Source organism: Streptomyces sp. NPDC032721 (assembly GCF_055579625.1).
The window spans coordinates 1-56,986 of record NZ_JBVIMX010000020.1; the positions used below are offsets into that span (position 1 = coordinate 1).

The 56,986-nt window shown below is 70.8% G+C and carries 49 protein-coding genes, 1 tRNA gene and 1 pseudogene (1 of these 51 cut by a window edge); 32 read left to right on the forward strand and 19 right to left on the reverse strand.

Annotated features, from left to right (window positions below; genetic code table 11):
• Positions 1-199: 199 nt before the first annotated feature.
• Complete coding sequence (locus tag ACZ5PB_RS33350; protein WP_468696404.1) at positions 200-691, reverse strand: lamin tail domain-containing protein; 492 nt, start codon at positions 689-691, stop codon at positions 200-202.
• Positions 692-1,084: 393 nt separating this feature from the next.
• Here ACZ5PB_RS33350 and ACZ5PB_RS33355 point away from each other — a divergent pair, with 393 nt between their 5' ends.
• The 4 genes from ACZ5PB_RS33355 (at position 1,085) to ACZ5PB_RS33370 (ending at position 6,931) form a co-directional block, all read left to right on the forward strand.
• On the forward strand, positions 1,085-3,730 hold the full coding sequence (locus ACZ5PB_RS33355; protein WP_468696406.1) for a beta-N-acetylglucosaminidase domain-containing protein: 2,646 nt from the start codon (positions 1,085-1,087) through the stop codon (positions 3,728-3,730).
• A 291-nt stretch (positions 3,731-4,021) separates the two neighbouring features.
• A complete protein-coding gene (locus ACZ5PB_RS33360; RefSeq protein WP_468696407.1) occupies positions 4,022-4,513 on the forward strand; it encodes a recombinase family protein in 492 nt (163 codons plus the stop codon).
• 151 nt (positions 4,514-4,664) lie between these two features.
• A complete protein-coding gene (locus ACZ5PB_RS33365) occupies positions 4,665-5,654 on the forward strand; it encodes a recombinase family protein (protein ID WP_468696409.1) in 990 nt (329 codons plus the stop codon).
• A 908-nt stretch (positions 5,655-6,562) separates the two neighbouring features.
• Positions 6,563-6,931 carry an HNH endonuclease gene (locus tag ACZ5PB_RS33370; protein WP_468696411.1) on the forward strand — a complete coding sequence of 123 codons (369 nt, stop codon included), beginning with the start codon at positions 6,563-6,565 and terminating at the stop codon, positions 6,929-6,931.
• Between the two features lie 1,355 nt (positions 6,932-8,286).
• Here ACZ5PB_RS33370 and ACZ5PB_RS33375 read toward each other — a convergent pair.
• Positions 8,287-9,390 (reverse strand): helix-turn-helix domain-containing protein, encoded by a 1,104-nt coding sequence (locus ACZ5PB_RS33375; protein ID WP_468696413.1) that lies wholly within the window; start codon positions 9,388-9,390, stop codon positions 8,287-8,289.
• 224 nt (positions 9,391-9,614) lie between these two features.
• Here ACZ5PB_RS33375 and ACZ5PB_RS33380 point away from each other — a divergent pair, with 224 nt between their 5' ends.
• The 4 genes and pseudogenes from ACZ5PB_RS33380 (at position 9,615) to ACZ5PB_RS33395 (ending at position 13,161) form a co-directional block, all read left to right on the forward strand.
• A complete protein-coding gene (locus tag ACZ5PB_RS33380; RefSeq protein WP_468696415.1) occupies positions 9,615-9,743 on the forward strand; it encodes a hypothetical protein in 129 nt (42 codons plus the stop codon).
• Positions 9,744-10,913: 1,170 nt separating this feature from the next.
• Positions 10,914-11,234 carry a radical SAM protein gene (locus ACZ5PB_RS33385; protein WP_468696417.1) on the forward strand — a complete coding sequence of 107 codons (321 nt, stop codon included), beginning with the start codon at positions 10,914-10,916 and terminating at the stop codon, positions 11,232-11,234.
• Positions 11,235-11,361: 127 nt separating this feature from the next.
• Positions 11,362-11,775 carry a hypothetical protein gene (locus ACZ5PB_RS33390; RefSeq protein ID WP_468696418.1) on the forward strand — a complete coding sequence of 138 codons (414 nt, stop codon included), beginning with the start codon at positions 11,362-11,364 and terminating at the stop codon, positions 11,773-11,775.
• Positions 11,776-12,163: 388 nt separating this feature from the next.
• Positions 12,164-13,161 (forward strand): annotated as a pseudogene (locus ACZ5PB_RS33395) (IS5 family transposase).
• On the opposite strand, the gene ACZ5PB_RS33400 reads toward ACZ5PB_RS33395, so the two are convergent.
• A complete protein-coding gene (locus tag ACZ5PB_RS33400) occupies positions 13,162-13,815 on the reverse strand; it encodes a TetR/AcrR family transcriptional regulator (protein ID WP_468696419.1) in 654 nt (217 codons plus the stop codon). It abuts the pseudogene before it with no gap.
• Between the two features lie 172 nt (positions 13,816-13,987).
• On the opposite strand from ACZ5PB_RS33400, the gene ACZ5PB_RS33405 reads away from it, so the two are divergent.
• From ACZ5PB_RS33405 to ACZ5PB_RS33415, 3 genes are all read left to right on the forward strand, one after another.
• Positions 13,988-15,043: a hypothetical protein gene (locus ACZ5PB_RS33405; RefSeq protein ID WP_468696420.1), complete on the forward strand. Its 1,056-nt coding sequence runs from the start codon at positions 13,988-13,990 to the stop codon at positions 15,041-15,043.
• A 75-nt stretch (positions 15,044-15,118) separates the two neighbouring features.
• On the forward strand, positions 15,119-15,955 hold the full coding sequence (locus tag ACZ5PB_RS33410; protein ID WP_468696421.1) for a methyltransferase domain-containing protein: 837 nt from the start codon (positions 15,119-15,121) through the stop codon (positions 15,953-15,955).
• Positions 15,956-16,421: 466 nt separating this feature from the next.
• Complete coding sequence (locus ACZ5PB_RS33415; RefSeq protein WP_468696422.1) at positions 16,422-17,687, forward strand: cytochrome P450; 1,266 nt, start codon at positions 16,422-16,424, stop codon at positions 17,685-17,687.
• Here ACZ5PB_RS33415 and ACZ5PB_RS33420 read toward each other — a convergent pair.
• Positions 17,684-19,228, reverse strand: a complete 1,545-nt coding sequence (locus ACZ5PB_RS33420; RefSeq protein ID WP_468696424.1) for an RNA polymerase sigma factor — start codon at positions 19,226-19,228, stop codon at positions 17,684-17,686. The genes ACZ5PB_RS33415 and ACZ5PB_RS33420 overlap by 4 nt on opposite strands.
• 452 nt (positions 19,229-19,680) lie before the next feature.
• Between ACZ5PB_RS33420 and ACZ5PB_RS33425 the strand changes: the two genes are divergently transcribed.
• The 3 genes from ACZ5PB_RS33425 to ACZ5PB_RS33435 are packed head-to-tail and all read left to right on the forward strand — an operon-like array spanning position 19,681 to position 22,501.
• Positions 19,681-20,436 carry a (Fe-S)-binding protein gene (locus ACZ5PB_RS33425; protein ID WP_468696425.1) on the forward strand — a complete coding sequence of 252 codons (756 nt, stop codon included), beginning with the start codon at positions 19,681-19,683 and terminating at the stop codon, positions 20,434-20,436.
• Entirely contained in the window at positions 20,433-21,866 is a 1,434-nt protein-coding gene (locus ACZ5PB_RS33430; RefSeq protein WP_468696428.1) for a LutB/LldF family L-lactate oxidation iron-sulfur protein, read from the forward strand. Before ACZ5PB_RS33425 ends, ACZ5PB_RS33430 begins: the two co-directional genes overlap by 4 nt.
• The gene (locus ACZ5PB_RS33435; RefSeq protein WP_468696431.1) at positions 21,863-22,501 is read left to right on the forward strand and encodes a LutC/YkgG family protein; all 639 of its coding nucleotides are present in this window, start codon (positions 21,863-21,865) and stop codon (positions 22,499-22,501) included. Before ACZ5PB_RS33430 ends, ACZ5PB_RS33435 begins: the two co-directional genes overlap by 4 nt.
• Before the next feature lie 68 nt (positions 22,502-22,569).
• On the opposite strand, the gene ACZ5PB_RS33440 is transcribed toward ACZ5PB_RS33435, so the two are convergent.
• The 3 genes from ACZ5PB_RS33440 to ACZ5PB_RS33450 all read right to left on the reverse strand — a co-directional run bounded on the left by ACZ5PB_RS33440 (position 22,570) and on the right by ACZ5PB_RS33450 (position 24,469).
• Entirely contained in the window at positions 22,570-23,058 is a 489-nt protein-coding gene (locus ACZ5PB_RS33440) for a DUF309 domain-containing protein (RefSeq protein WP_468696432.1), read from the reverse strand.
• Positions 23,059-23,142: 84 nt separating this feature from the next.
• A tRNA-Pro gene (locus tag ACZ5PB_RS33445) sits at positions 23,143-23,219 on the reverse strand.
• 98 nt (positions 23,220-23,317) lie between these two features.
• A complete protein-coding gene (locus ACZ5PB_RS33450; protein WP_468696433.1) occupies positions 23,318-24,469 on the reverse strand; it encodes a mechanosensitive ion channel family protein in 1,152 nt (383 codons plus the stop codon).
• A 346-nt stretch (positions 24,470-24,815) separates the two neighbouring features.
• Here ACZ5PB_RS33450 and ACZ5PB_RS33455 point away from each other — a divergent pair, with 346 nt between their 5' ends.
• Both ACZ5PB_RS33455 and ACZ5PB_RS33460 read left to right on the forward strand, forming a co-directional pair.
• Positions 24,816-25,313: a GNAT family N-acetyltransferase gene (locus tag ACZ5PB_RS33455; protein ID WP_468696434.1), complete on the forward strand. Its 498-nt coding sequence runs from the start codon at positions 24,816-24,818 to the stop codon at positions 25,311-25,313.
• Positions 25,314-25,515: 202 nt separating this feature from the next.
• The gene (locus ACZ5PB_RS33460; RefSeq protein ID WP_468696435.1) at positions 25,516-26,658 is read left to right on the forward strand and encodes a serine hydrolase domain-containing protein; all 1,143 of its coding nucleotides are present in this window, start codon (positions 25,516-25,518) and stop codon (positions 26,656-26,658) included.
• On the opposite strand, the gene ACZ5PB_RS33465 is transcribed toward ACZ5PB_RS33460, so the two are convergent.
• Together ACZ5PB_RS33465 and ACZ5PB_RS33470 are read right to left on the reverse strand one after the other, a co-directional pair.
• Complete coding sequence (locus ACZ5PB_RS33465) at positions 26,624-28,003, reverse strand: MFS transporter (protein ID WP_468696436.1); 1,380 nt, start codon at positions 28,001-28,003, stop codon at positions 26,624-26,626. The genes ACZ5PB_RS33460 and ACZ5PB_RS33465 overlap by 35 nt on opposite strands.
• Complete coding sequence (locus ACZ5PB_RS33470; RefSeq protein WP_468696438.1) at positions 28,000-28,695, reverse strand: ArsR/SmtB family transcription factor; 696 nt, start codon at positions 28,693-28,695, stop codon at positions 28,000-28,002. The genes ACZ5PB_RS33465 and ACZ5PB_RS33470 overlap by 4 nt, the downstream gene beginning before the upstream one ends.
• A gap of 83 nt (positions 28,696-28,778) precedes the next feature.
• On the opposite strand from ACZ5PB_RS33470, the gene ACZ5PB_RS33475 reads away from it, so the two are divergent.
• The 5 genes from ACZ5PB_RS33475 to ACZ5PB_RS33495 all read left to right on the forward strand — a co-directional run bounded on the left by ACZ5PB_RS33475 (position 28,779) and on the right by ACZ5PB_RS33495 (position 33,342).
• A complete protein-coding gene (locus ACZ5PB_RS33475; RefSeq protein ID WP_468696440.1) occupies positions 28,779-29,354 on the forward strand; it encodes a GNAT family N-acetyltransferase in 576 nt (191 codons plus the stop codon).
• A 94-nt stretch (positions 29,355-29,448) separates the two neighbouring features.
• Positions 29,449-30,237 carry a GNAT family N-acetyltransferase gene (locus ACZ5PB_RS33480; RefSeq protein WP_468696442.1) on the forward strand — a complete coding sequence of 263 codons (789 nt, stop codon included), beginning with the start codon at positions 29,449-29,451 and terminating at the stop codon, positions 30,235-30,237.
• Between the two features lie 146 nt (positions 30,238-30,383).
• On the forward strand, positions 30,384-31,643 hold the full coding sequence (locus ACZ5PB_RS33485) for a metallophosphoesterase (protein WP_468696444.1): 1,260 nt from the start codon (positions 30,384-30,386) through the stop codon (positions 31,641-31,643).
• Positions 31,644-31,769: 126 nt separating this feature from the next.
• Entirely contained in the window at positions 31,770-32,579 is an 810-nt protein-coding gene (locus ACZ5PB_RS33490) for a VOC family protein (protein WP_468696445.1), read from the forward strand.
• Between the two features lie 121 nt (positions 32,580-32,700).
• On the forward strand, positions 32,701-33,342 hold the full coding sequence (locus ACZ5PB_RS33495; RefSeq protein WP_468696641.1) for a C39 family peptidase: 642 nt from the start codon (positions 32,701-32,703) through the stop codon (positions 33,340-33,342).
• Between the two features lie 113 nt (positions 33,343-33,455).
• Here the strand turns inward: ACZ5PB_RS33495 and ACZ5PB_RS33500 are convergent, their stop codons facing one another.
• Positions 33,456-33,749, reverse strand: a complete 294-nt coding sequence (locus tag ACZ5PB_RS33500) for a DUF6355 family natural product biosynthesis protein (protein ID WP_468696446.1) — start codon at positions 33,747-33,749, stop codon at positions 33,456-33,458.
• A 191-nt stretch (positions 33,750-33,940) separates the two neighbouring features.
• Positions 33,941-35,074: a MerR family transcriptional regulator gene (locus ACZ5PB_RS33505; RefSeq protein WP_468696448.1), complete on the reverse strand. Its 1,134-nt coding sequence runs from the start codon at positions 35,072-35,074 to the stop codon at positions 33,941-33,943.
• A gap of 211 nt (positions 35,075-35,285) precedes the next feature.
• On the opposite strand from ACZ5PB_RS33505, the gene ACZ5PB_RS33510 reads away from it, so the two are divergent.
• Positions 35,286-36,119, forward strand: a complete 834-nt coding sequence (locus ACZ5PB_RS33510; RefSeq protein WP_468696450.1) for a hypothetical protein — start codon at positions 35,286-35,288, stop codon at positions 36,117-36,119.
• Positions 36,120-36,360: 241 nt separating this feature from the next.
• Here ACZ5PB_RS33510 and ACZ5PB_RS33515 read toward each other — a convergent pair whose 3' ends face one another.
• The 3 genes from ACZ5PB_RS33515 to ACZ5PB_RS33525 form a co-directional block, all read right to left on the reverse strand.
• Entirely contained in the window at positions 36,361-38,325 is a 1,965-nt protein-coding gene (locus ACZ5PB_RS33515; RefSeq protein WP_468696451.1) for an ABC transporter permease, read from the reverse strand.
• Positions 38,326-38,484: 159 nt separating this feature from the next.
• Positions 38,485-39,279, reverse strand: coding sequence for a molybdate ABC transporter substrate-binding protein (modA, locus tag ACZ5PB_RS33520; protein ID WP_468696452.1), 795 nt, complete (start codon positions 39,277-39,279; stop codon positions 38,485-38,487).
• Between the two features lie 139 nt (positions 39,280-39,418).
• Positions 39,419-39,814, reverse strand: a complete 396-nt coding sequence (locus tag ACZ5PB_RS33525; protein WP_468696454.1) for a TOBE domain-containing protein — start codon at positions 39,812-39,814, stop codon at positions 39,419-39,421.
• A 346-nt stretch (positions 39,815-40,160) separates the two neighbouring features.
• On the opposite strand from ACZ5PB_RS33525, the gene cqsA reads away from it, so the two are divergent.
• From cqsA to ACZ5PB_RS33565, 8 genes are all read left to right on the forward strand, one after another.
• A complete protein-coding gene (cqsA, locus tag ACZ5PB_RS33530) occupies positions 40,161-41,357 on the forward strand; it encodes an alpha-hydroxyketone-type quorum-sensing autoinducer synthase (RefSeq protein ID WP_468696456.1) in 1,197 nt (398 codons plus the stop codon).
• Positions 41,358-41,427: 70 nt separating this feature from the next.
• On the forward strand, positions 41,428-41,910 hold the full coding sequence (locus ACZ5PB_RS33535) for an acyl carrier protein (protein ID WP_468696458.1): 483 nt from the start codon (positions 41,428-41,430) through the stop codon (positions 41,908-41,910).
• A gap of 8 nt (positions 41,911-41,918) precedes the next feature.
• Positions 41,919-43,283, forward strand: coding sequence for a beta-ketoacyl-[acyl-carrier-protein] synthase family protein (locus ACZ5PB_RS33540; RefSeq protein WP_468696460.1), 1,365 nt, complete (start codon positions 41,919-41,921; stop codon positions 43,281-43,283).
• Positions 43,284-43,317: 34 nt separating this feature from the next.
• Positions 43,318-44,376 carry a beta-ketoacyl synthase N-terminal-like domain-containing protein gene (locus ACZ5PB_RS33545; RefSeq protein WP_468696461.1) on the forward strand — a complete coding sequence of 353 codons (1,059 nt, stop codon included), beginning with the start codon at positions 43,318-43,320 and terminating at the stop codon, positions 44,374-44,376.
• Between the two features lie 106 nt (positions 44,377-44,482).
• On the forward strand, positions 44,483-45,208 hold the full coding sequence (fabG, locus tag ACZ5PB_RS33550; RefSeq protein WP_468696643.1) for a 3-oxoacyl-ACP reductase FabG: 726 nt from the start codon (positions 44,483-44,485) through the stop codon (positions 45,206-45,208).
• Positions 45,192-46,928, forward strand: a complete 1,737-nt coding sequence (locus ACZ5PB_RS33555; protein WP_468696462.1) for a phytoene desaturase family protein — start codon at positions 45,192-45,194, stop codon at positions 46,926-46,928. Before fabG ends, ACZ5PB_RS33555 begins: the two co-directional genes overlap by 17 nt.
• Before the next feature lie 57 nt (positions 46,929-46,985).
• Positions 46,986-47,774 (forward strand): IclR family transcriptional regulator, encoded by a 789-nt coding sequence (locus ACZ5PB_RS33560; protein ID WP_468696464.1) that lies wholly within the window; start codon positions 46,986-46,988, stop codon positions 47,772-47,774.
• A gap of 69 nt (positions 47,775-47,843) precedes the next feature.
• A complete protein-coding gene (locus ACZ5PB_RS33565; protein WP_468696466.1) occupies positions 47,844-49,289 on the forward strand; it encodes an MFS transporter in 1,446 nt (481 codons plus the stop codon).
• On the opposite strand, the gene ACZ5PB_RS33570 is transcribed toward ACZ5PB_RS33565, so the two are convergent.
• The 3 genes from ACZ5PB_RS33570 to ACZ5PB_RS33580 form a co-directional block, all read right to left on the reverse strand.
• A complete protein-coding gene (locus ACZ5PB_RS33570) occupies positions 49,228-50,442 on the reverse strand; it encodes a cytochrome P450 (protein WP_468696467.1) in 1,215 nt (404 codons plus the stop codon). The genes ACZ5PB_RS33565 and ACZ5PB_RS33570 overlap by 62 nt on opposite strands.
• 52 nt (positions 50,443-50,494) lie before the next feature.
• The gene (locus ACZ5PB_RS33575; protein ID WP_468696644.1) at positions 50,495-51,478 is read right to left on the reverse strand and encodes a PDR/VanB family oxidoreductase; all 984 of its coding nucleotides are present in this window, start codon (positions 51,476-51,478) and stop codon (positions 50,495-50,497) included.
• Between the two features lie 158 nt (positions 51,479-51,636).
• Positions 51,637-52,392 (reverse strand): IclR family transcriptional regulator, encoded by a 756-nt coding sequence (locus ACZ5PB_RS33580; RefSeq protein WP_468696469.1) that lies wholly within the window; start codon positions 52,390-52,392, stop codon positions 51,637-51,639.
• A gap of 171 nt (positions 52,393-52,563) precedes the next feature.
• Between ACZ5PB_RS33580 and ACZ5PB_RS33585 the strand changes: the two genes are divergently transcribed.
• Entirely contained in the window at positions 52,564-52,911 is a 348-nt protein-coding gene (locus ACZ5PB_RS33585; RefSeq protein WP_468696471.1) for an STAS domain-containing protein, read from the forward strand.
• A 210-nt stretch (positions 52,912-53,121) separates the two neighbouring features.
• On the forward strand, positions 53,122-53,850 hold the full coding sequence (locus ACZ5PB_RS33590; RefSeq protein ID WP_468696472.1) for a DUF4232 domain-containing protein: 729 nt from the start codon (positions 53,122-53,124) through the stop codon (positions 53,848-53,850).
• A gap of 40 nt (positions 53,851-53,890) precedes the next feature.
• On the opposite strand, the gene ACZ5PB_RS33595 is transcribed toward ACZ5PB_RS33590, so the two are convergent.
• Positions 53,891-55,519 carry an alpha/beta hydrolase gene (locus tag ACZ5PB_RS33595; protein WP_468696475.1) on the reverse strand — a complete coding sequence of 543 codons (1,629 nt, stop codon included), beginning with the start codon at positions 55,517-55,519 and terminating at the stop codon, positions 53,891-53,893.
• Positions 55,520-55,740: 221 nt separating this feature from the next.
• Positions 55,741-56,986, reverse strand: the 3' portion of a protein-coding gene (locus ACZ5PB_RS33600) for a glyceraldehyde-3-phosphate dehydrogenase (RefSeq protein WP_468696476.1). Its footprint extends 203 nt past the window's final position; the window shows 1,246 of its 1,449 coding nt (coding positions 204-1,449); its start codon lies beyond the right edge, outside the window; its stop codon occupies positions 55,741-55,743.

Sequence of the window (56,986 nt, forward strand, 5' to 3'; positions counted from 1 at the left end):
TGACCACCACGGCGAACGTCCCGAGCCCGAGCCCGGCGGCCAGCATCCCGCGCAACAGGCAGACGACCCAGGCGGATTGGGGGTGCCGGGGGGCGGGGGGGGGGGGGGGGGGGGGGGCCCCCCCCCCCCCCCCCCCCTCCCCCCCCCCCCCCTTCCGTATGCCCGCTCCGTATGCCCGCGCGGGCGGATGTCGCGGATGTCAGTGGCGGCCCCACGAGACGCGGTCGATCACGCGGCCGTGGCTGTTGCGGAGGGTCGCGGTGTCGCTGTAGTTGTCCCACACGTAACGGCTGCGGTCCTGGTAGACGTGGCCGTACCCGTCACGGCCGTAACCGGTGTGGACCTTCACGCTGGAGCGGCCCTGGAGGCGCAGGTTGTGGAAGTAGTAGCGCTTGCCCTGGCGGTCGGTGAGGGAGTAGTTGCGCAGGTTGACCGCGTGGCGGCCGAGGTTGCGGATCTGGACCCACTCGCCGTTCAGGCTGCGGTTGGAACCGTCGTCGTAACCGGGGCTGTTGTACTGGACCTGCCCGATGATGATCGTCGGACGCGGAGCCTTGGCGGCCTGCGCGGCAGCGGCCGGTGCGGCGGGTGCGGCGGCCGCTGCCGGCAGTGCGGTGATGCCGACGACGGTACCGGCGGTGAGGACCGCGGCGGCGATCCGGCGGCCGTGACGACTGCGAACTGTGGACATGGAGAACCCCCCTGGGTGCTGCCCGTCCGCCCCTGGCCGGGACGTTGACGGGGTGCTGCGGACCCCCGGCGCGGCGTGCTGCCGGGGAGAACCCTCACTGTGAACCCTCGCCAGGGGGTGGGGGAGCGGCCGGGTGAAGGTGTTACCCAATGCGGATACGGGTGTATCTCTCCGCTGTAGTCCGCATCTATCCGGGCATAGAGGTTACTCATGGGTTCAGGGCGCTATACACCTACCTGCCCTGAACTCGTGCTCGATGAAAGGGAATTGACGCGTCAGGACCTTTTGTCCCTCGGGGTGGGCGCCGCCGCCGGAGGAGCTGTTCCGTAACAGCCCTTTGCGCGTTCGTGATGCCGGGGCCCGTGCGGAACGCGGTCGGACGATGTGACGCGAGTGCCCCGTGGTCTTGACGGGCCCTCACCAAGTGCCGGACGCTGTCCCGGAGTTCAAAGGAACCCCCACATCCCCTCACGACCCCCCAAACCCCAACACCCCCGCCCGGCACCTCCGTATCTCCGCACCTCCGTACCTCCGCACCCCGCCCGGCACTGGAGGCCGCATGCCCCCATAGCCCGTACTCGCTCCCGCAGCCGCAGTCGCAGTAGCGCCCGCGCCCTGGCCCTGACCCTCGCGATCGGATCGCTGACCCTCACCGCCCCGGCCGCCACCGCCACCGCCACCGCAGCCGCCCCACAACCAACCCCCGCCGCTCCCACCATCTCTGGCCAGTCACCCTCCCCCCTCCCCACCGTCTCCCCAACCCCCCAGAGCATCACCCGAACCACCGTCTCTGACATCGTTGTCCCGGCCCGGGTGGAGCTGATCGTCGGCAAGGACACGGACCCGGCGGCCCGCACGCTCCTCACGGAAACGCTCCGCGCCCAGGGCGTCCGCCACGTGGACGTCCGCGAAAGACCCTCCACCCACGCACGGTTGAGCATCCTGCTGGGCCCTGCCACCCGCCCCGACATCACCAGGGCCCTGACCGGCACCACGGTCCCGCAGCACGCCGAGGCCTACGCACTGCGCGTGAGTCGCGCCACCGTCGCGCTCGGCGGCACGGACGCCACCGGCCAGTACTACGCCGTACAGACCCTGAGACAGCTTTTCCGGCCCAAGGCCCGCCTGCTGGTCGCCGCCTCCGTCTCCGACCACCCCTCCATGCCCCTGCGCGGCTCCATCGAAGGCTTCTACGGCCCGCCCTGGACCCGCGCCGAACGCCTCGACCACATGGACTTCCTCGGCCAGGTCAAGTCCAACACCTACGTCTACGCCCCCAAGGACGACCCCTACCACCGCGAGAAGTGGCGCGAGCCCTACCCGGCCGACACCTTCGCCGAGCTGGGCGAACTCGTGAAGCGAGCCACCGCCAACCACGTCCGCTTCACCTTCGCCGTTTCGCCCGGCGCCTCCATCTGCTACTCGGACCCCACCGACACCAAGGCCCTGACCGCCAAGCTCCAGGCCATGTACGACCTGGGCGTACGCACCGTCTCGGTCCCGCTCGACGACATCAGCTACACCAAGTGGAACTGCGACGCCGACAAGGCGGCATACGGTGCCCCCGGCCAGGCGGCCGCCGCCAAGGCGCAGGTGAGCCTGCTCAACACGCTCCAGAAGGACTTCGTCGCCACCCACCCCGGCATGAAGCCGCTGAAGATGGTGCCCACCGAGTACGGCGACCTCAAGGACTCCCCGTACAAGCAGATCCTGCGCGCGACCCTCGACAAGCCGGTCGAGGTGATGTGGACGGGCACGGACGTCGTGCCGCCCGCCATCACCGTCGACCAGGCCGAGAAGGCCTCCGAGCTCTTCGGCCGCAAGGTCTTCGTCTGGGACAACTACCCCGTCAACGACTTCGGCCGCACCGCCGGACGCCTCCTCCTCGCCCCGTACGACAAGCGCGAGCCCGGTCTCTCCGACCACCTCACCGGCCTCATCTCCAACCCCATGAACCAGGAAGCCGCGAGCAAGCCCGCCGTCTTCACCATGTCCGACTTCGCCTGGAACGACCGGGGTTACGACCGCACCCGCTCCGCCCGTCAGGCAGCCCTCCACCTGGCCGGCGGCAACGCGCGACTGGCCGACACCGTGCAGACCTTCGTCGACCTCAACCACCTGGCCCCCACCTTCGGCACCACGCCCTGGCAGCCGCAGTCCCCGGTCTTCGGCCCGAAGACCACCGCCTTCTGGCAGCGGTACGCCACCGACCCGCGCGGCGCGATCCGCGCGTTCCGCCCTGCGGTCAAGGAGATCGCCGGCCTCCCGGACGTCCTCCGCCGAGGCCTGCCGGACAAGCTCTTCCTCAGCGACGCCTCGAACTGGCTGGACGCCACGAAGCTCTGGGGACAGTCCATGTCGTACGGGCTCGACGCGCTGACGGCCATCGGGCGCGGTGACGCGGCAGCAGCCGAGGCGGCCCGCAAGGAGATGGACGCGCGGGCCGGAGCGGCGGCGAGGATCACCGTCGACCCCAAGGAACACCACCAACTCGGCCGGGTCCGGCTGGGCGATCCCTTCATCGAGGACTTCGTCACCAAGGTCCAGGCCGCGCACGACGAATCCAAGGGCCTGCCGCCCCTGCGTGAACTGGCCAGGGGCAAGGCAGCCACCCAGGTCTCCGACTACGTCTGGGACGACGGCACGGTCCCCTTCGGCGCGGCGAAGGCGGTGAACGGCGACCGCCACGACATCGCCACCACGGGCGGCAAGGAGGCCCAGCCGTGGTGGCAGGTCGACCTCGGCGCGGTGGCGTCCCTGGAACGTATCGACGTCTACAACCGCACCGACTGCTGCGCGGACCGCACCAAGGACTACTACGTCCTGGCCTCGCCCACCCCCTTCCCTGCCACTCTGAAGGAGGCCCTGGCCGCCCCCGGGGTGTGGAGCCACCACGAGACGGCTCAGGCGCTGAGTCCGAGCTCGGTGAAGACGACGGTGAAGGCGCGATACGTCAGGATCTGGCTGGCAAACGAAAAGCCGGTGGAGCTGAACACGGCCGAAATCGAGGTCTACGGCCGCACAACGCCCACACCCTGACCGTCCGAGGCCCCGCCAAACGCCCCGACCCCGGGGCACACGCCCTTCCCGCTGCGCGGCCCGGCCGCGTCGAGCGGTGCCGCGCCTGCGGCGGGCCGTGGGACGCCCCTCCCCGCCCCTTCCCTAGAAGCTCACCCACCCCCGCCCGGCCGTATGGGCCGGGGTCTGGGGCAGCGCCCCAGTTTCGGGAAGCCCCGACGGTTCCAGAGTAGGACTTCTGGAGTCGTCGTCATGGTGGCAAACGTACTGTTCAGGCCGGGTAGCGGAACCCCCTCGGTCCCTGCAGGGGATATGAACACTGTTCCCCGTTCCCCGCTTGCAGGGGCCCTTGAGACGCTGCGGGGGGTCCGACGCATCCGCCTCTCGGTCCGTACCGACGAGACCACCAGCCCCGAGCGGCAGCGCGAAGCAGGCGACATGGCCGCCGCCGCTCTCGGCATTGACTTCGGCTCCGGTGACCAGCTCCGCGAAGCCGTCGACCTGGACGTGAGCGCGTCCAAGATCGGCCCGTTCGACCGCCTCGAACTCGGGAAGTGGCTTGCCCGCCCCAACGAGTTCGACGCGTTGGTCTGGTGGCGCTTCGACCGTGCCATTCGGTCCATGGCCGACATGCATGAGCTTGCCAAGTGGGCGAAGGAACACCGCAAGCTGTTGGTATTCGCCGAGGGGCTTGGCGGGAGTCGGCTTGAGTTCGACTTCCACCAAGCCCATGAGCCCCATGGCCGAGCTCATGATGATGATGTTGGCTTTTGCGGCGCAGGTGGAGACGCAGAGCACCAGTGAGAGGGTAACCGGGGCTCAGGCAGCAATGCGGAAGATGCCCTTGCGGTGGCGCGGTGGAGGTCGCCCCCTCTTCGGGTACATGCCTGTCCCGATGCCTGCCGAACACGGTGGGGTCGGTTGGACCCTCGCCCCGGACCCCGTGGCTGTTGCCGTGATCGGGCGAATCATCGCGCTGTTGGTGGCGGGCAAGACCCTGCACCGCATCGCTCAGATCCTCAATGCGGACGGTGTGCTGTCCCCGTCCGCCTACTGGGCAGCACGGCAGGCACAGAAGAGAGCCGAAGTGACCGGGGGCACGGTCGAAAGGGCCGAGTCGGCGAAGAAGCCCGCGCAGTGGCGTGCGCAGACCATCGGGCGGTTGCTCGCGAACCCCGCGCTCATGGGGTGGAAGGTGTCCAAGGGGGTTCCCGTGCGGGACGACCAGGGCAACCCCGTTATGGCAGCCGAAACCCCGATCCTCTCCCGCGAAGAGTTCGACCACATTGGTTCGCTCCTGCCCGCCGAGCCCACCGCCGAGAGCGGCAAGCCCACTGCCGAGAAGGTTCCCGAGCGCCCCGACACGTCCGCGCTGCTGCTGCGGGTCATCCACTGCGACGGGTGCGGCAGCCGGATGTACCTCAACAAGTCGTCGGGCAACTATCACTGCTCCTCCTACAAGCACGGGACACACTGCCCCGCCCCCGACACCGTCCGTGCCACGTGGGTCGACGACTACGTGACCGCCGAGTTCCTGCGTGCCGCCGGATCCGTGCAGATCACCCGCGTCACCGAGATACCCGGGTACGACCCCGCACCCGAAATCGCTGCCACCGTCGCCGAGCTGGACGAGCACCACCAGCAAGAGGGGCGGGCCAAGTCCAACGCGGGCAAGGCAGCATGGCAGCGCCGCGCGGACGCACTCGACAACCGCTTGGCCGAACTCGAATCCCGGGAGAAGACCGAGCCCCGCCGCGAAGCCACACCCACGGGGCGCACGTACGCCGACGACTGGCACCAGGGCGACACCGCCGAACGGCGCGCACTGCTCGTCACCTCCGGGGCACGCCTCATGGTGAAGCGCGGGCAGAAGGGAGGATGGCGCAAGCTCGACACCCGACGGGTGGAGTTCACCATCACCGGAGACCTAGAGCCCGCCATTTGAAGAAGTCGAAGGGGTGGCAACGGCGCTTGCGTCCGCAGTGCGCGGAGACGAGCCGACCGTGGGGGCAAGTGTGCGGCTGGTCAACGCTGCCCGCGAACTGGTCGCCGCGTAACGCGCCCATGGCCGTTCTGAGAGCCCCGTGTGGTCCGTGCGACTGGGCCGGGGCTCTCTGGTGCCCCACGTTCCGCCTATAGGCTTGTGTGACCCCGTACCAACATGGGCGTGCGGGGTAGGCACGGTGCCTTACAGGTTCGTCCTGGAATGCAGTACGGCCGCGCCGACCAGCCCCGGTAGTTCCTGTGACCGCCGGGGCTTTCCCATGCCCGTCTCCGGGCTGCCCTGGACAGCGAGGGAGGGTGACGGAGTGACGGTTAGAACCTATTTTTCAGATCACGTATAAAAAATAGAAAGGAACCCAGCACGGCACCGTGAACGTCATCCCGTCATCGCTCCGGTTCGTAGGCAAACACCCTCCAACGGAGCGCGGGAAACCTTCGGTCCCTACTACTGGGGCGCCAGAGAGACGGTTACCGCGCACCCACCCATCGGGGGAACACGGCGGACCGAGGGCCTGTCTCTCGCTAGTAGCTCTGCACACGCCGACTACGGCCGTGCGGAGCGCGGGGACTGCCCGACTGTCCGACCCATCCTTTGAGCCAGGCTCGCGGGAGGGGGGAAACGGCGGTGCAGTCCCCACCGTGTCCGGTCCCGCTGCGGCGCTGGCGAGGACGAGCACCAGGACGAGATGCAATCGCATCCGGATGACGAGCTTCTAGAAGACCGTCATCTTCGGACAGATTCAGTTTGACCGTCACGACAACGGGCGACCGGATAAGCAACATGCCAGTACCCACGGGTCCGATGCCCAAGGGCATGAAGACGCCCGCCACGAACCTTTGGGGGCCGACATGACGCGCTGTTCCGACTGCACCGAGCTTGCAACGCACCGGGGACGCTGCCACACACACCACCAGGCGTACGAACAGCGTTCCGCGGTTCGCTCCCGTCACCGGCAGCGCAAGCGCTCGGCACAGCGGCATGCGGGTGCTGCGGCTCTGCGGAAGCGGCTACAGGCACGGGGTCACGCGTGGTGTGACTGGTGCTTGGACGACTTCCCGGCGGATGCCGTCGACGTCGACCACGTTCGTCCGCTGTCCCTCGGGGACGAGGACGTAGCGGGCAACGTTCAGGTGTTGTGCCACGGCTGCCACCGGCTCAAGACGCGTACGGAGTTCGGGGGTCAAAAGATGCGGGTTAGTGAAGCACGCAAAGCTTAAGTTGTCGCTTTTTTGATGCGGAACTCCAGACAGAGGCAATCGGTGCAGCCCATTCGTAACAAAATGGGTTGGCGGGGGGTGACGGCTATCAGGCCGGGGGCAGCATGGGCGCACGTGCACTTCAGGGGGGAAATCCATGTCCCAACAACCGCCTATGCCCGCCGCGCCACCTACACCCCACACGCCGCTGACGCCACCCAAAACACCCTGGTGGCAATCCGTCACAGTTCTAATCAACACCCTCGTAGGGGTTTCGGGAGTCGCCTTGGGTTTTCTGGCACTACCCGCAGCAGGCGTAACTTCGCCTAGCGCTCCCACCGTGACAGCAACAGTCACAGTCACTGCCGAGGCCCCTAAAGGGGCGGCGCCCACCGACGGGTCGCCGAGCCCGTCACCACAGGAAGATTCTTCGATCCGTTGGCAGGGGTCTCTTTTAGTTTCCGTTGGAGACCTCGGCGCAGACTTGGACCCCGTTCCGGCTCAGGTGAATGCACTTTACGGTGACATCACCATAGCTGAAGTGACTTCAAGCAAAAATGCAAAACTTAACGGCAATACTTACGCAGTGGCACCGTCGGGGGATTCCTTGAATGCCCAGGAGTGTTCGGATTTAGTGGACACGCAGGGCCTCGCAGAAGTGACGGTGCCCAATGGCCGCAGCGTGTGTCTTGTGACAGACTCGGGGAGACGTGTTGCACTCGCGACCCTGGATCGTATCGATGCCGATTCGCAGCGAGTCAATGTCACCGTAACGGTATGGGAGAAAACAGGTTAGGTGCGATTCACAGCTTAGATCGAGAATCGCGCGATAAATTTCGCTGATTGGCGTGATTCACACACATCGTTCCCACGCTAAGCAGTCGTAGTGCGCTGTACGAGCCCCGGTCGGTCACCGGGGCTTTTTCGTACCTGCTTTGTCGGAGGTGCCCCCATGCCGCGTAAGCCCCGCCCCCGTGCTCTGTCCCGGGGTGCCCCGAGCTGACCACGGGCGGACGCTGCCCCGCTCATGAGAAGGAAGCCGGCAAGGCTCGAGCGTCACGCGGTGGCGTTGTCTGCACGACCCGGTGGCAGCGAGTCCGTAAGGCGTTCCTGTATGCGAACCCGTGGTGCGTGCTCTGCTCTCGCACTGCGACCGTGGCCGATCACTTCCCTTTGAGTCGACGGCAGTTGCTCGCTCGGGGCGTGGTGAATCCGGATGCGTTCGAGCATCTGCGTCCGCTGTGCACGTCGGACGCCCCGTTCGTCTACTGGCCCGAGCTGGTGCCCGTAGCGGCGTGACGAGCTGCACCAGGACGACGACAGCAGACCCCGCCACCCGGGGACGCAAGGGAATGGCGGGGTCCCTGGGTGTGGGGTTAGGCGCGGATTTCCTCCATGAGCATGCGCAGCGTCAAAGAGTGTTTTTCTGGGGGCAGCGCATCCAATGCCGCTTGTGCGTACGCCACGCCCCCGGCCGTATCGCCTGACCGTGCCAGCATCAGCCCTCGGTGCATCTCCAAGTGGGTTGCGAACCTAGGCAGGCTCTCCGGTAGCTCTGCCTGTGAGGCATCCTGTGCGGCTACTGCCCCCTTCTCGTCCCCCAGACGTGCCAGCAACAGCGACCTGAACACGTTGAGCCGCCACCAGGGCACCGAATAGTCAGAGGTCTGGTCGTAGGACCCTGCCGCGTCGAAGACACGCTGCCCTTGCTCCGCAAGCCGTACCGCTGTGACCGTGTCGCCCCGCAGTGCAGCCGCATGGGCTTTGCCGTAGATCGCGTTTAGGAGCCCCAACGACGGCCGGTCAGTGATGGCCATGGCCTGATCGGCGAACACGTCCGCCACGCCCAAAGAGGCACCCTCGTAGCCCAACGCGATAGCGGCCCGACCACGTACCCAGACTCGTGCGTCGACATCTCCCGACTCGTCGGCAGCGCGGGCAGCCATCCGGTACCAGTGAACGGCTCTTGATCCGTCTGACCCTGGAAACGTTTTTGCGTACAGAGTCATCAGGCGTGCGGCAACGGACCAGAGCCGTGGTTGATCAAGTTGCTGTTGCACCACCACCATCTCGCCGGAGACGCGACGCTGGATATCGGCTGCCCCCAACGACATGTAGTCAGTGCCGTACGTGGCTAGTTTTCCCTCCCACTCGTCAACGGACGGTCCACCTGACAGCCGGGCGGAAAAGCCATGCGACAACAGGTCAGAGGCCACCACAGGGGCTATCGCAGCGCCCGCAACATCGGTAAGGAAGGTACGCCGATCCAACGCGTTCTCCAGGACAGCTAGGGGTGCGTCCAGCACTGCCGACAACGCCCGAAGGTAGAACCCGCCGGGTTCAATCTTGGAACGTTCCCACCGGCTGATGTACTCCCGATCAAGATTGGTCCTGAAGGCGTCGTTAATCGCAGACGCTAGCCGACCTTGCGACCATCCGCGCGCTCGGCGTAGGTCTCTGATCAGCTCCCCAATGTCCATGGGTTCATCTTGCCCCTAGGACTGCCCCTGGCTCTTGAACTCGGCGCGTTGTGAGGTCACTTGCCCCTAGGGATGCCCCTAGTCGGCGCCGCAGCTACGGACAACGCTGACGGTCCACCGCGCAACGGAGCGAGGGGACACGACCAGTGAGAAGCGCAGCGCGGGCAAGGCTCGCGGAACTCGTGGCGGAGCACGGAGCCGACGGGGCTCTGTATGTCGAAACCGTGCCTGTAGACAGCACCACCCCCGAGGACGACGACCAGGCCGACGAGCCGGCGAGCGTGCCGGACGAGTTGGGCGTGCGGGTTGCCGAGTACAACGCGCGCCGCCGGATGTTCGGGGGACTCGGATGAGTACCCGCAGCGTCTTGCGCTACGTGACCTACCGGTTCCAAGAGGACGAGAGCGCGGAGCCGGAATTCAAGTCGGTCTGCGTGACGGGCGAGAACATCGACTGTGGGGCAGCTTCGCCGCTCTGTTGCGATCTTTCCGACTTGAGAGCGTGGCAAGTTGACCACGCCAAGCAGACCGGCACACGCGCTTCCGAAGTGTGTTGGCGCGGTACGTCGAACTGGTCCCGGCCGATGGGTCGGCGTGCGCCATCGTCCCGACAAGATCGGGCGGTACGCCATGACGGAACGCCCTCGCTTACTCCTCTTCGCCGGAACCTTCCGGTGCACCGTCACCGCGCACGGCTCCGCGAACGGGCAGCCTGTTGAAATCTCCCTCGGGGAGCACCAGGCATCCTCTCCGATCCTCGCCTGTCAGTGGCTTCGGGAACGGGCTCGATGGGTGGCCGATCGGCTCGACCCGGACTTGCCGACCACTGCTGTACCGCTTCCCGCCCTGTACGTGGTTGCTCCCGACGTCCCCGACGCGCCCACGGCCCTACGCGGCTGGTCCCGGGACGTCCTGCGGCAAGGAAACGCCGTGATCCAGCTCGACCAGGGGCACCGCATCGCGTTCGCGGCACGCGACGACGCCACCACTTACGAACTGTCCGTCATCCCGGTAGGCGTCCCGTCGCCCGAGCCATCACGGCCAGTGGAAACGGTGTCCTCGGGGAGCACACCGAGCCCGATCGCTGGGCGCACGCGTGCGAGATCGAGGAAGCAGACGACAAAGAGGTATGGGCCCGGTGGACCGACGAGCTTCCGCCGTACGTCGTCCTGGTCAAGCCGAACTGCTTCGGGGAGAGCCCGGACGGTGTGAACGGGTGCGGCATGTTCGCCGGACACCCCGGACCCTGCACGTGGGAACTGGACGACCCCGAGGGCGACGAGCTGCAAGAGCTGTTCAAGCTCGGTAAGGACACCGGTTCTGTTCTCGGGCTGATCCGCGCCCTACGAGAGCTTGACTCGCCCCCTTGGACCCTCCGCCCCGGTCTGAGTCCAACGCTCCGGACTCCATCCGGGACCGGCGCGGAGAACCGTCCGGCTGCCCTCTTGTCTGCGTACGGTCGGCAGCCGGACGGAGCCCATGCACCGCACCACCAGACCCTCGCTACAGGGAGGTACGTGCACCATGACCACGCTCATTGCTCCGCCCGTGAAACCGTTCGCAGGTATCCGGTCCCTTGAACTGGAGATCACAGGGAAATGTCAACTTGCTTGTATGCACTGCCTGTCGGAGTCCAGCCCGCAAGCTACACACGGCACCATGACCCCCGTGGACTGGCGTGGTGCCATCGTGGATGCTGCCGCACTCGGCATCCGCACCGTCCAGCTCATCGGGGGTGAACCGACCGTTCACCCGCAATGGCGCGAGTTCGCCGAACTCGGACTTTCCCTTGGGCTGCACGTAGAGGTGTACTCGAACCTGTTCACCGTCAAGCCCACATGGTGAGACCTGTTCGAACGGGACGGCATCACCCTGGGGACGAGCTACTACAGCGACGACCCCGAGGAACACGACCGGATCACGGGCAGGACCCGGAAGCTACGTCCGTACCCGGTGCCACATCCGGGAAGCCGTGAACCGGGGAACCACGGTCCGGGTCGGAATCGTGGACATCCTGCCGGGGCAGCGGGTCGCTGAAGCCCGTGCCGAGTTGGAGTCCATGGGCGTCACGCAGATCAACACCGACCGGGTACGCGCGGTGGGGCGTGCTCGGCTCCCCGGACAGACCGCAACGCTGGACGAGATGTGCGGCAACTGCACACGTGGGCGCGCTGCCATCCTGCCCAACGGCGATCTAGCCGGGTCCGTGCTCTCGCGGGACTTCCCGGCGGGCAACGTACGGAACACGCGGCTCGCCGATCTGCTCGCGGGCCCGCAGTGGGCAGAACTCTCGTCAAGCATCCCCACCCCGCGCGCCGGATGCACGCCCGACGACTCCAGCGACTGTGACCCCGCAAATACCGAAGCATGCGACCCCAAGTACTAGACCGAAAGGCAGTCCGATGGATTGGCAGACCAGGGCAAGCACCCTCGCGAACCGGGTGGCCGACCCGGATTCGCGGTGGCTCGCCCCTGTCGCACGCACCCCCTGTCACTTGCTGGTCCCGCGCTGGTGGGAACGCGACGAGAAGGGGCGGTGGACGGTTCGGGACGGAACGCAAGACCCCGAGTCCTGGATGCGCACCGCCTACGGGGACCGTTCCGCCATTACTCGGGTGGGCACGCTGCACGCCGATCACGCAGAGCCCGACGAGCACCCCGAGGGGCTGCCGACGTCATCCGCCACGGACCCGGCCCTAGGGCCTGCCTCGAGTCGTGATCAAGATGCGGGACGCGTCTTCCGATGGCTGTCTGCGGGCTGGTAGAAGCCCGGTATGGCGCGTAGGGAACTTACGGATGACGAGTGGCAGTTGATTGAGCCGTACCTGCCGATTGGCAGGTACGGGCCGTATCCAGAACGTCTGCGGGAGCAGTTCGAGGGCGTGCTCTGGAAATTCCGTTCGGGCAGCCAGTGGCGGGAGATGCCGCCGGAGTTCGGTGCCTGGCAGACCGTCTACAACCGCTTCGTCCAATGGCGCGACCTAGGCGTCTTCCGGGCCTTGATGGACGGCATGATCGCCGAGGCAGCCCGGCGAGGACAAGTGGATCTGTCCCTGGTCAGCGTGGATTCCACAGTGGCCCGTGCCCATCACGATGCGGCCGGCATGCGGGTCAGCGAGGAGGTCCTCGCCTGTCTGGCTGAGGAGACCGGGAGGGCAAAGGGGGTCGCCGGAAAGAACAAAAGCCGCAGGTTGCCGATGTGGAGAGTGAGCTTGGTCCGGATCATGAAGAGCGCCGGCGGGCGCGGCACAGACGGAAGGCCCGCCTCAAGGCGGCCCGGTTGGGACGCTCGCGGGGCGGCCTGACCAGCAAGGTCCACCTCGCCTCCGGTATTCGCTGCCGCCCGCTCTCCTTCGTCCTGACCGAGGGGCAGGCGGCCGACAGCCCCCACTTCATCCCGGTCCTGGACGAGATCAAGGTCCGCGGTCCCGTCGGACGCCCCCGCACTCGACCTGCCGCAGTCGCTGGCGACAAGGCGTACAGCTCTCGCGGCAACCGCGCGCACCTGCGCAAACGGAACATCAAGGCCGTCATCCCGGAGAAGAGCGACCAGACCGCCAACCGCATCAAGAGGGGCCGCCGGGGCGGCAGGCCGGTCGCGCACGACGCCGTGCTCTATAAAGACCGCAACACCGTGGAACGCTGCATCAACAAGATTAAGGCGTGGCGCGGTCTGGCTACGCGCTACGACAAGACGCCCGAGAGTTACCTTGCCGGGCTCCATCTGCGGGGGGCGATGATCTGGCTCCGCAGCCTCCGCCCCACTGCGTGATCATGACTGGCGCGGGCCGTGGATGGCTGATGTGCCTCCGTGAGAGCCCCGCCCATGGACCAGAGGCAGAAAGACTTCGTCGACGATCTCGGCGAGGACGGCGTCGGGCACAGTGGGGACTCCGAGCATCACGTACTCGTTGCGGAGCAGCGCCATGGGCGCGTACGCGACGCGGGGGTGCAGCGCCTCGGGCGCAGCCTCACCGCGCGCCACCGCCCGCCCGAGCAGGGTCAGCCAGGCCGCCTCGTGCGCGCCGCCCGCCGGGTCGCGCAGTGCGGCCAGGAGCTCGGGAGTGCTTCCGGCCGCCGCGATCAGACCGCGCAGGATCTCCCCGTACGGCGATGCCCAGGTGCTGTTGGTGCGCCGCAGCATTTCCAGTACGTCGCCGCGCAGCGTGCCGGTGTCGGGCGGTGCGGTCTGCTCCCCTGCCAGTCGGCGGTAGGCGGCCACGCCGAGCGCAACGCGGTTGGGCCAGCGTCGGTACAGCGCGTTCTTGTTCGTCCCGGCCCGCCGGGCGACCTCGTCCATGGTCAGGGCCGGAACGCCGGACTCCTTCAGCACCTCGGCGGCCTCCCGCAGGATGGCCTCCTCCAGCTCGGCCCCGCGTCGCCGCGTCGTCGTGGCCTGCTGCGGTTCCTTCCCGGCTCGTGCCACTGGCCGTCCCCTCTCGCGCCCCGTACGGCTGGCTCAGCCTCGTACCGCTGGATCAACGGTACGCATCGTACTTTCCGGTTCCCCGTGCGTCGCACTCTGCGCAGCATGTACGGTACGACACGTACCCAATAAGGTACTCAACGTACCGTAAATCTTGAGGAGAGCATGCGTCGTGCGCACATTCGGCATCACTTACGACACCGGCTTCACCAACGCGGGAACCACCACCCGCGAACCCTTCGACCCCGCCGTCGTCCGCCGCGAGATGCGGATCATCCGCGAGGAGCTGGGCTGCGACGCCGTACGCATCACCGGCGGCGAACGCGACCGGCTGGAGACAGCGGCGCGCCACGCGGCCGAGGCCCAACTGGAAGTCTGGTACTCGCCGTTCACCAACGGCCTCACCGCCGAAGAGCTCCTCGACTTCCTCACCGACAGCGCCGAGCGCGCCGAACGGATACGACGCACGGGTGCCGAGGTCGTCTTCCTCACCGGCTCGGAGATCTCCCTGTTCACCATCGGCATGCTCCCCGGCGAGAACTTCGAGGAACGCGCCGCCGTCCTCGCCGACCCGCAGCGCCTGCGAGCCGCGCTGCCGGGGCTCCCGGCCCAGGTCAACGCCTTCCTCGGTACGGCGGTCGCTGAGGTACGCGCCCGCTTCGGCGGCCGGATCGGGTACGCCTCGCTCCCGTTCGAGGGCGTCGACTGGACGCCGTTCGACATCGTCGCAACCGACGCGGGATACCGCGACGCGCAGACCGCTGACCGGCTCGCCGACGGCATCCGCGCACTGACCGCGCACGGCAAACCGGCGGCCGTCACGGAGTTCGGCTGCACCACCTACCGGGGGGCTGCCGAGGTCGGGGGCCGGGGAGACGCGGTCATCGCCTGGGACGACCGCGCCAGGCCGGCGCGGTTCGTCAGCCCTGTCGTCCGCGACGAACAGGAACAGGCCGACTACGTCCGCGAACTCCTCGGCACCTACGAGACGTCCGGACTCGATGCGGCCTTCGTCAACACCTTCGCCCGCTACGACCTCCCGCACGCGGCAGACGAGGACCGCGACTTCGACAAGGCGTCCTTCGGTGTGGTCAAGGTCCTCGCCGACGGCCGTACCGGCACCACGTACCCGGACCTGCCGTGGGAGCCCAAGGCCGTTTTCCACATGCTCGCGAAGTATGGCCGCAGCCGGATCTGCACAAGCTCCGACCCAGCTACAGCAAGGTGAGGTCGGTGGCTGCCGTCTGTGACGGCAGCCACCCGACTACTTGATCGCGATTGAAGACAGGCCCTAGTCGTACGGATGCTGAGACACGCACGTGTCGGGAATGGGCTACCGCTGCTCGACTTGGGCACCGGCGCCGGCGGGCTCACCGCCTACGCGTGCTTCCGGCTCGGTGATGCACGCGTAACGAGTCTCGACGTCGACCCATACCTAGTCACCGTTGCCGGCGAACGACTCGCACGGCTCGGCCACCATCCGCACATGGTCACAGCGGACGCTACCGAGCACGTACCCGGCACGTATGAACGCATCGTGTCCACGGTCGCTCTCACTCCGGGCCCGGGATTACGGCCGATCCTTGACGCGCTCAAACCGGGGGGCCGGATCGCAACGACCCTCGCCCGAACGTCGTTGATCGTCACCGGCTGGAAACACACCAGCGGGGACGTGGTGGGTGTGGTCGAACGCGACACCGCCGGATTCATGCTCACCCGGACCGGAGACGACTACCCGCCAGCACTGTCCGAGCTGTTCGCCCTCGCAGCAGACCAAAAGGGGGCCGACCGAAGCACGGGCCGCTATCCCGTGGTGGACCTGGCGAACGCGTGGGAGTTGCGTTCCATGCTGGAAGTCACGACACCGGGTGTGGAACTCCACTACGAACAGCACGACCGGCAGCGCACCGCATACCTGGCCCACCCCGACGGATCATGGGCCCGAGCATCCGCCGAATGGACCGACCCGCCCGACGTCCACCAGGGCGGGCCCCGCCGGCTCTGGACATCCCTTGAGCGCATCCGGAATCGCTTGAACGCGGAAGGGCGGTTGCCGCTCCTCGGGGCGAAGGTCCGCATCACCCCCGATGGGGTCTGTCACCTTTCCCGTGGGCAGTGGAAAGCCACCATGGGTGCGTAACCCCCCATCTGTCCCGGTCACGTCCCGCCCCCGAGCCCACCCCCGCACTGTGCATCCGCTGTCACCGACTCACTGACGCACCCGTGCCGGTCCGGTGGATACAGAGCACCAGCGGCCCCGGAACGACCCTCTACGACTGCCCGGAGCACGCGGCCGAACTTGGTCCCCGGGCCCTTCCCGGCAGAGCTTGAGCGGGCTCTGTAGCCTACTCGCCCACTCAGCAGAACGCCCCGTCCGGCACAGGGCTGGACGGGGGTTTCCCCTTAGAACACGCACTGTGGAACTTCGGGAAGGGGCGGGGAGGGGAGAAGCCCGCGCAGCGGAGCCCGCCCCACGTACCGCCCACGCCTGAGGCCGCGCCCCCCCCGCGCAGCGGACCCCCCACCGAGGCGAGCTCAGGCCCCCCGCCCCCTCTCCCCCCGAAAGGGCCTTCCGCAACCTCCACCCCCTCAGGCACGATGATCCCGTGGACTTAGCCGAACACCGCGCCCTCGACGCCTGGCAACGCGACCCCTACCCCCACTACGCCCGAGCCCGCTCCGCCGAAGGCCTCACCTTCGTTCCGGAGCTGGACGCCTGGCTCGTCGCCCGGGACGCGGACGTCCGCGAAGTCCTCCGGCGTCCCGAGGACTTCTCCTCGGCCAACTCCCTGCGCCCCGACGTCCACCCCGGCCCCGCCGCCCTCGCCGAACTCGCCAAGGGCCTCGGTGGCCACCGCACCGTCGTCACCTCCGACGGCGACACCCACCGCCACTACCGCGCCCCGCTCAACCGCGGCCTCTCCACGGCACGGGTCAACGCCGTCCTCCCGTACGCCACCGCCCGCGCCGGGCAACTCCTCGACGCCTTCGCGCCGCACGGGCACGTCGAGCTGATGGGGGAGTACGCCGAGAAGCTGCCCGGTGACGTCGTCTGCCGCCTCCTGGGTATCGACGAGGCCGACGCCCGCACCGTCGTGCACGGCGGCCGGCGTGCCGAGGAGATGCTGTTCCGGCCCCTCCCGGAGGAGGAACAGGCCGCCGCGGCCCGCGACGTCGTCACCCTCCAGCACCTGCTGGACAACTACGTCCGCGACCGCCGCGCCCACCCCCGCGACGACCTCATCTCGACCATGACCGCCGCCCTGGTTCCCGGCACCGGCGACCTCACCCGCGAGCAGCGCGGCGAAATGGTCTCCCAGTTGCAGAACCTGCTCCTCGCGGGGCACCTCACGACCACCGCGCTCATCGGCACGGCGTTCCTGCACCTGCTGAGCGACCGCGCCCAGTGGGAGCTGCTGTGCGCGGAACCGGACCGGATCCCGGCCGCGGTCGACGAGGCCGTCCGTCACGACACGCCGCTCCAGGGCTTCCGCCGCCTCACCACCCGTACGGTGACCCTCTCCGGCACCGAACTTCCCCCCGGCACCGCCGTGTTCGTCGCGTACGGATCCGCCAACCGCGACCCGCACCAGCACCGGGACCCCGACACCTTCGACATCGCCCGCCACGACCAGGCCCGCCACGTCGGCTTCGGCCACGGCACCCACGGCTGCCCGGGCTCCCAGCTCGGGCGCGCCCAACTCCGCATCACCCTGGAGCTGTTCAGCCGCAGGCTTCCCGGTGTGGCCCTGGCGGACATGCGCCTGGGGCGAGCGGCGGACCAGCGGGCCGTCATGCGACCCACTCTGATCCACCGCTCGCCCCAGGCACTGCACCTGTCCTTCCCGGCCGAGCAGCCGGGCCGGTTCTAGTCCAGGTAGTCGCGCAGCACCTGCGAGCGCGACGGGTGACGCAGCTTCGACATCGTCTTGGACTCGATCTGACGGATGCGCTCACGCGTCACCCCGTAGACCTTGCCAATCTCGTCCAGCGTCTTGGGCTGGCCGTCCGCCAGACCGAAGCGCATCGAGACGACGCCCGCCTCGCGCTCGGAGAGGGTGTCCAGGACCGAGTGCAGCTGCTCCTGGAGGAAGGTGAAGCTGACCGCGTCGGCCGGAACCACGGCCTCCGAGTCCTCGATGAGGTCACCGAACTCGCTGTCGCCCTCCTCACCGAGGGGCGTATGCAGCGAGATGGGCTCACGGCCGTACTTCTGGACCTCGATGACCTTCTCGGGGGTCATGTCGAGTTCCTTGGCCAGCTCCTCCGGGGTGGGCTCGCGGCCCAGGTCCTGGAGCATCTGGCGCTGGACGCGGGCCAGCTTGTTGATGACCTCGACCATGTGCACCGGGATACGGATGGTGCGGGCCTGGTCGGCCATGGCGCGGGTGATCGCCTGGCGGATCCACCACGTCGCGTACGTCGAGAACTTGAAGCCCTTGGTGTAGTCGAACTTCTCGACCGCGCGGATCAGACCGACGTTGCCCTCCTGGATGAGGTCCAGGAAGAGCATGCCGCGGCCGGTGTAGCGCTTGGCGAGGGAGACCACGAGACGGAGGTTGGCCTCCAGGAGGTGGTTCTTGGCGCGGCGGCCGTCCTCGACCAGGATCTCCAGCTCGCGACGGAACTGCGGGGTGAGCTCGCCGTCGCCCGCGCCTTCCTCGTCCTCCAGCTTGTGCTCGGAGAAGAGACCGGCCTCGATGCGCTTGGCCAGCTCCACCTCCTGCTCGGCGTTGAGGAGCGGCACCTTGCCGATGAGCTTGAGGTAGTCCTTGACCGGGTCGGCGGTGGCGCCGGCGACCGCGACCTGCTGCGGCGGCGCGTCGTCCTCGTCCTCGTCGGACAGGACGTAACCGGCGGTGCCGGGCTTGGGGGTCTCCTCTTCCTCCTCGCCGTCACCCGCCCACTCGTCCGTCTGCTTCTTCGCCGCGGTCTTCTTCGCCGCGGTCTTCTTGGTGGCGCGCTTCTTCGGAGCGGGCTTGTCCGCGGCGGCCGAGGCCGACGTCTCGTCGAGCTCGTCGTCCGGAGCGGCGCTCACGGTCTCGGCGACGGCGGCCTTGGCGGCGGTCGTCGTCTTCTTGACGGCGGCCTTCTTGGCCACGGTGCGCTTCGCGGCGGGCTTGGCCTCACCGGTCGCGGCAGCGGTCTTCCGCGGGGCGCGCTTGGCGGCCTTCGCGGGCTTGGCGGCAGCGGCCGCCGTCACCATCAGCGTCACACCCTCTTCGTCGAGGACCTGGTTCAGGCTGCGCAGGACCCGCTTCCACTGATCGACGGGGATGCTGTCCGCTTCGAAGGCATGGCGAACGTCGTCGCCATTGATGTGGCCCTGGTCCCGGCCGCGCTCGATGAGCGAGACCAAGGACGGCGATTCGGCGATCTCCTGTGGGAACGGGCGGGACGGACTGAGCGACACGAAGAGCCTCTCGTAGCGAAAAATACAAGTGTGATGGCGGGAGCGAGGCCGCAGCCGGCCTCTTGGTGGAGCAGGAAGGCCGGCTGCGCGACGGCACCTGTCGGTTCATCGCGCGCCCGCGCTGTTTCGTTACGCCTTTTCCAAAGTGACCTGAGCCACTCTTGTCGCCCCGGTCCGGCCCCGTCGTACGAGGAGCCCTCCCGGCAGCGTGACGACCCGGTGTGCGGGGCGCCCCACGGGGCGAGTTGAATCCCCAAGGGTACCCCCGGGTGACATGTCTCCCCCTGGTCGGAGTCCGTCGCCCTTATTTCGCCCTCCCAGGTGAGTCGCGGTGGGCCGTACAGCGGATCCGCCCCCCCTCCGGCCGCCCTGGCCGACCTTGATCGATCAAGGCCGTGCGATCTTGATCGCCGCCCTATCGGGACGGCCCTCACCCGCATATCCTCCGACCTATGCGCGTCGCACTCTTCGTCACCTGCGTCAATGACGCAGTCTTTCCGGCCACCGGGGTCGCCGTGGTCAAGCTCCTGGAGCGGCTCGGCGTCACCGTCGACTTCCCCGCCGCACAGACCTGCTGCGGGCAGCCGCAGTACAACACCGGCTACCGCCGCGACACCGAACCCCTCGTCCGCAGGACCGCCGCCGCCTTCGAGGGATATGACTGCGTGGTCACCCCCTCCGGTTCCTGCGCGGCCATGATCCGCGACAACTATCCCCGGATCGGGCGGCTCCAGACCAAGGAGGGCAGGGGCTCCGACCTCTCGCGGGCCGCCGGATCGCTGGTTCCCAGAACGTACGAGCTGACCGAGTTCCTGGTCGACGTACTGAAGGTGACCGACGTCGGCGCGTACTTCCCGCACACCGTGACCTACCACCCGTCCTGTCACGGACTGCGCATGCTCGGTCTCGGTGAGCGCCCCCGCAAACTGCTCGAAGCGGTGAAGGGGCTGGAGCTGAAGGAGCTGCCGGGGGCCGAGGAGTGCTGCGGCTTCGGCGGGACCTTCGCCGTGAAGAACTCCGATGTTTCCGCCGCGATGGGCGAGGACAAGATCCGTAACGCCACCTCCACCGGAGCCGACTTCCTGTGCGGTGCCGACAACTCCTGTCTGATGCACCTGGGCGGCATGCTCCGCCGCCAGGAGGCCCCGATGCGCGCGCTGCACCTCGCCGAGATCCTGGCGAGCACCGAAGAGGAGCCCCTGCTGTGAGCGGTACGTACCTCGGCATGCCGTCCTTCCCCCGGGCGGCCCGCACCGCCGTCCAGGACGAGACGCTGCGCGCCAATCTCCGGCACGCCACCCACACCATCCGCGACAAACGCGCCAAAGCAGTTGCAGAGCTGGACGATTGGGCTGAACTGCGCGAAGCAGGCAAGCAGCTCAAGGACCGCACCCTGCGCCACCTCGACACCCACCTCCTCCAGTTGGAGGAGGCCGTCACGGCGGCGGGCGGCACCGTCCACTGGGCGGCCGACGCGGCCGAGGCCAACCGCATCGTCACCGACCTGGTCAGGGCGACCGGCGAGCGCGAGGTCGTCAAGGTCAAGTCCATGGCCACCCAGGAGATCGGCCTCAACGAAGCCCTGGAGGCGGCGGGCATCGCCGCCTACGAGACCGACCTCGCCGAGCTCATCGTCCAGCTCGGCGACGACCGCCCCTCGCACATCCTGGTCCCGGCCATCCACCGCAACCGGGGCGAGATCCGCGAGATCTTCACCCGCACGATGAGCGAATGGGGCCGCCCGGCCCCCGACGGCCTCACCGACAACCCCGCGGACCTCGCCGACGCCGCCCGCCTCCACCTCAGGGAGAAGTTCCTGCGCGCCAAGGTCGGCATCTCCGGCGCGAACTTCATGGTCGCCGAGACCGGCACCCTCGTCGTCGTCGAATCGGAGGGCAACGGCCGCATGTGCCTGACCCTGCCCGAAACCCTGATCTCCGTGGTCGGCATCGAGAAGACCGTGGCCAGCTGGCAGGACCTCGAAGTCTTCCTCCAGACCCTGCCGCGCTCCTCCACCGCCGAGCGCATGAACCCGTACACCAGCACCTGGACCGGTACCACGGACGGCGACGGACCGCAGACCTTCCACCTGGTACTCCTCGACAACGGCCGCACCGACGTCCTGGCCGACGAGGTCGGCCGCCAGACCCTGCGCTGCATCCGCTGCTCGGCCTGCCTGAACGTCTGCCCGGTGTACGAGCGGGCCGGCGGCCACGCGTACGGCTCGGTCTACCCCGGCCCCATCGGCGCCATCCTCACCCCCCAATTGCGTGGTACGACGACGGAGTTGGACGCCTCCCTCCCCTTCGCCTCCTCGCTCTGCGGCGCCTGCTACGAGGTGTGCCCGGTGGCCATCGACATCCCGGAGGTACTGGTCCACCTCCGCGAGAAGGTCGCCGACCAGGGCGGCAAGGGCCACCGGCTGGAAAAGGCCGCGATCAAGGCGGCCGGCTGGGTCCTCAACCACCCCGCGGCCCTGACCGCGGCCGAACGGACCGCATCGCGCACCCGCAAGCTCCACCCCAGGAAGCTGCCCAAGCAGCTCCCCGGCGGCGCCGCCTGGACCAACACCCGAGACCTCCCCGACATGCCGGCCGAACCGTTCCGCGACTGGTGGAAGAGGACCCACGCATCATGAGTACGACCAGCCGCGACCGGATCCTGGCCCGTATCCGTCACGCCGTCGCCGACGCGCCCGAGGTGCCGCCGGTCACCCGCGCGTACGCCACCAGCCACACCCCCGACGACCCGGCGGTGATCCTCGACCTGCTCCACGAGAACCTCGCCGACTACCGGGCGATCGTCCACCGCACCACGGAGAGAGGCCTCGCCCCCCTCCTCGCCCGCCTGCTCGCCGAACGCGGCTCCTCCTCGGTCCTCGTCCCGCCGCAACTCCCCCCTCACTGGCTCTCCGAGACCGCCGTCACCCGGGTCGAGGACCGTCCCGACCTGACCCCGGCCGAGCTCGACGAGGTGGAGAGCGTGGTCACCGGCTGCGCGCTCGCCATCGCGGAGACCGGCACGATCGTCCTGGACGGCGGCCCCGACCAGGGCCGCCGCCGCATCACCCTGGTCCCCGACCACCACCTCTGCGTGGTCCGCACCCCGGCACAGCTCGTCGCGTCCCTGCCGCAGGCCATGCCCCGCCTGGACCCGACCCGCCCACTGACATGGATCTCGGGCCCGTCGGCGACGAGCGACATCGAACTGGACCGGGTGGAGGGCGTCCACGGCCCCCGCACCCTGGAGGTCGTCCTCCTCACCGCCGAGTGACCGCACGGGCGACTGACCGCACCGGCGCCGGGCCGGGGGGCTGGGCGGGACTGGGCTGGGCGGGCCCCTCACTCCCCGCCCAGCTCCGGCCCCTCGCGTGAGGCGTCCACCACGGCCCCCGCGTCCACCCGGTCCGCCAGCCCGCCCGCCCAGCGGACCAGGCCGGCGAGGTCGAGGCCGTGGGACGGCGCCCGGTGCGCGGAGCGGTACGCGGTCAGTCCCGCCGATCCCCGCCTCAGGAGCCTCGCGCCGCCCGCCGAGTTCCCGCGCGCGGCATGCGTCAGGCCGACCGCCAGCTGCGCCATGGCCCGCCACAGGGCGGCCTCCTCCTCGGGGCCCGACTTCCACGCGTCCTCGAAGACCTCGTGCGCATGGAACGGCATCCCCGCGTCCAGCAGCCGCTGCGCCTCGCGCACCGTCTCGGCGGGGGAGCGCACCACGCCTTCCGGCTGCCGCTCCACCCCGGGGGTCCCGTACGGCAGCGGGCGTCCGAGCCCGTCGCGGGGGCGGGCATTGCGCGCCCGCCCTTCGTCATCGCGGTCCCGCTTCATGTCCATGCCCACCATTGTGGTGCCGACCGACAGAACGCGGAAAAGGCCGTATCAGATTTCTCTGATACGGCCTCCGACCTGCGAAAACGCTGGTCGGGACGACAGGATTTGAACCTGCGACCCCTTGACCCCCAGTCAAGTGCGCTACCAAGCTGCGCCACGTCCCGGTGCGCGCTGACCTGGGGTTTCCCCTGGCTGAGCGCGCATGAGAACAATACCGCACCCTGAGGGTGAGTCCGAACCGCCTCCTCCCGGATCCCTCGGATCAGGAGGACGGCCGGACCGGAGCGTCTTCCGGGGGAGGAGAAGCCGCCGCGGCGGCGCCCCGCTGCCGGGGGATGCCCGGCGTCACCTTGGCCAGGACGTCCTGCGGGTGCCCGCCCGGCTGCTCGCCCTGCACCACGGTCACGTTCCGCGCCGGGGCCGGCACCCGGATGCCCTCCGCCAGGTACCGCTGGTGCAGGCGCTTGATGAACTCATGTTTGATCCGGTACTGGTCGCTGAACTCCCCGACCCCCAGGATCACCGTGAAACCGATGCGGGAGTCCCCGAAGGTGTGGAAGCGGACGGCGGGCTCGTGCTCGGGCACCGCGCCGGTGATCTCCCGCATCACCTCCTCGACGACCTCCGTCGTCACCTGCTCGACCCGCACCAGGTCACTGTCGTACGACACCCCGACCTGGACGTTGATCTGGAGCTCCTGCTCGGGGCGGCTGAAGTTGGTCATGTTCGTCCCGGCGAGCTGGACGTTCGGGATGATCACGAGGTTGTTGGAGAGCTGGCGCACGACCGTGTTGCGCCAGTTGATGTCGACGACGTACCCCTCCTCACCGCTGCTGAGCTGGATGTAGTCACCGGGGCGGACCGTCTTGGAGGCCAGGATGTGGACGCCCGCGAAGAGATTGGCGAGCGTGTCCTGGAGAGCCAGGGCCACGGCCAAACCGCCCACGCCCAGTGCCGTCAGCAGCGGGGCGATGGAGACCCCGAGGGTCTGGAGCAGCACCAGGAAGCCCATGGCCAGCACCACCACGCGCGTGATGTTGGCGAAGATGGTCGCCGACCCGGCCACGCCGGACCGCGACTGCGCCACGGACTTCACCAGGCCGGTGGTGATCCTGGCCGCCGTGACCGTGCCCGCCAGGATCAGGATCGCGGTCAGTACGCGGTTGACGTTCTGCCCGGTGCGCTCGGTCAGCGGCAGTACGGCGGCGGCGACGGCGACGCCCGCCGAGACCGCCGCGACCGGGATGAGGGTCCGTACGGCGTCCACGATGACGTCGTCACCGGTCCACCGGGTGCGGCTGGCGCGCTCGCCCAGCCAGCGCAGGACCATCCGCAGCAGGACCGCCGCGAGGAAACCGGCCGCCACTGCGATTCCGGCGAAGATCAGATCGCTGAGTTCGAGGGATCGCTCCATCAGTGGGACCCCCGGGGACTCACGGAGTGCGGCCGATGGCCACATCGCGACGGTCTGGGGGAGAAGTACCCCTGGGGGCGGCATATGTGAGGTGTCGTCACCTTGGTCCCTGCTCATTCCGGGTTGTGCGGTCACGCCGGGACACGGGCGTGCCTCCGACGCGAGCGTCATCCTGCCGCATGGATACGCCCCGGACTCCCGCCGCCCCCGTCGGATACCACGTCACCCTGCCACCCCGTCACCCCGTCACCCCCGACGGTCACCCCGTTGTCCGCTTCCGGGTGGGGCGGCGGGCGGAGGCCGGGCCGCCCGCGGATCGCGCGGCTCGGCATCGTACGGTTCCGGCATGATTCCCACGCTTCGTCTGGCGGAGATAACCGTCGACAACCTCGATGCCGCGCTCGCCCTGGAAGTCCGGCCGGACCAGGCTCATTTAGTGGCGCCCGTCGTGAAGTCCCTCGCCGAGGCGTACGTACACGGGGAGCAGGCGTGGCCCCGGCTGGTGCTCGACGGCGAGCGGCCCGTCGCCTTTCTGATGGCTTTCTTCGACGTCGACTTCGCGGAGCCCTCCACGGGCGAGGGCAGTGCCGACGGCGGTGACGGCGTGCCCGACCTTCGGTCCGGGCTCTGGCGGCTGAATGTCGCCGCCGGTGAACAGGGGCGGGGATACGGCCGGTTCGCGGTCGGCGCCGTGGCCGACGAGATACGCCGCCGTGGCGGCACGCGCCTCGTCGCCTCCTGGGATCCGGGGGAGGGCGGCCCCGGAGGGTTCTACCTGGGGCTCGGCTTCCGGCTCACGGGGGAGGACAGTGAAGGCGAAGTGATCGGCGAGCTCGCACTCTAGCCAGAGGGTGGGGCTCGGCGAGGTGGGTCGCTGAGGTCCCTTCCGGGGAAATCCGCTGGTGGCGGTGGGGCGGGCGCACATAGCGTGACGCTGTCGGCAGGGCGGGGCGGAGTGGGTTCCTCGCCCGTACTCGCGTATCCGGGTATCCGCGTATCCGCACATCCGCGAACCGCCGACTGCCACCGACGAGAGAGACCGCATCATGCAGCACCACGGCTGGGCCGACGAGCGTTTCGGCGCCGTCGCCGACACCTTCGCCCGCAACTTCGAGGACTTCGACGAACTCGGCGCCGCCGTCACGGTGTTCGCCGGTGGACGCAAGGTCGTCGACCTGTGGGGCGGTACCGCAGACGCCGTGACCGGCCGCCCGTGGCAGGAGGACACGATCGTCCCCGTCTTCTCCTGCGCCAAGGGAATCGTCTCCCTCTGCGTCCATCTCCTGTCCCAGCGGGGCGAGTTGGACCTCGACGCGCCAGTGGCCCGCTACTGGCCCGAGTTCGCGCGCGAGGGCAAGGAGGGGATCACCGCACGCATGGTCCTCGGCCACCGGGCCGGGCTGCCCGTCCTCGACCTCACCCCGTCCTTCGACGAGATCACCGAATGGACCCCGGTGATCCGTGCGATCGAGGCCCAGGAGCCGCTCTGGGCGCCCGGCACCGCCTACGAGTACCACGCCCATGTCTTCGGCTTCCTGCTCGGCGAGCTGGTCCGACGGATCACCGGGCTCACCCCGGGCGCGTACTTCCGCAAGGCCGTGGGCGACCCGCTCGGCCTGAGCTGCTGGATCGGTCTGCCCGCCGCCGAAACCGGCAGGCTGGCCAGGCTGGCCGAGGCCGAGGGGCGGCCCCCGATGCCAGGCCCCGAGCATCTCCTCACCCGTATGGTCACCATGAACGGCGCCTTCGCCTTCCCCGGCCTGGACGCACCGCACGGCTGGAACGACCCCGCCCTGCTGGGCGCCGAGATCCCCGGAGCGGGTGCGGTGGCCTCGGCGCGCGGACTGGCCGAGCTGTACGCCGCCGCCGCGACCGGCATCGACGGCGGGACCCGGCTGCTCACGCGGGAGACCGTCACCGATGCCGTACGGGAGCAGTCGGCGGGGGAGTCGTGGCTGGGCTTCGACGCGGGCGCGCGCTGGGGGTCCGGCTTCCTGCTCGACTCGCCCTTCCGGGCCACCCTGGGCGCGCGCAGCTTCGGGAACGACGGAGCGGGCGGGCAGTTCGGCTTCGGGGACGACGAGTTCGGGGTGGGCTTCGGCTATGTCGCCAACCGGATGATCGGCCACGGCGACGCCAGGGCCGGGCGGCTCGTCACGGCTGTACGGGAGTGCCTGGCGCGGGCGTAGCCACCGGCACGGGACCGCCGTCGGTGCCGACGCCGACGGCGGCTTTGGCCGTGGCAGGGGCCGCGACCCCGACCGGGCGGCGTGCCCACAGCAAGGCGCCCGCGAGCATCGCGACGGATCCGACCAGCCAGGGAAGCGGACCCAGCGGCAGGGAGGCCAGCAGCAGCCCGGTCACCGAGAACGACAGCTGAACCGCCAGGGACTGTACGGAGAGGGCGGTCGCGCGGACCGAACTGGTGACGCGCTGGTGCAGCAGGTCGTTCTCGTTGGGGCCCGACGCGCCGATGCCGAGGTAGAACAGGGCGAAGCCGAGGGCCGCGAGCGCCAGCGCGAACGGCCCGGCGGACGGCGCGGTGACGGCGAGCAGCAGCAGGCCGATGGCGCCGACGCCGGTCCCCGCCAGGACGGCCCGTTCGCTGCTGCGGGTCAGCCGGGCGGCCAACGGTGCGAGGGAGGCACCGAGCCCCGCCACCGCGAACCCGGCGCAGGCCAGTACCGCGTACAGCACCGCACCCGACTCCGAGGCGCCGGTGAGGAGGGCGGCCCGGCCGGGGGTCAGCAGTTCGACGGCGGAGAATCCGACACCGTTGACCGCAGCCGTTACCAACACCCGACGGACCGTCACTTCGCTTGTGCCCAGGCGTATTCCGCCGAGAACGGTGGCCGGGACGCCGTGCAGGACGCCGCGCAGGGTGGCGGGTGCGCGCGGGGGCTCGCGCAGGGCGGTCAGTACGTACAGCGCGAAGCAGCTCATGACGGCCGCGCTCAGCAGCATGGGCACGGACAGCGGGACCACCAGACCGCCGGTGGCGTCGGACAGCCGGGAGCCGAGGCCGGGGACCAGGCCGATGAGCCACGGCACCGCGCCGCCGACCAGGGTGCCGACCGCCAGTCCCATGCTCTCGGCGGAGCTGCCCCGGGAGAGCCCGGTGCGCAGATCGGCGTCCGGACCCGCGTGGGCGTGGACGGTGTCGACGTACCAGGCCTCGGCGGGACCGCTGGAGAGTGCCCGTGCCGCCCCCATCAGCATCAGGCCGAGGAGGAGCAGCCCGTACGACGTGCTGAGTGCCTGGAGGGTGAAGGCGGCGATGCTGAGCAGCCCGGAGGCGACCAGTACGAGACGGCGGCCGAGTACGTCGGAGAGCCCGCCGGTGGGGAGTTCGAGCGCGGCGGCGGTGAGGGAGTGGGCGGTGAAGAGCCCGGCGACCGCCGTCAGGCTCAGGCCGCGATCGGTGAAGAGCAGGATCGCCGGGGCGATGGCCAGGCCGGCCGGCAGCCAGAAGAGCAGGGTGACGGTGAAGTAGCGGCGCCGGGCGGTGCGCAGGACGGCGGCTGTGTCGCTCATGCGGCACTGTCAGGGGTCTCGGCGGTGGCGTCGTCGGCAGGAGTTCCGGCAGGAGTCCGAGCCGGAGTCTCGGCAGAGGCGGGCGCGGCAGGCGGATCGGAAGGTGCGAGCGGCAGTAGCGCGGCGAGGATGACGACCTGCTCGGCCGCCGGATTTCCGGCGTCCCGCGCGGCCAGCTCCGTCAGCTTGGCGTCGAAGGCCTCCCTCAGCTCCGTCAGTGAAGCCGGGGTGAGGCGGTTCATCGCGTCGGAGATCCCGGCCGGTTCCAGCCATTCGGACCCGAGCCGTCCGTCGGTGATGTCCGCCTCGTGCTGCACGAGGGTGCGCTCCAGGTGCTCCAGCTGCCTCCTGCGCATGTACGTGACGAAGGAGCGGCCGTGCGGGGTCGCTTCCATGTCCTCGTTGGTCCAGGTCGTGACGGAGTGCACCGAACGCCAGCGCCGCTCCCGTGCGTCCCGGTGCTCGGCCTCCTCGACGAACCGGTACTTCGCCAGCACGCGAAGGTGGTAGCTGGTGGAGGCGGACGACTCGCCGCTGCGCGCGGCCAGCTCGCTCGCGGTGGCGGGGCCGAACTGACGGAGGAATCCCAGGAGTTGGATGCGCAGGGGGTGGACGAGGGCCTTGAGTGCCGCCGCGTCCCGCTCGGGGTCGAGGACGCGCCGGTGCTCTGTGGAGTGCTCTTCGCTGACCATGCCCGGAGCCTAGAACCATCGGAGGACTTTCCAAAAGTAGTTTTGCAGAATTTCTTTGGGGAAGTTCTGGGTAGAGTCCGGGCATGCGCATCTACGGGTCCGAACTGGCGGCTGTGACACCAGAGTTGATCGACGTCTACACCGAGGTCTTCACCGCCCCGCCCTGGAACGAGGGCCCGGGCGCGGCCAAGGAATTCGAGGACCGGCTCGTCGGCACGGACCGGCTCCGCCCCGGATTCCTCGCGGCCGTCGCCACCTCGGACGCCGGTGTGGACGGCTTCACCACGGGCTGGACCACGCCCGATCCCTTCCCGGGCGAGCGCTCCTACGGCCGGGTCGCCGCCCAGCTGGGCCCCCGCCGGGTGGCCGAGCTCCTCACGGGCGTCTTCCAGATCGACGAGCTCGCGGTACGGGAGCGGGCCAGGCGCACCGGACTCGGCCGCCGCCTGCTGGACGCCGTACTGGAGGCCGCCGCCCCCGACGGACGTGCCTGGCTGCTCACGCAGCGCACGGCGACGGACACGGTCGCCTTCTACCGGCGGTGCGGCTGGCACGAGGTCGTACCGCTGCCTGGAACGGTCGGCGCGGAGGGCGGGAACGTCGTCGTCTTCCTCGCACCGGGCCACCCGGGCGCCGAAGCGGCCGGGGACATCACGTAAGCCCTCTGGTCCTGGGCGCGCCCGACGGTGTGCGCACCGGAAGGGGCCGGAAAACCGCAGGTGCCGCACGGTTCGCTCCGCATAGGCTCCCGTTATGCCGCAGCATCCCGAACTTTCCCGGATCCTTGCCTTCCTGATCGCCTACGACCGGCGCAGGGCGAGCCGCATCACCGAGGTACCCGGCGGGTTCGCCGTGTTCGACGACGCGTTCCCGGTCTCGCACGGCGACAACCACCTCGTCGTCCCCGGCCCGCTCGACGCCCCCGGCAGCCTGCCTGCACTCGCCGACCAGGCACTCGGCCACCTGTCGCACCGCACCGTCTACCTGTACGACGAAGCGACCGGCGCGGCCAGCAGGGACGCGATGGCCCGGGCCGGGTACGAGCACTCCGAGAACCTCGTCATGCTGCACACCGGCAACTCCGCCCCGGACGCCGACCGGCCCCCGCGAGAGGCGCAGTCCATCGGCCTCGACGACTTCCGGGCGCCGCTCGCCGACAGCATGCGGGGCTTCCTGCCGCACGTCGGCGCCGAGGTGATCCGCCAGCTCGTCGACCGCCGCGAGGCCCGGCGCCGGGGCGCCGACACCGTCCACTTCCTCGCCTCCCGTACGGAGAAGGGCGAGGTCGCCTCCTGGGCCGACCTCTATCTCGACCCGGCGGAGGGCATCGCCCAGATCGAGGACCTGGTCACCGCCGACGCCCACCAGCGTGCCGGGCACGCCGACGCGATCGTGGCCACCGGACTGCGGATGGCCGCCGAAGCGGGCTGCCCGACCCTCTTCCTGATCGCCGACGCGCAGGACTGGCCGCGCCACTGGTACGCGCGCCGCGGCTTCGAGGTCATCGGCCGCTGGCACAGCTTCGAACGCGACCCCAACTGACCCGCCGGACCGCCCCACCGCACGCCACCCCACCCCGCACTGCCGCCCGCCCAAGCCCACTCGTACACACATTCCCCTCGACACCTCCGCCGGCTGTTCGCTCTATCGACGCCCTACCTACCGGTCACTTGTGGGAAAACCCATCCATGTGCGATGACGAACTGATCCCGCCCACGGCGGACCTGACCGAAGAGCAGTGGCTGCGGGCCGACCCGGAGCTGGCGGACGGGCCGGTGGGCGAGCGCGTCCGGGCCATGAGCGCGGTGCGGCGGCGGGCCCTGCTGGGTGGAGCGGTGGCCGGTGCGGCGCTCGCCGTGCTGCCCGGCGGCGGCACCGCCGAGGCCCGTCCGGCGGGGGAGTCGCGCGGTGGCGCCCCGGACCCGGCGAGGGCGGCCGCGGAGAAGTACCCCTTCCCCGAACACCCCAACGCGGCGGGCGAGTTCACCGTACTCATCACCGGCGACGCGGGCACCGGCGAGGAGGCCCAGCACGCCGTGGCCGCCGCCGCCCGCGAGATCTGCCGCACCGAGGGCATCAGCCTGGCTGTCGGGCTCGGCGACAACATCTACGAGAACGGCCCGGAGTCCGACCACGACTCCGAGTTCCGGACCAAGTTCGAGGACCCCAACACCGGGATCGACATCCCGTGGCTGATGGTCCTCGGCAACCACGACTGCTCCGGGCTGCTCCCCGGCAGCGGCGGCGACCCCTCGCGCGGCGACCGCGAGGTCTCGTACGCCAGGTCGTCCCGGCGCTGGTACATGCCGAGCCGCTACTACAGCGCGGCCCTGCCCGCGGGCGGCACCGCCCCGCTCGTCGAGTTCTTCGCCCTGGACACCAACCCGGTCGCCTCCACGGTCACCCAGCTCGACCCGCACTACCAGTGGGACGGCCCGTACATGCGCGCCCAGCGCGAATGGCTCGACGGTGCGCTGGCCGCGTCCGGGGCCCGCTGGAAGGTGGTCCTCGGCCACCACCCGTACCTCAACAACGGCAAGCACGGCAGCGCCGGTTCGTACGACGGCTTCATCGTCGGCCACTACACGCGCGGCATCCACCTCAAGGAGCTGTACGAGGAGGTGGTGTGCGGACGCGCCGACCTGATCCTGTCCGGCCACGACCACACCCTCCAGCTCCTGGAGCCCACCGCCCGCACGGCGGGAACCCGGCAGATCGTCTGCGGAGCCGCCGCCAAGTCCGGTGACGGAAGGGCGCATTCCAGCCACCCGGCGACCTGGCAGAACTTCTCCGACCACGGCTTCATGGTGCTCAGGGTCTCCGAGCAGGCGATGACCGTGGACGCCTACACGGTCGACGTCGCCACCAGGACCGCACGTCTCGCCCACCGGACCAGGACCACGTCCCCGCTCACCCCGCAGCGCACCCCGGCGGGCGCCCGGAGCTAGGGCGAGGACCGGAGGAATCCGGTCGATGCTTTTCGGCACATGTGTGCGAATGACCCGCAGTTGCGAGGACCTTGCGCGTACAGTCCGGCGGGAGCTCCGATACACAAGTGACGAGGAGTGTCCCCCGTGACATCCGTGGTTCAGCACATCACCTTCGGCTGCCCCGATCCGTACGAGCCGTACGAGATCGCCGAGTTCTGGAGCGCGGCGCTGGGCCGGGCCGTCGACGGGCTGGACGCGCCCGGCGACGACAAGGTCGCCCTGGCGGAGGGCGCGGGACAGCCGGACCTGCTGTTCGTACGGACCGCGGAGAAGAAGTCGGAGCGCAACGGTGTCCTCCTCAGCCTCCGGCCGGAGGGCACCCGCGACGAGGAGGTCCGGCGGCTGACCGCGCTCGGCGCCACCGTCGTGGACGATCCGGCGGGGAGCGCGTGGGTGCTCCTGGCCGACCCGGCGGGCAACCAGTTCCGGGTCGGCGCGGGGATGCGGGAGGGGGCGGGCGCGGACCTGTTCCCGGTGACCGGTGCGGCTGGCGTGGGCGGTGAGATCCCGAACGCCGTCGTGCTGCGCCGTACGGACGAGGGCTACCAGGGCGTACAGGGCGGCATCTTCACCCAGGGCGTCTCCGCCGAGACCGTCGACACCCACGCCCTCTGCCTCCACGAGGTGCGGATACCGCCCCACACCCGGGGCGAACCCCACGTCCACGCGGGCCACGAGTCGGCGATCTACATCATCAGCGGACGCCACGAGATCCACCACGGCGCGGGGCTCGCCGCCCGCGACGAACTCGGCCCGGGCGACATGGTGTTCATCCCGGCCGACACCCCGCACATGCCGGTCACCGGCGACGAGCCCGTCCACTGCATCGTCGCCCGCACCGACCCGCGCGAACAGGAGTCCGTCCACCTGCTGGCGGACGCGCTGCGCGGCTGACGGGGGCAGTGCCGACAAGGCGCCCCGGGCACGCCCCGCCCGGGGCCGCATAGCAGAATGCGGCCCCATGCCCGTGAACAGCACCACGCCCGTGAACTGCACCACGCCCGCCGCCGTGACCATGCCCGGCCCCGCGATCGCGACCGTCCGGCACCCCGTCCCGTACTTCTCGCAGTGGGCGTCGCCCGAGCTGGTCCCCGCGATCCTCTCGGGCGAACTGCCCGCCACCCAGGACCCGTTGTGGCGCGAGTACGGGGCCGCCACGCCCGAGGAGTACGACTGGTGGTCGTGGCGGCTGTGCGGCATGGCCTGCCTGCGCATGTGCCTCGCGCACTGGGGGCAGCCCGTGCCCACCGCCATGGAACTGGCCGCCGCGTGCGAGGCGGCCGGGGCCTACGTACGCCGGGAGGACGGCGGGCTCGACGGGCTGATCTACGCGCCGTTCGCCCGGTACGTCGAGGCGAACTGGCCGCTGAGCGCCGAGTGCCGCCGCGACCTCCCCATCGAGGAGATCCCTCAACTGCTGGCTGGTGGAAGCCTTTTGATGCTGTCCGTGCACCCGGACGTCCGGGCCCGGCCCGAGGAGGACCCGCCGCACAAGGGCGGTCACCTCGTGCTCGCGGTCGGCGCCACCCCCGAGGCCCTGCTCATGCACAACCCATCGGGTTTCCCCGGCCACTCGCAGGAGTTCGCCGCCGTCCCGTGGGCCGACCTGGACCGCTTCTACGCGGGACGGGGCGTGGTCCTCGGGGCGGCGGCGTAGGCCGTTCGGGCCTCGTACCGAGCAGCCGGGCATGGGTGCGGGCCCGGGAACTGCCGTCCCGGGCCCGCCTCTTCATGGGGTGATCATGCGTGCGGGCCGCCGCCCGCAGCCGATCAGCAGGTGCGTCCGGCGTAGTACGCACCGTCGATCTTGCCGGACGAGCCCAGCCAGGTCTCGCCCGGAGCGACACAGCGCTCGTAGTCGGGGCCCCAGACCTCGACCTTGATCACGACTCGCGAGCCGTCGCCCGTGCAGTGGTTGTAGAAGGCGTCGCTGCCGGTTTCGTAGAACCCGCACGGGTTCATGATCGCCCCGGTCGTGGTGGGCACGGCGGACGCCGCCGTGGCCGTGCCGAGGAGGAGGGCGACCGCACCGACGGCGGCCAGCAGGGAACGGTGGAAGCGCATGAGGAAACTCCTTGTGGAAAGGCCGGAACAACGGGTGCGGGGCGGGAGGAGGGGCGGAAGCCGGGGGGAACACGGCGCCGAGCGCCGAACTCGTCCCCGACCGTCCCTGCTCGTCCCCGCACCCGCAGACCATCGCGCCCCGGGCGACGCCCGGACACGCGCGCTCCCTCCCACGGGTGATTCAGGGACGGTCAATTCCCTGAATGGAGCACGTCCGCGATCACGCAGCTGACGTTGTCGGGGCCGCCGGAGGCGTTCGCACGCGAGACGAGTTCGCTTACCGCCGCGTCCGGCTCCTCGCCCGCCGCGAGGACCTCACGGATCACCTCGGTCGGCACGACCGCCGACAGTCCGTCGGAGCAGAGGAGGTAACGGTCCCCGGGCAGGACGTCCCGCAGCTGGGTGTCGGCGACCGCGGGCGCATCCGCGTCGCTGCTCAACACCCTGGCCAGCATGGCCCGTTGGGGGTGCGAAGCGGCCTCGGCCGGAGTCAGGCGTCCTTCGTCGACCAGCGACTGCACCATGGAGTGGTCGTGGGTGATCTGGAACAGCCCGCCGTCACGGAGCAGATACGCGCGCGAATCCCCTATGTGGACAAGGGCCAGCTGCGAACCGGTCCACAGCATCGCGGTGAGCGTGGTGCCGGCCGCTCCTCCTCCTGCCCCTTCTGTCCCTCCTATCCCTCCTGTCCCTCCTGTTCCTTCTGACTCCGTTGCCTGCCCGGCCACACCGTGCACCGCGCGCCTCGCCTCCTCGACGGCCTCCTCCAGTGCGTTGAGCAGGCTGCCCGCCGGAAGGCGGGCGCTCTCCAGCCGCTTGAGTACGTCGACGGCGGCGGCCCCGGCGGGCGCCCCCGCCGCCCCGTACCCGTCGGCGACGGCGAACAGCCGCCCGCCGGCGTAGGCGGTGTCCTGGTTGGTCTCCCGTACCAGACCGGTGTCGGACAGGGCGGCGTAACGGATCTCCAGGTTCGGTGCGGTGCTCATGACGGTTTCCTCCCGTGCCAGGTGACCGATCAGGAAGGAGGCGAGATCCCGGCGGGCGGCGGTGTCGGACTCGACCTGCGCCCAGTACGCCCGCACTTCTCCGGCCGCACCGGACGCGTCCAGCGCACAGACGTGCCGTATCCGGGCCAGCGGCATGCCCAGCCTGCGCAGCCAGGCCACCAGTCGCGCCCGGTCCAGCTGTTCGGGTGCGTAGAGGCGGTAGCCGGAGACAGGGTCGACGCGGGCGGGCGTGAGCAGCCCGAGCTCGTCGTAGAGCCGGAGGGCCTTGGGCGAGAGCCGGGAGGCCTTGGCGAAGGCGCCGATGGTCAGGAGTGTCATGCGGTTCCCCCGATTCCGGTGCTGGTGCTGGTGCCGGTGCCGGTGCCGGTCCTGGTGTTTGTGTGGTGTTCTGCCATGCCGGGATTTCTCGTGCTCGTTCCTTCTCGCACCGGGCGTGCTGCCCGGTACCGCCGATGCTGGGGCTTGCCCCAAGGGGAAGGTCAAACCCTCACCCCTTAGGGTGAACGTCCATCACCCGAGGAGTCCCGCCGTGCCCGTCCGCCCCCGCCTTCTGTACGTCACCGACCTCAGCTACCCGGCCAGGGGCCGCCGCTACTGCGACGAGGACATCGCCCTCTCCGCACGGCTGCGCGCGGACTTCGACATCGCACTGTGCCACCCGCTGGACGCGGCGTCCCTGATGGGTGCCTTCGACGCGGTGGTGGTCCGCAATTCCGGCCCCGTACTGCACTACCAGCAGGAGTACGAGGCCTTCCGCGCCCGTGCCCTGCGCGACGGCACCCTCGTCTACAACCCGCTCAGCGGCCGGGCCGACATGGCGGGCAAGCAGTACCTCGTCGACCTCACCGCCACCGGCCACCGGGTCATCCCCACCGTCGACACTCCCGAGCACCTGGACGCGCTGCCCGTCTGCGAGGAGTACGTGGTCAAGCCGAAGGCGGGAGCGGACTCGGTCGGGCTGCGGTTCGTGCCGCGCGGGCGGGTGGCGGACCTCGATCGCGGTGGTGCGCTTCTGATCCAGCCCCGGATCGATTTTCTGTATGAGGTCTCCTTCACCTTCATCGACGACGCCTTCCAGTACGCCCTGCATGCGCCGGACCCCGAGCGGCGGTGGGAGCTCGTTCCTTACGAAGCCAGTGAGGAGGATTTGGAGTTCGCGCGGGCGTTCATCGACTGGAACACCCTTGAGCACGGCATCCAGCGGGTGGATGCGTGCCGGACGCGGGAGGGTGAGCTGCTGCTGGTCGAGCTGGAGGACCTCAACCCGTACCTCTCGCTGGACAGGCTGCCGGGGGAGGAGGGGCGGGAGGCGTTTGCCGCGGCGCTGGCGGGGTCGCTTCATCGCTTCTTGGACGCGAGGTAGCGGGAGCGCGTCTGAGGCGGGCGGGGTCGCGCCTGCGGCGGGCGATGCCCCTCCCCGCCCCTTCCCTAAACCGCTCCGCGGGGCCAGGGGTTGTTAGCAGCGGGTCGAGTGTGGTTGCTCGCGCAGTTCCCCGCGCCCCCAGGCACCCAGGGGCGCGGGGAACTGCGCGGCCAGCCACAAACAACCCGCACATGACCACCGGCCGTGGCCGGGCCCGCCACCTGACCACCCACCCCCGCACCTAGAGCGCGACCACCGTCACCTCCGTCGCCTTCACACTCGTCCAGACCTCCGCCCCGTCCACCAGCCCCAGCTCCGCCGCCGCCTGCGGCGTGACCTCGGCCACCAGGTCCGGGGCCTCCTCCGAGGCGATCAGCAAGCGCAGGCGGCTGCCGCTGGCGGTGACCTCCCTGACGGTTCCCGGCCAGACGTTACGAGGGCTGCCGCCCGGGCGCTCCCGGTGCACCGACACCGCCTCGGGCGCGATGATGGCGAGCGCCTCCGTGCCGTCGGCCGGGGGGTCCGCGACCACCAGCAGGCCGCCGCCGGGGAGTTGCAGCGTGCCCTTCGCCGCCGTGCCCTGCCACGCGTTGCGGCCGAGCATCCGGGCCACCCACGGCGAACGCGGGTGCCGGGCGACCTCCGTGGGCGGGGCGTCCTGGAGCACCGCGCCCTCGTCCAGGACCAGGATCCGGTCGGCCAGCGACACCGCCTCCACCGGGTCGTGCGTGACGATCAGGCACACCCCGCCGAACCCCTCCAAGTGCCTGCGCAACGTGTGCCGCACCCGGGCCCTGGTCGTCTGGTCCAGGGCGGACAGCGGCTCGTCGAGCAGGAGCAGCCGGGGGCGGGACGCCAACGCCCTCGCCAGCGCGATCCGTTGTGCCTGGCCGCCGGAGACCTCGGCGGGCTTGCGGTGCGCCAGCGCGCCCACTCCCAGCCGGTCCAGCCACTCCTGCGCACTGCGCCTCGCCTCGGCGCGCGGCACTCCCCGGGCGCGCAGCCCGTACGCCGTGTTGCCCAGCGCGCTCATGTGCGGGAACAGCGCCCCGTCCTGCGGCACCCACGCGACCCCCCTGCGGTGCGGCGGCAGGTCCGTGACATCGGTGCCGCCCAGCCGCAGCGGCGATGCGGCGGCACGTGAGGTCAGGCCCAGGAGGGCGCGCAGGAGGGTGGTCTTGCCCGCTCCGTTGGGTCCTACGACGGCGACGGTCGTGCCCGCCTCGGCGTCCAGGGCGAGCCGGTTGAATCCGGTGACCTCGGTGGAGAGGGACCACCCCTCGCCCGGTGGGAGCACCGGTTCCGGCACCTGCGCCCGCACCACCGACGGTTCGGGCTCCGGGGGCACCGTGCCGCGCCGCTTCGCCGTCTGCGGCGTTCCCGTCCAGCGCCCGCGCAGCGCGATCAGCACCCCCATCGCGATGGCGAGCAGCAGCAGCGACACCGAGGTCGCCGCCTCCGGCTGCTCCTGAAGCAGCAGGTACACCTGGAGCGGCAGGGTCTGCGTCGTGCCCGGCAGGTTCCCGGCGAAGGTGATCGTCGCGCCGAACTCGCCCAGCGCCCGCGCCCAGGTGAGCGCCGCCCCCGCGATCAGCCCCGGCGCCACCATCGGCAGCGTCACCGTGAAGAACACCCGTACCGGCGAAGCCCCCAGCGAGGCCGCCGTCTCCTCGTACCGGGGACGCAGTCCGCCCAGCGCCCCCTCCAGGCTGATCACCAGGAACGGCATCGCGACGAACGTCGCCGCCACCACCGCCCCCGCCGTCTGGAACGGCAGCGTCACCCCGAAGGTGTCCTCCAGCCACGGCCCCAGCACCCCCCGCCGCCCGAATGCGAGCAGCAGCGCCACCCCGCCCACCGTCGGCGGCAGCACCATCGGCAGCAGCACCAGCGACCGTACGACCGCCTTGCCGGGGAACTCCGTCCTGGCCAGCAGCCAGGCCAGCGGCACCCCCAGCAGCAGCGAGAGGCCCAGCGCCCAGAACGACACGAACAGGGACAGCTTGAGCGCCTCGACGACCTCAGGGCTGGAGAGGTGCGTGCCCAGTTCCCCCCAGGAGGTACGGGCAAGGATCCCGATCAGCGGCAGCAGCAGGAACGCCACTGCCAGCAGCGCCGGGACCGCCAGCGCCACGGGAGCACGGCGTCCGGCGGTGCGGGCGCGGGGGAGGGGACGGGGGTGGGAGGGGAGGCGGGGGCGTTTCATCGGGGGTCCTGGGGTCGTCGGGGGTGCGAGGCCGGCCGGAGCCCCGGTCTCGCCGGTGCTGCCGGCCTTCACTCTCGTACGTCCGCAGGGGTACGACGTGCACCGCGCGCCGGGGCGGACGGGCCCCGGCGTGCGGCGTCCCGGGGGGGGGAGACGGTGCTACGGCTTCTGGAAGCCTGCGGCCTGGAGGATCTTCTGTGCCTCCGGACCGGCCAGCCACTTCACGAACCCGTCCGCCGCCGACGCGTTCCCGGACGTCCTGAGCGTGGCGGCCGGGTAGTCGGCCACCGCGTTCTGCGCGTCCGGGATCTCGACGGCGTCGACCTTGTCGGTGGCCGTGGCGGCGTCCGTCCTGTAGACGAGCCCGGCGTCCGCCTCGCCCAGTTCGACCTTGCTGAGCACGGCCCGGACGCTGGGCTCCTGCGACACCGGCTTCACGGTGAGCTGCTGCGCGTCCAGGATCTTCTTGCTGTACCGGCCGACCGGCACCTGGGGCGCCGCGAGGACGACCTTGAGGTCGCTGCCCGTGAGGTCCTTCAGCGCGGTGATCTTCTTCGGGTTGCCCTCGCCGGTGGCGATGACGAGCCGGTTCTTGGCGATGACGGCCGGTGTGCCGGTGTCGGACCTCAGCCCGTCCATCGTCCTGCGGTCGGCGGTGACCAGGGCGTCGGCGGGCGACCCGTTCTTGACCTGCGAGGCCAGCTCCTGCGAGCCCGCGAAGGAGAAGGTCACCTTGGTGCCGGGGTGCGACTTCTCGTACGCGGCGCCCGCCGTCTTGAAGACATCGGTGAGGGATGCCGCGGCCAGCACGGTCAGCTTGACCCGGGGGGACGCCGCGCCGGCCGGCTCGTCCTTCTTCTTGTCCGTACCGCCTCCGCAGGCGGCGAGCGGCACGAGCAGGGCGGCGGTCAGGACGGCGGAGGCACTGCGGCGTCCGGCGACGGGGATCTTCACGGGGGACAACTCCTAGCGGGCAGGAAAGCTGCGCGAGGTGGAACAGCTGCGCAGGGCATGTCAACTGCGCAGGGCGGAACGGTGGTGCGGCAGCACACCACGGGCGGGCGGATCCGTACCGGTCAGGTGCGGCCACCGGTCAGGTGCGGTCGATGTGCACGCTCGTGGACTTCACGCGGGCGGTGGCCTGCATGCCCACCTCAAGGCCCAGCTCCTCGACGGCTTCCCGGGTGAGGAGCGAGACGAGTCTGTGCGGGCCGGCCTGGATCTCGACCTGCGCCGCCACGTCGCCCAGCTTCACCGCGGTGACGATGCCGGGAAAGGCGTTGCGGGCCGAGGTGTACGAGGACTCCTCCTCGCCGGTGCCGCTCTGTGCGACCTCCACGGAGAAGGCGGCGAGATCACGGCCGTCGATGAGCCTGCGCCCGCTGTCGTCGCGATGGGTCGCTACCCGGCCCGCGTCCGCCCAGCGGCGGGCGGTGTCCGGGCTGACGCCGAGCAGGCGGGCCGCCTGGCCGATTGTGTAGGACTGCATGTGCGGCAAGATAATCCAATTAATGGTGCATCTGCAAAGGTCTGTGCGAATTGACATCGCAGATACCAGCAGCGTAGGAGGAATACCCGAAGGGATTCCCTTGCGCACCCATGGGGGTGAAGTCCCGGCGGGCACTGCTCCAGGAACGTTTCTGCAGATATGCCTCTGAACTGCAACGATCATTCATTTGCAGGGCATTTGGACATATGTCCGATGGATCGCTTGGTGCATGCCTAATCCTTTTCGCCCCTAAAGTCTTGCCGATCCCGTCAACCACTGCGCAGCCGGTGCACTCGTACCGGTCGGCGAATCGCGTCAGTGGACCCGACAATCCGTGCGAGGTGTGATGTCCGGCGAACTCTCCTCCCTCCCCGAGCGGTTGAAGGCATGGCAGCTCCGGCAGGCGAGCTGGGGCGGTCCCCTCTACCGGGGCCGTGCGACCCCGAGGAGCACCGACCTCACGCTCATGTCCAACGACTACCTGGCGGTCGGCGGTCACCCGGACGTGCTGGACGCCCAGGTACGAAGCCTTCGCGACCAGGGCAACGGCGCCCTGATGTCGGGGGTCTTCACCGGTGACACCGACCCGCTGCGCCACCTCGAAACCGCACTCGCCGACTGGCTCTGCGCACCGGCCGTCATGCTCTGCCAGTCGGGCTGGTCCGCCAACGTCGGCCTGATCCAGGCCATTTGCCCGCCCGGCGCCCCCGTCTACATCGACGAACTCGCCCACGCCTCCCTCTGGGAAGGCATCGCGGCCGCCCGCGCCGTCGCCCGCCCCTTCGCCCACAACGACACCGAGCACCTGGAGCGCTCCGTCCGGCAGTACGGCCCCGGCCTGATCGCCTTCGACACGCTCTACAGCGTCACCGGCGACCGCTGTCCGCTCCTCGAACTCGCCGTCGTCGCCCGCCGCACCGGCAGCGAACTCATCGCCGACGAGTCCCACACCCTCGGGGTCCTCGGCTTCCGGGGCGCCGGACTGGTGGACGAACTCGGTCTGACCGACCGGGTCGCCTACCGTACGGCCAGCCTCGCCAAGGCCTTCGCGGGCCGCGCCGGGCTCATCGCCTGCGCACGGGAGGTCGCGGACTACCTCCCGTACCACTCCCTCGGCGCGGTCTTCAGCTCCACCCTGCTGCCGCACGACGTGGCGGGCCTGGCCGCCGCGCTCGGCGTACTGGCCACCGCCGACGACCGCAGGAAGCGGCTCGAACTCAACAGCCGGCTGCTGCGCGACGGACTGACCGCGCTGGGCTACCGCGTCGCCCCGAGCGAGAGCCAGATCATCCCCCTCCAGCCCGGCACCGAACCGGGCGTCCGCCGCCTCCAGCAGGCACTGGACGCCCGAGGCGTGTTCGGCGCGGCCTTCGTACCGCCGTCCGTGCCCACCCGGCGTTGCGTCCAACGGCTGTCGGTGCACAGCGAACTCACCGACGCCGACCTTGAGCGGATCCTGGACGCCTGCGCGGCCGTACGGGACGAAGTCGGCCTGCGCGACTGGAAGTCCACCCGCCGCCAGGCCGCCGCCGCCCAGTACTGACCCCGGCGCCCGGCCCACCGCCGCCGGGCCCCATTCCCCGCCACTTCGAGAGAAGAGAGCCCCAACAGCCATGCAGACCACCGACATGCGCCAGAGCCGGACCACCATCGACTTCCGTGAGAGCGGGACCGCCGCCGATGTCCGCAGGTGCGGGACCGCCGCCGACGTCCGCCGGAGCCGGATCACCACCGAGGTCCGCGAGGGCGGGACCGTGGCGGAGGTACGTGAGGGCAAGGCCGCCACCGAGGTCCGCGCCCCGGAGGTGCGGCCGGTGGGGGGAGCGGGCGGTGAGGTGAGTCAGAGCCCGGTAGGGGACGACCCCCGGCAGGAGCGGATCACCGACATCGTCTGCGACCGCCTTGAGCTCGAACCCGACGAGCTCGGGGAGCACGACCGGTTCGTCGAGGAGCACGGGGCCGACTCGCTGGCCCTCATCGGCGTACTGGCCGCCCTGGAGAAGGAGTTCAAGGTCACCATCGACCAGAACGAGATGCCCCGCATGGCCCACCTGGCCGGTGTGCGGCAGGTGCTGGGCGAGACGGCGGGCTGGTAGCCACGACGATGACGACCCGTTCCGACTCCCGCTCCGCCGGGACTCCCGTGCCGGGGCCGCGGCCGGCGTTCCACCGGTCGGGGCCCGGCCGCCCCGGGCCCCGCCGCGTCGTCGTCACCGGACTCGGCATCCTGTCCAGCATCGGCACCGGCACCGCCGACTTCACCGCCGGGCTGCGCGCCGGGCGCAGCGGGGTCAGCCCCATCGACGCGTTCGACACCACCGGCTTCGCCCACTCCAACGGCTGCCAGGTGCCGGACTTCGACCCCGCCCGGCTGCTGCACCGCATCTCGCCCGACGAGTACGGGCGGGCCGCCCAGTTCTCGGCCGCCGCCGCCCGGATGGCCGTGGAGGACGCGGGGCTGAGCGACGACGATCTGCGCGGCGTACGGTGCCAGATCTCCGTCGGCACCACCGACGGCGAATCGTACGACCTGGACCGCATCACCGAGGCCCATCTGCGGGGCGGGCTCGACGCGGTCACCGGCCAGGCCGCCCGCCGCGTCCCGGCCGCCCGCCTCGGCATCGCCGCCGCCCGCGAACTGCGGCTGACCGACGCCGAGGTCCTCACCATCGGCACCGCCTGTTCGGCCGGCAACTACTCGATCGGCAACGGCCTCGACGCCATCCGGCACGGCGACGCCGACCTCGCCCTGTGCGGGGGAGCGGACGCCTTCTGCCGCAAGACCTTCGCCGCGTTCTACCGCCTCGGCACCATCGCCCCCGACTGCTGTCGCCCCTTCGACACCCACCGGCAGGGCATCCTCACCGGCGAGGGCGCCGGAATGCTCCTCCTGGAAAGCCTCGAATCGGCGCTCGCACGCGGCGCCCGGATCTACGCCGAGGTCCTCGGGTACGGGCTCAACTGCGACGCCTACCACCCCGTCGCCCCCCAGGAGGACAGCGTCGCCCGCTGCCTCCAACTTGCCCTGGACGACGCCGGGGTGAAGGCCGCCGAGGTCGACCTGATCTCCGCCCACGGCACCGGCACCAAGGCCAACGACGTCACCGAGAGCCGCGCCGTGCGCCGGGTCTACGGCGACACCCCGCCCCGCACCATCTCCCTGAAGTCGATGCTCGGCCACACCATGGGCGCCGCCAGCGCCCTCGGCGCCATCGCCTGCTCCCTGGCCATCACCCACGGCTTCGTGCCGCCCACCATCAACCACCGCACCACCGACCCCGAATGCGCCGTGGACTGCGTACCCAACCAGGCGATCGAGGCCGACCTGCGCATCGTCCAGAACAACGGCCTCGCCTTCGGCGGCAACAACGCGGCCGTCGTCCTGGGCCGCTACGACCACCGGCAGACCAGCCTGCGCGAGATCTGGCACGCGAGCCGCAACGAGAGCCGCCACCGCACCCTGTCCTGACCTCCGCGAGACACGAGCAGAAGAAGCAGCCTCCATGAACATCACCGCCTGGTCGGCGCTCTCCCCGTACGGGCACGCCGCCGCCGACTTCACCGCAGGGGTACGGGCCCGTCGGCCCGCCGCCACCCTGGTACCCGGCCAACAGGCCCAACTCGGCTGTCTCGTACCGGACTTCGAGCCCCGCACCGTACTCGGGAAGAAGGGCACCCGGGACATGGACCGGGTCACCGCCCTCGCCGTCAGCGCCGTCGGGGCACTCCTCGCCGACGGCAGCACCGAGGCCGGGCCCGACACCGCCCTCGTCCTGGGCACCACCACCGGCAGCGTCCAGTCCATGACGGACTTCACCCGCTCCTCGCTCATCGGTGAACGCCCCTACGACGTGGAACCCGGCGTCATCCCCAACAGCGTCATGAACTGCGCCGCCGCCCAGTGCGCCATCCGGCACGGCATCCAGGGCCCCAACACCACCCTCGCCGGCGGCCGGGCCGGTGCTCTGCTCGGGCTGCTCTACGCCCGCCGCCTGCTGCGTGCGGGACGTGCCCGCACCGTGCTGTGCGGCGGCGCCGAGGAGTACTCGACGGCCCGCGCCTGGCTGGAGGCGCGCAGTCGCGACGAGGCGCCCGGCGCACGGGGCCCGTCCCCCGTACTCATGGGCGAAGGGGCTGCGGTCCTGCGCCTCACGCCCGCCGAACTGCCCAGCCCCGTACCGCTGTTGGCGAGCGTGTGCGCGGTGCACACGCGGCAGGTCCCCGAGGGCGGCGATTCGGGCGATGCCGTCCGGGCGACGGTCGTCGAGGCGCTGGCGCAGGCCCGGACCGCCGCCGCGGACGTGTGGGCGGTCACCGGGTCGGGCCTGGACGCGGGGGAGACCCGGGCCCTGGACAGGCTCTTCCCCCGGCAGGCCCGCGAGCAACTGCCTGACCTGGGAGCCCTGTTGGGCGACACCGGGGCGGCCTCGGCCGCACTCCAGCTCGCCTCCGTGCTCGCCTCGGCCGCCCAGGCCCCCGGCGGACACGCGGTGATCACTTCGGTGGACGGACAAGGGCTGGTGGCAGCTGCCGTCCTGCGCATGGCAGAGGAAGCGAAATGACGAAAGGGAAGCACGCGTGAGTACGAGTACGAGTACGGAGAACACGGCGGCCGCCACCTCTGATACGGCTGCCGCCACCCCTGAAACGGCCGCCCAGGCACCCAAGGTGGCCCTGGTCAGCGGCGGTTCCCGGGGCATCGGCGCGGCCGTCGTGCTGCGCCTGGCCAGGGACGGCTGGGACATCGGATTCTGCTACCGGTCCGACGAAGAGGCAGCCCGCCTGGTCGAGAAGGAGGCGGGCGAGTACGGGGCACGGGTGCTCGCGGTACGGGCCGACGTCTCCGACGCGGCGCAGGCGAAGGCATGGGTGACCCGCACCGAGGACGAACTCGGCCCCATCGGTGCCGTCGTCGCCAACGCGGGCATCACCCGCGACCGGCCGCTGGTCCTGATGACCGACGACGAATGGCACCAGGTCATCGACACCAACCTCGACGGCGTCTTCCACACCTGCCGGGCCGCCGTCTTCCCCATGCTCAAGCGCCGCACCGGCTGCGTCGTCACCCTCTCCTCCGTCGCCGGGGTCCAGGGCAACCCGGGGCAGACCAACTACAGCGCCGCCAAGGCCGGAATCATCGGCTTCACCAAGGCACTCGCCAAGGAGACGGGACCGCACGGCATCCGCGCCAACGTCGTCGCCCCCGGCCTCATCGACACCGACATGACCCACACGCTGCCCGACCGGGACCGCGACCGGCTCCGCAAGACAGTGGCGCTGCGCCGCTTCGGCACGGCGGCCGAGGTCGCCGACCTCACCGCGTTCCTGGTGTCCGACCAGGCCTCGTACCTCACCGGAAGCGTCCTGGAGGTGCACGGTGGCCTTGCACTCTGACCCCTGCGGCAGCCTCCCGTACGACGTGGTCGTCGTCGGCGGCGGCATCGGCGGCCTGGTCTGCGCCGCCTACCTCGCCGTCGCGGGCCGACGGGTGCTGCTCGCCGAACAGCACGACGTGACCGGCGGCAACGCCCAGGTCTTCCGCCGCCGCCGCGCCTACGAATTCGACGTCGGCATGCACTACGTCGGCGACTGCGGCCCCGACGGACTGCTCCCCGCCGTCCTCTCCGGCCTCGGCATCGGCCCCGAACGGGTCGCCTTCCGCCCCCTCGACACCGAAGGGTTCGACCGCATCGTGCTGCCCGGCACGACCATGGACGTACCCGTCGGCTGGGACGCCTACCTCGGCAGGCTGTGCGCGGCCGTCCCCGCTGAGAAGGACCGACTCGCCCGCTGCGTAGGGGTGTTGCGCGAGGTCGCCGCCGATCTGCGCGGCGGCATGACCACCCCGCCGGGGGCCGCCCGCGCCCCCATGTCCACCGCGCTGATGACCTGGGGCCTGCGCAGCCTCGGCGAGCTCTTCGACGACTGCGGACTCGGCCCCACCGCCCGTACCCTCCTCGCCGCCCAGTCGGGGAACTACGGGACCCCGCCCTCCACCACCCTCAACTCCACCCACGCGACCATGCTCGACCACTACCTGCGCGGCGCCTACGCCCCCGTCGGCTCGGGCCAGACCATGGTCGCCACCCTCGTCGAGGTCATCGAGGCGTACGGCGGACAGGTCCGCACCCGCTGCCCCGTCGAGCGGATCCTCGTCACGGACGACCGGCGGGTGGCAGGGGTACGGCTCGCGGGCGGCGAGGAGGTCCGCACCCCGCTCGTCGTCTCCAACGCCGACTACCGGCGCACCGTCCTCGACCTCTGCGACGGCAAGGGGTTCTCCGGGGCAGTGGTGGAACGCACCCGGCAGGCCACCATGCGGGCCGCCGTCGCCACCGCGTACATCGCCCTCGACCGGCCGCTCGACCTGCCCAACAGCAACATCTGGTGGTGGGCGCACACCGACGTCGAGGGCGCCTACCGCCAGGCACTGGGCGGCGACGACCCCACCTTCGCGTTCCTCTCCTTCGGCTCCCTCAAGGACCCCGGCAGCAACACCGTCTGCCCGCCGGGCCACAGCAACTTCCAGGTCATGACCCTGGTGCCGCCCCTCGAAGGGCCGCCGGGCGGCTACCGCCGCGACCCCGCCTACCAGAGCGGCAAGGCGCGGCTCCGCGACAGCCTCGTGGACATCGCGGAGAGCGTCCTGGGCCCCTTCAGGGCGCACATCACCCATCTGGAGACCGCCACCGCACACACCAACCACCGCTACATCCAAGGCGGTTCGGGCACCCCGTACGGCTTCGACGACTGGGGCGGACACGGCCGCCGCCCCAGCATCCGCACCGGAGTGCGCGGCCTGTACGCGGTCGGCGCCAACTCCAGCTTCGGCGCGGGCATCCTCGGCACCGCCCTCAGCGGCATCTCGGCCGCGGGCCGCATCCTGGAACGTCCCCTGCTCTCGGAGGTCTGCGCCGGTACGGTCCTGGCCGACCCGGCCCGCCTCCCCGAGCGCACCGCAGGCTTCGACCCGCTGCGGATCTCGCGCGGACTGGCCCGCAGGGACGCCAGGGGACTGGCCGGGATCGACCGGCCCGCCGTGGTGCCCGCCCAGGGGATGCCCCACCGGGACGCGCACAGGTCTCGACGGGACTATCTCCGTCCTGCACACTGACCGGCACGACGGACCGGCCGGCCGTCGGCGGACAGCGGGCGACGGCGGGGGCAACCGGTGGACCACTCGCTCGTACGGAAAGCAGACGACGCGGCACGGACCGGTGCGGGCACCGGTCCCGTGCTCGCCAGGGCGCTCAGGATCCTGGGCGCGTTCAGCGCCCAGAGCCCCTCGATGACGCTGAGCGAACTCTCCCGGCGGGCCGGACTGCCGGTGTCGACCGTGCACCGCATGCTGGGCGAACTGCTGGCCTGGGGTGCGCTGGAGCGCGACGACCACGGGTGCTACCGGGTCGGACTGCGGCTCTGGGAGGTCGGCTCGCTGGCACCGCGCGGGCAGGGGCTCAGGGAGCGGGCCCTGCCGTTCCTGGAGGACCTGTCCCAGATCACCCGGGAGAACGTCCAGTTCGCGGTCCGCGAGGGCACGGAGGTCGTCTTCGTGGAGCGCATCGCCGGCACCGGCGCGGTACCCGTACTGACCCGGGTCGGCGGCCGGTTCCAGCTCAGCGTCACCGGGGTCGGCCTCGTGCTGCTCGCCCACGCACCCGTGGACGTACAGGAGCGGGTACTCGCGGGCCCCCTCGAACGCCTCACCCCGTTCACCGTCACCGAACCGCGCGAGCTGCGCCGGACCCTGGCCGAGACCCGTACCCAGGGCTACGCGGTGAGCGACCGCCAGGTCACCACGGACGCCGTGTCGGTGGCCGCACCGGTGCACGCCGGCGACGGCGCGGTGATCGCGGCGGTGTCCCTGGTGGCCCGGCACGGCACCGTCTCCCCGCACGCGCTGGCCCGCCTCGTGCGCACCAGCGCGCGGGCGATCTCGCGGGCGATGGTCACGCCGTAGCCCCCCGTTCCCAGCCGGCTTCCCGGCATCCGGGAAACCACCTGGTGGCCCTCCCCGGCCGGCCGCACCATGAGCGCGCCCCGCCCCGTCGACAACGGAGTTGCCATGGTCCCGCCGCCCACGCCCCACGGCCCCGCCGCCCTGCGCGCCGCCCTCGACGCAGGACCCATGAGCCGCTTCCAGTGGGGCGCCGTCGCGGTGTGCGTACTGCTCAACGTGCTCGACGGGTTCGACGTGCTCGTCATGTCCTTCACCGGCAAGGCCGTCTCCGCCCAGTGGGAGCTGTCCCCCTCCCGGCTGGGGCTGCTGCTCAGCGCGGGACTGGTCGGCATGGCGCTCGGCGCGATGTTCGTCGCCCCGTGGGCCGACCGGATCGGACGCCGCCCGGTCATCCTCGGCTGCCTGGCCGTCGCCGCCGCCGGAATGCTGCTCTCCGCCGCCAGTCAGTCCGCCGTCCAGCTCGGGGCGCTGCGGGTGCTCACCGGCATCGGCATCGGGGGAGTCCTGGCGGGCAGCAACGTCATCTCGGGCGAGTACGCGTCCCGCCGCTGGCGCGGCCTGGCCGTCAGCCTCAACTCCACCGGGTACGCGATCGGCGCCACCGTCGGCGGCCTCCTCGCCGTCTCCATGATCGGCGCCTACGGCTGGCGCTCGGTCTTCCTGACCGGCGGCATCGCCACCGCCCTCACCGTGCCCCTCGCACACTTCCTGCTGCCCGAGTCCGTCGACTTCCTCGCCTCCCGCAGGCCCAGGAACGCCCTGGAGCGGATCAACGCCCTGGCCCGCCGGATGGGGCAGCCGCCGCTGAGCCACCTGCCCGAGCCGGCCACCGCCGCACCGGCCGGAATCGGCGCCGGATTCCGGGAGTTGCTCTCCCCGGCGCTGCGCCGCACCACCCTGCTGATCTGGCTGGCGTTCTTCCTGGTGATGGCGGGCTTCTACTTCGTGACGGGCTGGACGCCGACCCTGCTGGTCGAGGCCGGACTGTCCGGCACCCAGGGCCTCACCGGCGGCACCCTCCTCAATCTCGGCGGCATCTTCGGCGCCGCCGCACTCGGCGCGCTGGCCGCCCGCTTCGCGCTGCGCAACGTCCTGATCGCCTACCTCGTCGTCACGGCCGTGCTGCTGCCCTCGTTCATCGCCTCGACCTCCGTTCTGGGAGCGGCCTTCGCCCTCGGCGGAGTGGTCGGTCTGTTCGCCAACGGATGCGTCGCCGGTCTGTACGCGCTCACCCCCTCCACGTACACCACCGAGGTCAGGGCCACCGGCCTCGGCAGCGCCCTCGCGATCGGCCGCATCGGCGCCATCCTCGCCCCGACCGTCGCGGGCAGCCTCCTCGACGGCGGCTGGACCCCGCAGAACCTCTACCTCGCGGTCAGCGTGATCTTCGCGGCCACCGCGCTGCTGCTCCTGCTGCTGCGCCCGGCCGCCGCCACCTCCTCCCGTACGAGGCTCAAGCAGTGCGAGCGGGAGCAGGGACCAGGCGTACCGGAAGGGAACTCCACGCCCGCATAGTGTTGTTGAGGTGGCGGCGTGGCGCCCCTGCGGGCTCGATCCGCGCCACGCGGCGGGCCAGTACGGACAGCAGCGCCGCCGCCTCAAGACGGGCCACGTGCTGGCCCACGCACTGGTGGATGCCCATCCCGAACCCGACGTGACCCGACGGGTCGCGCCCGAGGTCGAAGCGGTCCGGGTCCTCCCAGCGGTCCGGATCGCGATTGGCGGACCCCAGGAACATCAGCACCTTCGCACCCGCCGGGATCCGGACCCCCGCGATTCTCACCCCGGTGGTGGCGGTACGGAAGAAGATCTGCACCGGCGACAGCCAGCGCACCGCCTCGTCGAACGCCACCCGCACCAACTCCGGCTCCCCGCGCAGCCGTTGCCACTGCTCCGGGTGCGCGGCGAAGGCGTGCAGTACGGCGGCCAGGCCGTGCACCGTGGTGTCGACCCCGGCCGTCAGCAGCGAACGCACCACCAACGGCGCCTGCTCACGGGTGAGTTCACCACGGTCGGCGGCCGCCCAGATCCGCGCCCCGAACCCGTCGTCCGACAGCGCCTGACGCGTGCACTGCGCGTCCACCCACGCCGAGAGGCCCGGTCCGTGCTCCGCGTCCGCCGCGACCAGGTGGTTGGCGGGACCGAAGGCGTTGAAGGCCATGTTCCCGTACGGGAGCAGGTTCTCCCGCCCGTCGGGGCCCAGGCCCACCGCGTCGGGGAAGACCCGCAGCGGGAAGGCCCGCGCGAGCGCGGTGAACGCGTCGCACTCGCCGCCCCGGGCCAGCACCTCGTCCACGAGAGCCTCGGCAGCCGCGACCCACCGCTCGCGCAGCCCGCGCAGCGCGGGCGGTGCCAGCAGCTCCCGCAGCACCCGGCGCGGCGCGTCGTGCAGCGGCGGATCCGCCTCCAGGAGCAGACTCGGCCGCCGCCACGGCTTCTCCCGCCGGAAGTCGCTCAGCCCCACCCCGGCGCCCGAACCGAAGCGCTGCCAGTCGGTGAGCGCGGCGTGCACCTGCGGGTACCGGGCCAGGGCGTACACGTCGTACTTGGTCAGGTGTACGACGGGACCGGCCGCGCGCAGCGCCCGGTGCAGGGCGTCGGGGTCGGCCAGGACGTCGTCGGCGAAGGGGTCGGCGGCGCTGTGCGGAAGGACGGTCTCGGGGATCACGGGACGTTCTCCTTGCGGGTCGGGTGTCGAACCGGCGCGGGCTGGGGGCGGGCTAGAGGTCGAGTACGAGCCGGTCGTCCAGCGAGCGCGACACGCACGGCAACAGGCAGTCGCCGGACGCCCGTTCGTGGTCCGCGAGGACGGAGTCGCGGTGGTCGGGCCGTCCCGCGAGCACCGTCGTCAGGCAGGTTCCGCAGGTGCCCTGCGCACAGGAGGACAGCACCTCCGCGCCCGCGCCGCGCACCGCCTCCAGCACCGAGACGCCCGAGGGCACGGTCACCGTCCGCCCGGTCCGCCGCAGCTCCACCTCGAAGGGCAAGGCGCGCGCCGGTGCGGCGGACCCGGCCGTGAACCTCTCAGCCCGCAGCGCGTACGGCGGCCATCCGGCGCAGGCGGCCTCCACGGTCGCGAGCAGCGGGGCCGGGCCGCAGCAGTAGACCTTGGTGTCCGGCCGGGGCGTACCCAGGAAGGACGCGAGGTCGAGCAGCCCGTACTCGTCCTGCGGTACGACCTCGACCCGCTTCCCGTACGCGCCGAGCTCGTCGAGGAACGCCATCGAGTCGCGCGAGCGCCCGCCGTAGAGCAACTGCCAGTCCGCGCCGAGGAGTTGCGCCTGACGGACCATCGGCAGCAGCGGGGTGATGCCGATGCCGCCCGCGAGGAAGAGGTACCTATGCGACGGGACGAGCGGAAAGTGGTTGCGCGGCCCGCCCACCCCGACCGGGTCACCGGGGCGCAGCCGGTCGTGGACGTGGGCCGACCCGCCCCGGCCGGCCGGCTCGCGCAGGACCGCGATGCGGTAGCGGTACGCGTCCCAGCGGTCGCCGCACAGCGAGTACTGCCGGACGCTGCCGGCCCCCGGCCGGACGCCGCCCGTCCCCGGCAGGACGCTGCCGACCCCCGGCAGCACCAGGTCGATGTGCGAGCCGGGCGTCCAGTCGGGCAGCCGGGCGCCGTCGGGGCGCGCCAGGGTCAGCGCGGCCACCCCGTCGGCGGCCCGCTCCTTGGCCGTGACGGTGAGCGTCACCGCGTTCACGGGTCCCGCGCGCCCCTCGGGCTCCGTACGCCCATCGGCCCTCGTACCGCCGCTGCCTGCCACGATGCCGCCTCCCGCTCTCGGGTCGCCTGCCCACAGGATGCGCGGCGGGAGCGCGGGGCCGCGACGGCGTTCTCACTGAGTGAGAGGGCGGGGGCTCAGCGGGCGGCCGGTGCCGCCAGCGCGCGGGAGATGCCCCGGGCGGCGGACCGTACGACGGGCACGAAGGAGCGGCCCGCCGCGTCGTTGGGGACGATCACCGACAGCGCCGCCACCACGGTGCCCCGTCCGTCCCGCACCGGAGCCGCGACCGCGAGGGCGTCCTCGTGGACATAGCCGGGACACAGGGCGTACCCCTGCCGCCGTACCTCCGCGAGCACGCCGCGCAGCCTCGGCGCGGGGGTCGGACTGTGCGGGGTGCGGCCGGGCAGCGGTCCGGCGAGCACGCGTTCGCGCAGCTCGTGGGCGCCGTGGGCGAGCAGGACCAGACCGCTGGAGGACAGGTGCGGCGGCAGCCGGCCCGCGACCCGGCTGAAGTTGACGACCGCCCCCGGTGCGGACAGCCGCTCCAGGAACAGCACTTCGTCCCCGTCCAGCACCGCCAGCTGCACGTGGTGCCCCACCACGTCGTGCACGCCCTCCATGAACGGCATCGCCGAATCCCGCAACGACCGCAGCGGTGACGCCCGCATGGCCAGTTCCCACATGCGCACCCCGACCCGCACCCGGCGGTCCTCGTCCCGGGCCAGGAAGCCGTACGACACCAGTTCGGCCACCAGCCGCGAAGCCGTCGCCAGGTGCAGTCCGCTGCGCCGGGCCACCTGCGACACCGTCAGCGCGGGCTCCTCGGCGGTGAACGCCTCGAAGATCCGGACGGCCCGGGACAGCACCGACTCACCCGCACCCGTCGGCATGCCGTCACGCCCCCTCCCGCCCACCGGCCCATCATCCGGCCGCGCCCGCCCCGGGGTCCAGCGCCGGGACACCCCGGGTACGTCCGCCGACACGGGGTACCCGCTCCACCGGTCAGGAAGCGGCCGACTGTGTGCACCACGTTCCCTTCCGCGCTTCTTGAGGTTGCCGACATGAACCACCACTACCGCGTGACCCACCACCTGGTCGTCGTACTGGCGGACACCGTCGACCTCGGCAATGTGCGCGAGGTCCAGAGATGGCTGCATCCGCTGGCCCGCGAGGGCGACCACCGGGTGGTGCTCGTCGACGTCCAGAGCCCGCTGCTCACCTCGACCGCCCTGTCGATGCTGTTCACCCTCCAGGGCGTACTCAACGACGACGGCCGCTCCCTCCATCTCCTGGTGCGCCACGCACTCGGGATGAAGGTGCTTCAGCTGACCGAGCTGAACGCGGCCTTCCACCTGGTGTCGGTGCTGCCCGCACCGCTCGGAGCGGTCGGCGTACGAGGCTGGGGATGAGGGCTGGGACGAGGGTCGGGACGAGGCCGGGGACGGACCCCTGGCACCCCCGCTGAGCTGCGAGAAGGCAAGAAATAAAAGCGTTAGTGGAACGTGAGTGGAACGACAAGGCAGGGGCCGAAGCTGAACTCGAAGCGGTTGCCTGTAGCAGGCACCCATCTTCTTCACCGCTTCTCACACATCTCGCCGCATCTCCCAGGGAGCCCCCACATGCGCCACACCGTCCGTCGCCCCGCCCTGCTCGCAGCCTCCGCTTTTGCCGCCCTCACGCTGACCCTCACCGCCTGCGGTGGCGACGGCGGAGCGAAGAGCGACAAGAGCTCCGCCCCCACCACGGCCCCGGACAAGGCGGCCAGCGCGTCCGGCGCGAAGGAGGAGTCCTCGGTCGGCGGCGTGGACGACGCGGCGGGCCAGGGGGACGGGACGGCCGGCGGCGTGGACGACAGCGACGGCAAGTCCTCCAAGAAGAAGACGGACGGCAGCAAGACGGCCAAGAAGTCGGGCGTCCGGACGTCCGCCTGCACCGTCAACGACGTGCGGATCAGCGCCGCGAAGCAGGACGGCCCGCCCACCACGCACATCACGCTGACCGCCACCAACACCTCCGGCCGCTCCTGCACCCTGCTGCAGTACCCGCTGATCGCGTTCGGCCCGATCCAGACCGCCAAGGACGTCCCCGCCGTCGCCAAGAGCAAGCCCGGCACCCCCGTCGTGCTGGAGCCCGGCGCCCCGGCCTACGCCGCCGTCCGCGTCAACAACGGCGGCCAGAAGGAGAACAACCGCGCCGTCAACTCCTTCAACGTGAACCTCTTCGCCGCCGACGGCCCCGCCGAGGGCAGCAAGGTCCTCTCCGTGGCGGGCGGCATCGCCGTCGACGACGCGGTGGCCAAGACCGGCTACTGGACGCCGGAACTGCGCAACGGCGCCGACGAGTTCTGAGCCGCCCACCCATGGCGAACCCGGCCCCGCCGGGGCCGCCCTACTCCTCGTCGGAGTCGGGCGTGCCCGGCGGCACGGCCGGGCACGACGTGCCGTTCGCCGGGAGTTCGCCGTCGAGCAGGTACGCGTCGGTCTTCTCGCGGACGCACTTCGAGACCATGTACGCCCCGTGGCCCTCGCCGTCGTACCGCAGCACCACCGCCCTGCCGAGCCGCTTCGCGGTCTCCTCGGTCCAGCGGTACGGGGTGGCCGGATCGCCCTTCGTCCCGATCAGCAGCACCTCGGGACCGCTGAGCTCCGCCAGCCCCCGGACGTAGCCGGTCCCGGCGGGCCAGCCGGTGCAGGACACCGCGCTGCCGACCATGTCCCGCCCGAACACCGGCGAGGCCTCGTCGAACTCCTTCTCCAGCGCCGTCAGTTCGGCCGCCGTGACGGGCGTGCGGTCCGGGTCGTCGGCACAGTTGACGGCGAGCAGCGCCTCCTGCTCGTTGCCGGACTCCTCCTGGAGGCCGTTGATCTCGGCCAGTACGGAAGGGTCGCCGTCCTCGTCGAGCGCGGCGATGCCCGCCGCCAGGGCGGGCCACACGGCGGGCGCGTACAGCGAGGAGACGATGGCGGCGCGCAGGTCCGCGGCGCCGAACTCCTCGGGGTCCTTCCCCTTCGTCCGCACCGGCCTGCGGTTGAGGGCGCCCACCACCCTGTCGACGGTACGGGTGGCCTCCTCGACGGTGCCGCCCAGCGGGCAGTTCTCGCCCTGGTCCGCGCACGTGGCCAGGAACGTGTCGAAGGACCCCTGGAAGGCGCGGGCCTGGCTCAGCCCGGACTCGCGGGAGTTCTCCGTCAGGGTGTCCACCGCGTCCAGCACCAGCCGCCCGTACCGCTCGGGGAACTGTCCCGCGTAGACCGCGCCGAGCCGGGTCCCGTACGAGACGCCCATGTAGTGCAGCTTCTCGTCGCCCAGTGCCTGGCGCAGGACGTCCAGGTCGCGCGAGACGTTGATGGTGCCGACGTGCGGCAGCAGCTTGCCGGTGTGCTTCGCGCAGGCGGCCGCGATCTCCTTGAGCTCCTTGACCGTCCGGTCGAGGTCGAGCGGCCGGCCCGGCTCGGCGGCGGGCGGCCCGTCCCCGTCCGTCAGCTCCTCCTCGGCCGCCGGACCACAGCTCACGGGGGCGCTGCGGCCCACCCCGCGCGGATCGAAGGCGACCAGGTCGTACCGCTTGCCCAGGCTCTCGTACGTCTCCCTGGCCTCGGCCAGCGTGGTCAGCCCGGACGCACCGGGCCCGCCGAAGTTGAACACCAGCGAACCGATGCGGCCGCCACTGCCGTTCTTGGCCCCGTTTCCGTCTCCGTCCCCGTTTCCGTTCCCGGCCGGTTTCGCGGAGGCCCGGTAGCGGCCGACGGCCAGCGCGATCCGGCCCGCGGACGGGTCGGCGTAGTCGACCGGCACGACGAGACGGGCGCACTGCATGTCCCCGAGGTCGTCGCCGTCGTCCTTCAGCTCCTCGTCCCGGCAGCCGCCCCAGTCGAGTTTCTGCTGGTAGAAGCGGCGGAGGTCGGGCTGGGTCGCGCTGTCGGCCGCGTTCGCGACGGACGCGCCGGGTGCGGACAGCACGGCCGTGAGGAGAAGGAACGTACCGGCGGTACCTGCCGCTGTGCTGCGCCTGGTCATCCGGGTGTGCCTTTCGCGAGGCGGCCCCCGGGCCAGCCTACGAGCGGCATCCCCAGCCCGCAGCGCGGGCGCCCGGACCCCGGGCGCCGCAAGGCGAACGGCGGGTGGAGCGACCCCGTGGGGCCGCTCCACCCGCCGTCGGACGCCGGTCTTGGACTGCTGTTGCCGGAAGGCTGTGGCTGGGCTACCGGTACTGGGCTACGGGTACCGGGCGACCAGTGCTAGGCGACCGGTGCCGGGTAGGTCGGGTACTCGACCCCGGAGACGTGCTGGACGACCCGGATGACCTGGCAGGAGTAGCCGAACTCGTTGTCGTACCAGAGGTAGAGGATCGCGTCGTCACCCTCGGCCTTCAGGGCGCCCGCGTCCACGATCGAGGCGTGGCGGGAGCCGACGAAGTCGCTGGAGACGGCGTCGGGGGCGCTGATGAAGTCGATCTGGCGCTTCAGCGGCGAGTTCAGCGAGACGTTGCGGAGGTAGTCGAGGACCTCCTCGCGGGTGGTCTCGCGGGCCAGGCGCAGGTTGAGGATGGCGATCGAGACGTTCGGGACCGGAACGCGGATCGAGCTGCCCGTGATGGTCGCCTTGAGGTCCGGCAGCGCCTTCGCGACGGCCGAGGCGGCACCCGTCTCGGTGATCACCATGTTGAGCGGCGCGGAGCGGCCACGACGGTCCGAGCTGTGGTAATTGTCCAGCAGGTTCTGGTCGTTCGTGAACGAGTGGACGGTCTCCACGTGACCGCGCAGCACGCCGAACTCGTCCGCCATCGCCTTGAGCGGCGGGACGATCGCGTTGGTGGTGCAGGAGGCGCAGGACAGGATCTGGTCGTCCGGCTTGATCGTGTCGTGGTTGACGCCGTGCACGATGTTCGGGACGTCGCCCTTGCCCGGAGCGGTCAGGACGACCTTGTCGATGCCCGGACGCAGGTGCTTGGAGAGGCCCTCGCGGTCGCGCCAGCGGCCCGTGTTGTCGATCAGGATGGCGTTCTTGATGCCGTACTCCGTGTAGTCGACCTTGGTCGGGTCGTCGGAGTAGATCATCTTGATCGCGTTGCCGTTGGCGTAGATCGTGTCGGTCGCCTCGTCGACGGTGATCGTGCCCTGGAACTGGCCGTGGATGGAGTCACGGCGCAGCAGCGAGGCGCGCTTCACGATGTCCTGGCCCGCACCCTTGCGGACGACGATGGCGCGCAGCCGCAGACCGTTGCCGGAACCGGCCTTCTCGATCAGCAGCCGGGCCAGCAGGCGGCCGATGCGGCCGAACCCGTACAGCACGACGTCGCGCGACTCGCGGCGCTCGATCTTGTTGGCGCCGGTGGCGCCCGCGACGGCCTCGGCGGTGAACGCCTCGACCGACAGACCGCGGTCATCGGCCCGGTGCGCCTCGGCGAGCAGACCGATGTCGATCTGGGAGGGACCGAGGTCCAGCGTGGTGAGCGCCTGGAGGAAGGGCAGCGTCTCGACGATC

Bases quoted from the DNA above. Each gene is read 5' to 3' on its own strand.
- ACZ5PB_RS33460 (WP_468696435.1), top strand. From the start codon at position 25,516: ATGCAGCACCACGGCTGGGCCGACGAGCGTTTCGGCGCCGTCGCCGAC.
- ACZ5PB_RS33580 (WP_468696469.1), bottom strand. From the start codon at position 52,392: ATGCCGACGGGTGCGGGTGAGTCGGTGCTGTCCCGGGCCGTCCGGATC.
- ACZ5PB_RS33500 (WP_468696446.1), bottom strand. From the start codon at position 33,749: ATGCGCTTCCACCGTTCCCTGCTGGCCGCCGTCGGTGCGGTCGCCCTC.
- ACZ5PB_RS33425 (WP_468696425.1), top strand. From the start codon at position 19,681: ATGCGCGTCGCACTCTTCGTCACCTGCGTCAATGACGCAGTCTTTCCG.
- ACZ5PB_RS33360 (WP_468696407.1), top strand. From the start codon at position 4,022: ATGAACACTGTTCCCCGTTCCCCGCTTGCAGGGGCCCTTGAGACGCTG.
- ACZ5PB_RS33485 (WP_468696444.1), top strand. From the start codon at position 30,384: ATGTGCGATGACGAACTGATCCCGCCCACGGCGGACCTGACCGAAGAG.
- ACZ5PB_RS33370 (WP_468696411.1), top strand. From the start codon at position 6,563: ATGACGCGCTGTTCCGACTGCACCGAGCTTGCAACGCACCGGGGACGC.
- ACZ5PB_RS33465 (WP_468696436.1), bottom strand. From the start codon at position 28,003: ATGAGCGACACAGCCGCCGTCCTGCGCACCGCCCGGCGCCGCTACTTC.
- ACZ5PB_RS33375 (WP_468696413.1), bottom strand. From the start codon at position 9,390: ATGGACATTGGGGAGCTGATCAGAGACCTACGCCGAGCGCGCGGATGG.
- ACZ5PB_RS33565 (WP_468696466.1), top strand. From the start codon at position 47,844: ATGAGCGCGCCCCGCCCCGTCGACAACGGAGTTGCCATGGTCCCGCCG.
- ACZ5PB_RS33545 (WP_468696461.1), top strand. From the start codon at position 43,318: ATGAACATCACCGCCTGGTCGGCGCTCTCCCCGTACGGGCACGCCGCC.
- ACZ5PB_RS33440 (WP_468696432.1), bottom strand. From the start codon at position 23,058: ATGGACATGAAGCGGGACCGCGATGACGAAGGGCGGGCGCGCAATGCC.
- ACZ5PB_RS33450 (WP_468696433.1), bottom strand. From the start codon at position 24,469: ATGGAGCGATCCCTCGAACTCAGCGATCTGATCTTCGCCGGAATCGCA.
- ACZ5PB_RS33540 (WP_468696460.1), top strand. From the start codon at position 41,919: ATGACGACCCGTTCCGACTCCCGCTCCGCCGGGACTCCCGTGCCGGGG.
- ACZ5PB_RS33385 (WP_468696417.1), top strand. From the start codon at position 10,914: ATGACCACGCTCATTGCTCCGCCCGTGAAACCGTTCGCAGGTATCCGG.
- ACZ5PB_RS33350 (WP_468696404.1), bottom strand. From the start codon at position 691: ATGTCCACAGTTCGCAGTCGTCACGGCCGCCGGATCGCCGCCGCGGTC.
- ACZ5PB_RS33505 (WP_468696448.1), bottom strand. From the start codon at position 35,074: ATGACACTCCTGACCATCGGCGCCTTCGCCAAGGCCTCCCGGCTCTCG.
- ACZ5PB_RS33475 (WP_468696440.1), top strand. From the start codon at position 28,779: ATGCGCATCTACGGGTCCGAACTGGCGGCTGTGACACCAGAGTTGATC.
- ACZ5PB_RS33495 (WP_468696641.1), top strand. From the start codon at position 32,701: ATGCCCGGCCCCGCGATCGCGACCGTCCGGCACCCCGTCCCGTACTTC.
- ACZ5PB_RS33480 (WP_468696442.1), top strand. From the start codon at position 29,449: ATGCCGCAGCATCCCGAACTTTCCCGGATCCTTGCCTTCCTGATCGCC.
- cqsA (WP_468696456.1), top strand. From the start codon at position 40,161: ATGTCCGGCGAACTCTCCTCCCTCCCCGAGCGGTTGAAGGCATGGCAG.
- ACZ5PB_RS33435 (WP_468696431.1), top strand. From the start codon at position 21,863: ATGAGTACGACCAGCCGCGACCGGATCCTGGCCCGTATCCGTCACGCC.
- ACZ5PB_RS33515 (WP_468696451.1), bottom strand. From the start codon at position 38,325: ATGAAACGCCCCCGCCTCCCCTCCCACCCCCGTCCCCTCCCCCGCGCC.
- ACZ5PB_RS33525 (WP_468696454.1), bottom strand. From the start codon at position 39,814: ATGCAGTCCTACACAATCGGCCAGGCGGCCCGCCTGCTCGGCGTCAGC.
- ACZ5PB_RS33590 (WP_468696472.1), top strand. From the start codon at position 53,122: ATGCGCCACACCGTCCGTCGCCCCGCCCTGCTCGCAGCCTCCGCTTTT.
- ACZ5PB_RS33410 (WP_468696421.1), top strand. From the start codon at position 15,119: ATGCTGAGACACGCACGTGTCGGGAATGGGCTACCGCTGCTCGACTTG.
- ACZ5PB_RS33455 (WP_468696434.1), top strand. From the start codon at position 24,816: ATGATTCCCACGCTTCGTCTGGCGGAGATAACCGTCGACAACCTCGAT.
- ACZ5PB_RS33535 (WP_468696458.1), top strand. From the start codon at position 41,428: ATGCAGACCACCGACATGCGCCAGAGCCGGACCACCATCGACTTCCGT.
- ACZ5PB_RS33585 (WP_468696471.1), top strand. From the start codon at position 52,564: ATGAACCACCACTACCGCGTGACCCACCACCTGGTCGTCGTACTGGCG.
- ACZ5PB_RS33470 (WP_468696438.1), bottom strand. From the start codon at position 28,695: ATGGTCAGCGAAGAGCACTCCACAGAGCACCGGCGCGTCCTCGACCCC.
- ACZ5PB_RS33595 (WP_468696475.1), bottom strand. From the start codon at position 55,519: ATGACCAGGCGCAGCACAGCGGCAGGTACCGCCGGTACGTTCCTTCTC.